Origin of the sequence: Shinella sp. HY16 (genome assembly GCF_028534175.1) — a bacterium.
Taxonomy (GTDB): Bacteria; Pseudomonadota; Alphaproteobacteria; order Rhizobiales; family Rhizobiaceae; genus Shinella.
This window is the reverse complement of record NZ_JAHYXL010000001.1, coordinates 1,712,874-1,768,145: the sequence shown is the minus strand read 5'-3', so window position 1 is coordinate 1,768,145 and position 55,272 is coordinate 1,712,874. Positions and strand designations below refer to the sequence as shown.

56 protein-coding genes (2 of these 56 running past the window's edge) are annotated in these 55,272 nt (G+C 63.6%); 28 read left to right on the top strand and 28 right to left on the bottom strand.

Going from position 1 to position 55,272, the window contains the following annotated elements; all coding sequences use genetic code 11:
- Positions 1 to 1,578, bottom strand: the 5' portion of a protein-coding gene (gene recG / locus K0P03_RS09040; protein ID WP_272789405.1) for an ATP-dependent DNA helicase RecG. Its footprint begins 528 nt before the window's first position; 1,578 of the gene's 2,106 nt are visible here — the first part of the coding sequence; the start codon lies at positions 1,576 to 1,578; its stop codon lies off the left edge, out of view.
- A 107-nt stretch (positions 1,579 to 1,685) separates the two neighbouring features.
- On the opposite strand from recG, the gene K0P03_RS09035 reads away from it, so the two are divergent.
- The 4 genes from K0P03_RS09035 (at position 1,686) to K0P03_RS09020 (ending at position 7,022) form a co-directional block, all read left to right on the top strand.
- A complete protein-coding gene (locus K0P03_RS09035; RefSeq protein WP_037408428.1) occupies positions 1,686 to 1,994 on the top strand; it encodes an FAD assembly factor SdhE in 309 nt (102 codons plus the stop codon).
- Entirely contained in the window at positions 1,991 to 5,497 is a 3,507-nt protein-coding gene (mfd, locus tag K0P03_RS09030; protein WP_272789404.1) for a transcription-repair coupling factor, read from the top strand. Before K0P03_RS09035 ends, mfd begins: the two co-directional genes overlap by 4 nt.
- A 22-nt stretch (positions 5,498 to 5,519) precedes the next feature.
- Positions 5,520 to 6,158 (top strand): glutathione S-transferase family protein, encoded by a 639-nt coding sequence (locus K0P03_RS09025; RefSeq protein ID WP_272789403.1) that lies wholly within the window; start codon positions 5,520 to 5,522, stop codon positions 6,156 to 6,158.
- Positions 6,159 to 6,263: 105 nt separating this feature from the next.
- On the top strand, positions 6,264 to 7,022 hold the full coding sequence (locus K0P03_RS09020) for a class I SAM-dependent methyltransferase (RefSeq protein ID WP_272789402.1): 759 nt from the start codon (positions 6,264 to 6,266) through the stop codon (positions 7,020 to 7,022).
- Between the two features lie 20 nt (positions 7,023 to 7,042).
- Here K0P03_RS09020 and K0P03_RS09015 read toward each other — a convergent pair whose 3' ends face one another.
- Both K0P03_RS09015 and K0P03_RS09010 read right to left on the bottom strand, forming a co-directional pair.
- Positions 7,043 to 7,714, bottom strand: a complete 672-nt coding sequence (locus tag K0P03_RS09015) for a DsbA family oxidoreductase (RefSeq protein WP_023512416.1) — start codon at positions 7,712 to 7,714, stop codon at positions 7,043 to 7,045.
- 196 nt (positions 7,715 to 7,910) lie between these two features.
- Entirely contained in the window at positions 7,911 to 9,710 is a 1,800-nt protein-coding gene (locus K0P03_RS09010; protein ID WP_272790465.1) for an extracellular solute-binding protein, read from the bottom strand.
- 289 nt (positions 9,711 to 9,999) lie between these two features.
- On the opposite strand from K0P03_RS09010, the gene K0P03_RS09005 reads away from it, so the two are divergent.
- Positions 10,000 to 10,629 (top strand): invasion associated locus B family protein, encoded by a 630-nt coding sequence (locus K0P03_RS09005; protein WP_023512418.1) that lies wholly within the window; start codon positions 10,000 to 10,002, stop codon positions 10,627 to 10,629.
- Between the two features lie 91 nt (positions 10,630 to 10,720).
- On the opposite strand, the gene hspQ is transcribed toward K0P03_RS09005, so the two are convergent.
- Entirely contained in the window at positions 10,721 to 11,053 is a 333-nt protein-coding gene (hspQ, locus tag K0P03_RS09000; protein ID WP_050743998.1) for a heat shock protein HspQ, read from the bottom strand.
- A gap of 154 nt (positions 11,054 to 11,207) precedes the next feature.
- Between hspQ and K0P03_RS08995 the strand changes: the two genes are divergently transcribed.
- Positions 11,208 to 12,251 (top strand): hypothetical protein, encoded by a 1,044-nt coding sequence (locus tag K0P03_RS08995; protein WP_272789401.1) that lies wholly within the window; start codon positions 11,208 to 11,210, stop codon positions 12,249 to 12,251.
- Between the two features lie 38 nt (positions 12,252 to 12,289).
- Positions 12,290 to 13,321 carry a TAXI family TRAP transporter solute-binding subunit gene (locus K0P03_RS08990; RefSeq protein ID WP_272789400.1) on the top strand — a complete coding sequence of 344 codons (1,032 nt, stop codon included), beginning with the start codon at positions 12,290 to 12,292 and terminating at the stop codon, positions 13,319 to 13,321.
- Positions 13,322 to 13,409: 88 nt separating this feature from the next.
- On the opposite strand, the gene glnA is transcribed toward K0P03_RS08990, so the two are convergent.
- Together glnA and K0P03_RS08980 are read right to left on the bottom strand one after the other, a co-directional pair.
- Positions 13,410 to 14,819, bottom strand: a complete 1,410-nt coding sequence (glnA, locus tag K0P03_RS08985) for a type I glutamate--ammonia ligase (protein ID WP_023512422.1) — start codon at positions 14,817 to 14,819, stop codon at positions 13,410 to 13,412.
- A gap of 60 nt (positions 14,820 to 14,879) precedes the next feature.
- The gene (locus K0P03_RS08980; RefSeq protein ID WP_003515720.1) at positions 14,880 to 15,218 is read right to left on the bottom strand and encodes a P-II family nitrogen regulator; all 339 of its coding nucleotides are present in this window, start codon (positions 15,216 to 15,218) and stop codon (positions 14,880 to 14,882) included.
- A 364-nt stretch (positions 15,219 to 15,582) separates the two neighbouring features.
- On the opposite strand from K0P03_RS08980, the gene K0P03_RS08975 reads away from it, so the two are divergent.
- Complete coding sequence (locus K0P03_RS08975; protein WP_272789399.1) at positions 15,583 to 17,064, top strand: NAD(P)H-hydrate dehydratase; 1,482 nt, start codon at positions 15,583 to 15,585, stop codon at positions 17,062 to 17,064.
- 54 nt (positions 17,065 to 17,118) lie between these two features.
- Entirely contained in the window at positions 17,119 to 17,847 is a 729-nt protein-coding gene (locus K0P03_RS08970) for a 3-keto-5-aminohexanoate cleavage protein (RefSeq protein WP_272789398.1), read from the top strand.
- Positions 17,848 to 17,887: 40 nt separating this feature from the next.
- Here K0P03_RS08970 and K0P03_RS08965 read toward each other — a convergent pair whose 3' ends face one another.
- The 3 genes from K0P03_RS08965 to uvrA are packed head-to-tail and all read right to left on the bottom strand — an operon-like array spanning position 17,888 to position 22,273.
- Positions 17,888 to 18,691, bottom strand: a complete 804-nt coding sequence (locus K0P03_RS08965; protein ID WP_272789397.1) for a DUF72 domain-containing protein — start codon at positions 18,689 to 18,691, stop codon at positions 17,888 to 17,890.
- Positions 18,692 to 18,726: 35 nt separating this feature from the next.
- On the bottom strand, positions 18,727 to 19,350 hold the full coding sequence (locus tag K0P03_RS08960) for a glutathione S-transferase family protein (protein WP_272789396.1): 624 nt from the start codon (positions 19,348 to 19,350) through the stop codon (positions 18,727 to 18,729).
- Between the two features lie 4 nt (positions 19,351 to 19,354).
- Positions 19,355 to 22,273: an excinuclease ABC subunit UvrA gene (uvrA, locus tag K0P03_RS08955; RefSeq protein ID WP_130515918.1), complete on the bottom strand. Its 2,919-nt coding sequence runs from the start codon at positions 22,271 to 22,273 to the stop codon at positions 19,355 to 19,357.
- A 292-nt stretch (positions 22,274 to 22,565) separates the two neighbouring features.
- On the opposite strand from uvrA, the gene K0P03_RS08950 reads away from it, so the two are divergent.
- The 4 genes from K0P03_RS08950 to K0P03_RS08935 all read left to right on the top strand — a co-directional run bounded on the left by K0P03_RS08950 (position 22,566) and on the right by K0P03_RS08935 (position 24,888).
- Entirely contained in the window at positions 22,566 to 23,078 is a 513-nt protein-coding gene (locus tag K0P03_RS08950; protein WP_272789395.1) for a single-stranded DNA-binding protein, read from the top strand.
- A gap of 80 nt (positions 23,079 to 23,158) precedes the next feature.
- Positions 23,159 to 23,566, top strand: a complete 408-nt coding sequence (locus tag K0P03_RS08945) for a cupin domain-containing protein (protein ID WP_023514613.1) — start codon at positions 23,159 to 23,161, stop codon at positions 23,564 to 23,566.
- 224 nt (positions 23,567 to 23,790) lie between these two features.
- A complete protein-coding gene (locus K0P03_RS08940; RefSeq protein ID WP_023514612.1) occupies positions 23,791 to 24,231 on the top strand; it encodes a hypothetical protein in 441 nt (146 codons plus the stop codon).
- 36 nt (positions 24,232 to 24,267) lie between these two features.
- Positions 24,268 to 24,888, top strand: a complete 621-nt coding sequence (locus K0P03_RS08935) for a hypothetical protein (protein ID WP_272789394.1) — start codon at positions 24,268 to 24,270, stop codon at positions 24,886 to 24,888.
- A gap of 9 nt (positions 24,889 to 24,897) precedes the next feature.
- On the opposite strand, the gene K0P03_RS08930 is transcribed toward K0P03_RS08935, so the two are convergent.
- Positions 24,898 to 25,527 (bottom strand): MarC family protein, encoded by a 630-nt coding sequence (locus K0P03_RS08930; protein ID WP_023517297.1) that lies wholly within the window; start codon positions 25,525 to 25,527, stop codon positions 24,898 to 24,900.
- A 242-nt stretch (positions 25,528 to 25,769) separates the two neighbouring features.
- On the opposite strand from K0P03_RS08930, the gene gyrA reads away from it, so the two are divergent.
- Positions 25,770 to 28,553, top strand: coding sequence for a DNA gyrase subunit A (gyrA, locus tag K0P03_RS08925; protein ID WP_037408375.1), 2,784 nt, complete (start codon positions 25,770 to 25,772; stop codon positions 28,551 to 28,553).
- A 223-nt stretch (positions 28,554 to 28,776) separates the two neighbouring features.
- Here gyrA and K0P03_RS08920 read toward each other — a convergent pair whose 3' ends face one another.
- Together K0P03_RS08920 and K0P03_RS08915 are read right to left on the bottom strand one after the other, a co-directional pair.
- Positions 28,777 to 28,923, bottom strand: coding sequence for a hypothetical protein (locus K0P03_RS08920; protein WP_023517299.1), 147 nt, complete (start codon positions 28,921 to 28,923; stop codon positions 28,777 to 28,779).
- 13 nt (positions 28,924 to 28,936) lie between these two features.
- On the bottom strand, positions 28,937 to 29,062 hold the full coding sequence (locus K0P03_RS08915) for a hypothetical protein (RefSeq protein WP_023517300.1): 126 nt from the start codon (positions 29,060 to 29,062) through the stop codon (positions 28,937 to 28,939).
- A gap of 249 nt (positions 29,063 to 29,311) precedes the next feature.
- Between K0P03_RS08915 and coaD the strand changes: the two genes are divergently transcribed.
- The 6 genes from coaD (at position 29,312) to tgt (ending at position 33,738) form a co-directional block, all read left to right on the top strand.
- Positions 29,312 to 29,806 (top strand): pantetheine-phosphate adenylyltransferase, encoded by a 495-nt coding sequence (coaD, locus tag K0P03_RS08910; RefSeq protein WP_272789393.1) that lies wholly within the window; start codon positions 29,312 to 29,314, stop codon positions 29,804 to 29,806.
- Positions 29,807 to 29,838: 32 nt separating this feature from the next.
- Positions 29,839 to 30,408, top strand: coding sequence for a peptidylprolyl isomerase (locus K0P03_RS08905; RefSeq protein ID WP_023515784.1), 570 nt, complete (start codon positions 29,839 to 29,841; stop codon positions 30,406 to 30,408).
- Between the two features lie 81 nt (positions 30,409 to 30,489).
- On the top strand, positions 30,490 to 31,005 hold the full coding sequence (locus K0P03_RS08900) for a peptidylprolyl isomerase (RefSeq protein WP_023515785.1): 516 nt from the start codon (positions 30,490 to 30,492) through the stop codon (positions 31,003 to 31,005).
- 81 nt (positions 31,006 to 31,086) lie between these two features.
- Positions 31,087 to 31,536 (top strand): DMT family transporter, encoded by a 450-nt coding sequence (locus K0P03_RS08895; RefSeq protein WP_023515786.1) that lies wholly within the window; start codon positions 31,087 to 31,089, stop codon positions 31,534 to 31,536.
- A 7-nt stretch (positions 31,537 to 31,543) separates the two neighbouring features.
- Positions 31,544 to 32,611, top strand: coding sequence for a tRNA preQ1(34) S-adenosylmethionine ribosyltransferase-isomerase QueA (gene queA / locus K0P03_RS08890; protein WP_023515787.1), 1,068 nt, complete (start codon positions 31,544 to 31,546; stop codon positions 32,609 to 32,611).
- Entirely contained in the window at positions 32,608 to 33,738 is a 1,131-nt protein-coding gene (tgt, locus tag K0P03_RS08885; RefSeq protein WP_023515788.1) for a tRNA guanosine(34) transglycosylase Tgt, read from the top strand. The genes queA and tgt overlap by 4 nt, the downstream gene beginning before the upstream one ends.
- Before the next feature lie 31 nt (positions 33,739 to 33,769).
- Here the strand turns inward: tgt and K0P03_RS08880 are convergent, their stop codons facing one another.
- Together K0P03_RS08880 and K0P03_RS08875 are read right to left on the bottom strand one after the other, a co-directional pair.
- Positions 33,770 to 34,186, bottom strand: coding sequence for a DUF4864 domain-containing protein (locus tag K0P03_RS08880; RefSeq protein ID WP_272789392.1), 417 nt, complete (start codon positions 34,184 to 34,186; stop codon positions 33,770 to 33,772).
- Between the two features lie 123 nt (positions 34,187 to 34,309).
- Positions 34,310 to 34,873 (bottom strand): GNAT family N-acetyltransferase, encoded by a 564-nt coding sequence (locus tag K0P03_RS08875; protein ID WP_272789391.1) that lies wholly within the window; start codon positions 34,871 to 34,873, stop codon positions 34,310 to 34,312.
- Positions 34,874 to 35,278: 405 nt separating this feature from the next.
- Here K0P03_RS08875 and K0P03_RS08870 point away from each other — a divergent pair, with 405 nt between their 5' ends.
- Entirely contained in the window at positions 35,279 to 36,223 is a 945-nt protein-coding gene (locus K0P03_RS08870; protein WP_272790464.1) for a phosphoribosylaminoimidazolesuccinocarboxamide synthase, read from the top strand.
- Here the strand turns inward: K0P03_RS08870 and K0P03_RS08865 are convergent.
- From K0P03_RS08865 to K0P03_RS08825, 9 genes are all read right to left on the bottom strand, one after another.
- Complete coding sequence (locus tag K0P03_RS08865; RefSeq protein WP_272789390.1) at positions 36,211 to 37,038, bottom strand: MBL fold metallo-hydrolase; 828 nt, start codon at positions 37,036 to 37,038, stop codon at positions 36,211 to 36,213. The two genes, K0P03_RS08870 and K0P03_RS08865, sit on opposite strands and share 13 nt — an antisense overlap.
- A gap of 2 nt (positions 37,039 to 37,040) precedes the next feature.
- Positions 37,041 to 37,820 carry a TatD family hydrolase gene (locus tag K0P03_RS08860; protein ID WP_272789389.1) on the bottom strand — a complete coding sequence of 260 codons (780 nt, stop codon included), beginning with the start codon at positions 37,818 to 37,820 and terminating at the stop codon, positions 37,041 to 37,043.
- Positions 37,821 to 39,371, bottom strand: a complete 1,551-nt coding sequence (gene metG, locus K0P03_RS08855; protein ID WP_023513640.1) for a methionine--tRNA ligase — start codon at positions 39,369 to 39,371, stop codon at positions 37,821 to 37,823. It abuts the gene before it with no gap.
- A 108-nt stretch (positions 39,372 to 39,479) separates the two neighbouring features.
- Positions 39,480 to 39,941: a hypothetical protein gene (locus K0P03_RS08850; protein ID WP_156334090.1), complete on the bottom strand. Its 462-nt coding sequence runs from the start codon at positions 39,939 to 39,941 to the stop codon at positions 39,480 to 39,482.
- Positions 39,942 to 40,006: 65 nt separating this feature from the next.
- A complete protein-coding gene (locus K0P03_RS08845; protein ID WP_272789388.1) occupies positions 40,007 to 41,038 on the bottom strand; it encodes a DNA polymerase III subunit delta' in 1,032 nt (343 codons plus the stop codon).
- Positions 41,035 to 41,718 carry a dTMP kinase gene (tmk, locus tag K0P03_RS08840; RefSeq protein ID WP_272789387.1) on the bottom strand — a complete coding sequence of 228 codons (684 nt, stop codon included), beginning with the start codon at positions 41,716 to 41,718 and terminating at the stop codon, positions 41,035 to 41,037. Before tmk ends, K0P03_RS08845 begins: the two co-directional genes overlap by 4 nt.
- A 124-nt stretch (positions 41,719 to 41,842) precedes the next feature.
- A complete protein-coding gene (locus K0P03_RS08835) occupies positions 41,843 to 43,006 on the bottom strand; it encodes a D-alanyl-D-alanine carboxypeptidase family protein (protein WP_272789386.1) in 1,164 nt (387 codons plus the stop codon).
- Positions 43,007 to 43,076: 70 nt separating this feature from the next.
- Complete coding sequence (locus K0P03_RS08830; RefSeq protein ID WP_023513635.1) at positions 43,077 to 44,093, bottom strand: septal ring lytic transglycosylase RlpA family protein; 1,017 nt, start codon at positions 44,091 to 44,093, stop codon at positions 43,077 to 43,079.
- A 200-nt stretch (positions 44,094 to 44,293) separates the two neighbouring features.
- Positions 44,294 to 44,509 carry a hypothetical protein gene (locus tag K0P03_RS08825; protein ID WP_023513634.1) on the bottom strand — a complete coding sequence of 72 codons (216 nt, stop codon included), beginning with the start codon at positions 44,507 to 44,509 and terminating at the stop codon, positions 44,294 to 44,296.
- 245 nt (positions 44,510 to 44,754) lie between these two features.
- Between K0P03_RS08825 and K0P03_RS08820 the strand changes: the two genes are divergently transcribed.
- The 4 genes from K0P03_RS08820 to K0P03_RS08805 all read left to right on the top strand — a co-directional run bounded on the left by K0P03_RS08820 (position 44,755) and on the right by K0P03_RS08805 (position 48,620).
- A complete protein-coding gene (locus K0P03_RS08820) occupies positions 44,755 to 45,519 on the top strand; it encodes a hypothetical protein (protein ID WP_272789385.1) in 765 nt (254 codons plus the stop codon).
- A gap of 120 nt (positions 45,520 to 45,639) precedes the next feature.
- Positions 45,640 to 47,106 (top strand): D-alanyl-D-alanine carboxypeptidase, encoded by a 1,467-nt coding sequence (locus K0P03_RS08815; protein ID WP_081870679.1) that lies wholly within the window; start codon positions 45,640 to 45,642, stop codon positions 47,104 to 47,106.
- 164 nt (positions 47,107 to 47,270) lie between these two features.
- Positions 47,271 to 47,543 (top strand): hypothetical protein, encoded by a 273-nt coding sequence (locus tag K0P03_RS08810; RefSeq protein ID WP_023512288.1) that lies wholly within the window; start codon positions 47,271 to 47,273, stop codon positions 47,541 to 47,543.
- A 63-nt stretch (positions 47,544 to 47,606) separates the two neighbouring features.
- Positions 47,607 to 48,620, top strand: a complete 1,014-nt coding sequence (locus K0P03_RS08805; RefSeq protein ID WP_272789384.1) for a helix-turn-helix domain-containing protein — start codon at positions 47,607 to 47,609, stop codon at positions 48,618 to 48,620.
- Here K0P03_RS08805 and K0P03_RS08800 read toward each other — a convergent pair.
- From K0P03_RS08800 to K0P03_RS08790, 3 genes are all read right to left on the bottom strand, one after another.
- Positions 48,607 to 49,641: an alpha/beta hydrolase family protein gene (locus K0P03_RS08800; RefSeq protein ID WP_272789383.1), complete on the bottom strand. Its 1,035-nt coding sequence runs from the start codon at positions 49,639 to 49,641 to the stop codon at positions 48,607 to 48,609. The genes K0P03_RS08805 and K0P03_RS08800 overlap by 14 nt on opposite strands.
- 84 nt (positions 49,642 to 49,725) lie before the next feature.
- A complete protein-coding gene (locus tag K0P03_RS08795) occupies positions 49,726 to 50,163 on the bottom strand; it encodes a DUF1489 family protein (protein WP_272789382.1) in 438 nt (145 codons plus the stop codon).
- Between the two features lie 76 nt (positions 50,164 to 50,239).
- Positions 50,240 to 51,640: an L-serine ammonia-lyase gene (locus K0P03_RS08790; protein WP_050743978.1), complete on the bottom strand. Its 1,401-nt coding sequence runs from the start codon at positions 51,638 to 51,640 to the stop codon at positions 50,240 to 50,242.
- Positions 51,641 to 52,217: 577 nt separating this feature from the next.
- Here K0P03_RS08790 and K0P03_RS08785 point away from each other — a divergent pair.
- From K0P03_RS08785 to K0P03_RS08775, 3 genes are all read left to right on the top strand, one after another.
- The gene (locus K0P03_RS08785; protein ID WP_023514259.1) at positions 52,218 to 52,907 is read left to right on the top strand and encodes a DUF599 domain-containing protein; all 690 of its coding nucleotides are present in this window, start codon (positions 52,218 to 52,220) and stop codon (positions 52,905 to 52,907) included.
- 76 nt (positions 52,908 to 52,983) lie between these two features.
- Positions 52,984 to 54,021: a DUF1624 domain-containing protein gene (locus tag K0P03_RS08780; RefSeq protein ID WP_272789381.1), complete on the top strand. Its 1,038-nt coding sequence runs from the start codon at positions 52,984 to 52,986 to the stop codon at positions 54,019 to 54,021.
- A gap of 4 nt (positions 54,022 to 54,025) precedes the next feature.
- Complete coding sequence (locus K0P03_RS08775; RefSeq protein WP_023514261.1) at positions 54,026 to 54,499, top strand: methyltransferase family protein; 474 nt, start codon at positions 54,026 to 54,028, stop codon at positions 54,497 to 54,499.
- A 7-nt stretch (positions 54,500 to 54,506) separates the two neighbouring features.
- Here K0P03_RS08775 and K0P03_RS08770 read toward each other — a convergent pair whose 3' ends face one another.
- Together K0P03_RS08770 and mgtE are read right to left on the bottom strand one after the other, a co-directional pair.
- The gene (locus tag K0P03_RS08770) at positions 54,507 to 54,893 is read right to left on the bottom strand and encodes a MerR family transcriptional regulator (RefSeq protein ID WP_023514262.1); all 387 of its coding nucleotides are present in this window, start codon (positions 54,891 to 54,893) and stop codon (positions 54,507 to 54,509) included.
- Between the two features lie 118 nt (positions 54,894 to 55,011).
- Positions 55,012 to 55,272, bottom strand: the final stretch of a protein-coding gene (gene mgtE / locus K0P03_RS08765; protein WP_023514263.1) for a magnesium transporter. Its footprint extends 1,170 nt past the window's final position; only the last 261 of its 1,431 coding nucleotides appear in the window; its start codon lies off the right edge, out of view; its stop codon occupies positions 55,012 to 55,014.

The window sequence follows — 55,272 nt, the reverse complement described above, 5'->3', positions numbered from 1 at the left end:
CATCCGTCCGTGCACGAGCCCCGCCGCATCGCCGAAGATGCTGGCGAGTGTCGCATGCCGCTCCTCGACGGACATGAGTTCGCTCTCCTCCGTCTCCTCCACCAGCGGGCAGATCCAGTAGGCCTTCTTGCCCTCGGAAAGCGCGGTGCGCAGGCGGTCGACGATATCGCCGATGCGCTCCAGCGGCATGACGACCGTCTGGATTGGCTTGCGGCCGGCGGGTTTTTCCGTGAGCTTGGACACGTCCATGTCGCCGAAGGCGGCCAGCACGAGCGTGCGCGGGATGGGCGTCGCGGTCATGACGAGCATGTGGGGCGAGATGCCCTTGGCGGTCAGCCGCAGGCGCTGGTGCACGCCGAAACGGTGCTGTTCGTCCACCACGGCGAGCACGAGGTCCCTGTAGGCGACATTGTCCTGGAAGAGCGCATGGGTGCCGATGACGACCTGCGTCTCGCCGGAGGCGATGCGTTCGAGAATGGCGTCGCGCTCGCGGCCCTTGGTGCGGCCCGTCAGGACGTCGATGGTGACACCGGCAGGCGCCGCCATGCGCGAGAGCGTTGCGAAATGCTGGCGCGCCAGGATTTCCGTCGGAGCCATCAGCACCGCCTGGCCGCCCGATTCGACCGCGGCCAGCATCGCCATCAGCGCCACCGCGGTTTTTCCTGCGCCGACATCGCCCTGCAACAGCCGCAGCATGCGCTGCTCGCCTGCCATGTCCTTCAGCACCTCCGCAATGGCCGTCTGCTGGCTGTTCGTCAGCGAGAAGGGCAGGGCATCGATCACCGGACGGCTCAGCACGCCCGTCGCGATCACCGGGCGGCCGGCGACTTTGCGCAGGCGCTGGCGCACCAAAGCGAGCGAGATCTGGCCTGCCAGGAATTCGTCATAAGCGAGCCGGCGGCGGGCGGGTGCCTGCGGGTCGAGATCCGTCTCGTCGCGTGGGTCGTGCAGGCGGTGGATGGCGTCGAAGGCGGAGGAAAAGCCTTGCCGCTGCAACAATGTCGGCTCGATCCATTCCGGCAGGTGCGGTACGCGGGCGACGGCCGCCTCCACCGACTTGCGCAGCACGCGTGACGTGAGGCCTGCGGTAAGGCCGTGCACCGGCTCGACCAGCGGCACATTGTCGGCCTCGCCGAGCCGCGCCATGTAATCGGGGTGCACCATCGACGGGCGGCCGTTGAACCAGTCTACCTTGCCGCTCACCACCACCGTCTCGTCGATCGGAAGCGCTTTTTCCAGCCAGTTGCCCTTGACGCGGAAGAAGGTGAGCGCCAGCTCCCCGGTCTCGTCATGCAGGAAAACGCGGTAGGGCTGGCTCGATTTGCCCGGTGGCGGTGGCTGGTGGCGGTCGATGCGGCCGGTAATGGTAACGATGACGCCCTGGGGCGCATGGGCAACACCCGGCTGGTTGCGCCGGTCGACGATCGAATGCGGGAAATGGAAGACGAGGTCGATGACCCGGCAGTCCTCGATGCTCTCCTGACCGAGCAGGCGCGCGAAGAGATCGCCGAGCTTTGGGCCGATGCCCGGAAGCGAGGAGAGGGGAGCGAAGAGCGGATCGAGCAATGCAGGTCTCATGGCGGCCAAAATCGCCGGACGAGGACGCTTTGGCAAGGCTGACAAGCGGCTTTTGCCGGTCTATAGAAACGCGGAATTGCATGAACTGGCAGAAAGCGAGCACGATCATGACGGGTACGACACGCTCCAGCGCCGACATCGACCCGCGCCGCAAGCGCATCCTCTTCCGTTGCTGGCACCGCGGCATCCGCGAGATGGATCTGGTGCTCGGTGCCTTCGCCGATGCGGAGATCGAAACGCTTTCCGACATCGAGCTCGACGAACTCGAGCGCATCATGGCGGAAGAGGACAACGACCTCATCAAGTGGGTGACGGGGGAAAAGCCGGTGCCGGAGACATTCCGCGACGGCCTCTTCCCGCGCATCGCCGCCTATCGGCCCGATTTCTCGCCGCTCTTCAAAGATGACCGCGCATGATCCCCGGATTTTCTCCCGAACACATTGCGGCCGCCGGCCGGCCGATGACCATCGGCGCCGTACCATCCGGCGTCGAGCCATTGATTCTCGCCGAGCTTGCCCGCTCTTCCGGCCCGCTCGCCTACGTGCTGTCGGACGGCCAGCGCATCCCCGATCTTGAGCAGATGCTCGGCTTCGTCGCGCCGGATATTCCGGTGCTGACGCTGCCGGGCTGGGACTGTTTGCCCTATGACCGTGTCTCGCCGAGCGCGGAAGTGTCGGCACGCCGCCTTTCCGCCCTTTCCGCGCTGATCGCCCACCAGAAGAAGCCGCATGCGGCCATCGTGCTCGTCACCGTCAACGCCATGCTGCAGAAGACGGCACCGCGCGACATCATCGAGGGCCTTGCCTTCTCCGCCAAGCCCGGCAACCAGGTGCGCATGGACGACATTGCCGCCCGGCTGGAGCGCAACGGCTTCGAGCGCGTGGCAACGGTGCGCGAGGTTGGCGAATACGCGGTACGCGGCGGCATCCTTGACGTTTTCGTGCCCGGCAGCGGCGAGCCCGTGCGCCTCGATTTCTTCGGCGACACGCTGGAGAGCATCCGTTCCTTCGATCCGGCCAGCCAGCGCACGACCGGTCAGGCGCGCTCCCTCGACCTCAATCCGATGAGCGAGGTGACGCTGACACCGGAGACGATCTCGCATTTCCGCAAGCACTACCTTTCTTCCTTTGGCGCTGCAACGCGAGACGACGTGCTCTACCAGGCCGTTTCCGAAGGTCGGCGTTATGCCGGCATGGAGCACTGGCTGCCGCTTTTCTACGACGGCCTGGAAACCGCCTTCGACTATCTCGCCGGCTTCCGTATCGTTACGGACCATACGGTGCGTGAGGCGGCCGTCGAGCGCTCCCGTCTCGTACGCGACTACTACGACGCCCGCGTGGCCTCGGCGACGCCCGGCAAGGGCCAGGTGGCACAGGCGACGCCCTACAAACCGGTGCCGCCGGGCCTCATCTATCTCGATGCCGAGCGGTTCGGCCGCGAGCTCGACGAACGTGCTGCCATCCGCCTCTCCCCCTTCAACGAGCATGAGGGCGAGACACGGCATGTCGAAACCATCGCGGCGCGGCCCGGCATGCGCTGGGCCCGGCCTGCCGGCAGCGAGGATGCGGACAGCGCCCGTATCAACGTCTTCGACCAGGCGGTAAAGCACATTGCCGACAAGCGGGCGTCCGGTGCCAAGGTGCTGGTGACGGGCTGGTCGGAAGGATCGCTCGACCGTCTGTTGCAGGTGCTCGCCGAACACGGCCTCGGCAATGTCGTTCCCGTCGAGAAATTCTCCGATATCCGCAAGCTGAAGCCGGGTGAGGCGGGGTCGGCCGTGCTCAGCCTCGAAAGCGGTTTCGAGGCCGGCGACATCGTCGTCGTCGGTGAGCAGGACATTCTGGGCGACCGCATGGTGCGGCGCTCGAAACGGCGCAAGCGTGGCGCGGATTTCCTTACCGAGGTCGCCGGGCTCGATGAGGGCTCGATCGTCGTGCATGCCGAGCATGGCATCGGCCGCTTCGTCGGCCTGCGCACCATCGAGGCGGCCGGCGCGCCGCATGCCTGCCTCGAACTCGTCTATGCGGACGAGGCGAAACTCTTCCTGCCCGTCGAAAACATCGACCTGCTCACGCGCTACGGCGGCGAGGGCACGGATGCGCTGCTCGACAAGCTCGGCGGCGTCGCCTGGCAGGCGCGCAAGGCCAAGCTGAAGAAACGCCTGCTCGACATGGCCGGCGGCCTCATCCAGATCGCCGCCGCACGGCTGGTGCGCCACGCGCCGGTGCTCGCCTCGCCGGAGGGCATCTACGACGAGTTCGCGGCCCGATTCCCGTATGACGAGACCGACGACCAGGCGAATGCCATCGATGCCGTGCGCGAAGACCTTGGTGCCGGCCGGCCGATGGACCGCCTTGTTTGCGGCGACGTCGGCTTCGGCAAGACCGAGGTGGCGCTGCGCGCGGCCTTCATCGCCGCGATGAACGGTGTGCAGGTTGCCGTCGTCGTGCCGACGACACTGCTCGCCCGCCAGCATTTCAAGACCTTTTCCGACCGGTTCCGGGGCCTGCCGATCCGCGTGCAACAGGCCTCCCGCCTCGTCGGCGCGAAAGAACTGGCGCTCACCAAGAAGGAGTTGTCCGAAGGCAAGACGGATATCGTCGTCGGCACCCACGCGCTGCTCGGTTCGTCGATCAAGTTCGCCAATCTCGGCCTGCTGGTCATCGACGAGGAGCAGCATTTCGGCGTCAAGCATAAGGAGCGGCTGAAGGAGCTGAAGAGCGACGTGCATGTGCTCACGCTCTCGGCGACACCGATCCCGCGTACCCTGCAGCTTGCCATGACGGGCGTGCGCGAACTCTCGCTGATCACCACGCCGCCGGTCGACCGCATGGCCGTGCGCACCTTCATCTCGCCTTTCGATCCGCTCGTCATTCGCGAGACCTTGATGCGCGAGCACTATCGCGGCGGCCAGAGTTTCTACGTCTGCCCGCGGCTCAGCGACCTCTCGGAAATCCATGATTTCCTGCGCCAGGACGTGCCGGAGCTGAAGGTCGCCGTCGCGCATGGCCAGATGCCGGCCACCGAACTCGAAGACATCATGAATGCCTTCTACGAAGGCCGCTACGACGTGCTGCTCTCGACGACCATCGTCGAATCCGGCCTTGATGTGCCGACGGCGAACACGATGATCATCCACCGGGCCGACATGTTCGGCCTCGCCCAGCTCTACCAGCTGCGCGGCCGCGTCGGCCGGTCGAAGGTGCGCGCCTTCGCGCTCCTGACGCTGCCGGTCAACCGCACGCTGACGGGCACGGCCGAGCGCCGCCTGAAGGTGCTGCAATCGCTCGATACGCTCGGCGCGGGCTTCCAGCTTGCCAGCCACGACCTCGATATCCGCGGCGCCGGCAACCTGCTTGGCGAAGAGCAGTCCGGCCATATCAAGGAGGTCGGTTTCGAACTCTACCAGCAGATGCTCGAGGAGGCGGTTGCCGAAATCAAGGGTGACGAGGAGGTCGCCGATAGCGGGTGGTCGCCGCAGATTTCCGTCGGCACGCCGGTGATGATCCCCGACGACTACGTGCCGGACCTGCATCTGCGCCTCGGCCTCTACCGCCGCCTCGGCGAGATCACCGAACTGCGCGATATCGACGCCTTCGGCGCCGAACTCATCGACCGCTTCGGGCCGCTGCCGATCGAGGTGCAGCACCTCCTCAAGATCGTCTACATCAAGTCGCTCTGCCGCGTGGCGAATGTCGAGAAGCTCGATGCCGGACCGAAGGGCGTCGTCGTGCAGTTCCGCCACAAGGAGTTTCCGAACCCGGCGGCGCTGGTCGGCTACATTGCCAAGCAGGGCACGATGGCCAAGATCCGGCCCGACCAGAGCCTGTTCCTCGCCCGTGACTACCCGACGCCGGAAAAGCGGCTGACGGGTGCGGCGCAGGTGATGACGCAGCTTGCAGGGCTTGCGAAACAGTAGGTGCGTTGCGCCTGGATGGAGGATGAAGATGACGACCGCCAATACGTCCGCCACTGTCTACGGCGCCACCTACAGCGTCTATGTCCGCATCGTTCGGATCGCCCTTCACGAAAAGGGCGTGTCCTATGATCTCGTGCCGATCGACGTGTTCGCCGAGCAGGGATTGCCGGCGGACTACCAGGCGCGTCATCCCTTCGGCCGCATTCCCGCTTTCGAGCATGACGGTTTCCGCCTCTACGAGACGAGCGCCATCACCCGCTATGTGGATGAGGCCTTCTTCGGCCCGTCGCTCCAGCCCCGCGATGTCCGTGAACGGGCGCGGATGAACCAGATCATCGCCATGCTGGACAACTATGCCTATCGGCCGATGGTCTGGGACGTCTATGTCCAGCGCATGGAGACCGAGCCGGCGGATGAGGCGCTCATCGCTGCCGGACTGGAAAAGGCTCGCACCTTCCTTGCGGCGCTTTCGGGCCTGCTCGGCGAGGGGCCCTGGCTGGCCGGATCGGAACCCTCGCTCGCCGATTTTCATGCGGTACCGATGTTTGCCCTGTTCGAGCAGGCACCGGAAGGCACTGCGCTTCTCGCGGAGTTTGCGCAAATCCGGGCCTGGTGGGAGGGGATCAGGGCGCGCTCTTCCGTGGCAGCGACGGGGGCGTGAATCCAAAGCTCGGGAAGCTTTTCAAACCTGCAGCTTTGCCGGTTCCTGAATCTCGCGGGACTGGAAATTTGAGCATGCGAGATTTTTCTCGTGGAGAATATAGATATGAATAATAGATACAGTGCTTTAGCGTCACTTGTTTACAATCTGGACAAACCCGTCGGCCGCTCGTTCGGTGATGTCGAATATTACCGTGCACGACTCCAGGAATGCGGTGGGCCCGTCCTCGAACCGGCAGTGGGCAATGGGCGCGTCTATGTACCGCTTCGCGAGGCGGGCATAGACGTAGACGGGTTCGATGCTTCCGAGGAGATGCTGGCCTATGGCCGGGAGGCGTGTCAGGCCCGCGGCATCGTCGCCAGACTTTCGCAGCAGACCTTCGAGACATTTCATTACGACAGGCGGTTCGCGGCGGCCATCATTCCCGCCGGTTCCTTTCAGCTCATCACCGATGGGAACGATGCGCTTGCCTTCCTCCGGCGCCTTCATGCTCACCTTCTGCCCGGCGGAAGGCTCATCATCGACATAGGCGGGATCGATGGCCTTTTCGGCTCGGCGGCGCCGACGCGCAGCTGGAAAACAGCAGAAGGCGATCTCCTAACCCTGCTCGACCATCGCGCCGAGCCGGACTATGTGTCCCAGACGACATCGGCGTACCTGCGTTATGAACGGTGGTCGGGAGGAGCACTGCTCGAAAGCGAGCTCGACCTGTTCACGCTGCGCTGGTGGGGCATGCAGGAACTCAGGCTTGCCCTGGAGGCGACCGGGTTTTCCGATGTCATCGTGTCCAGCGACTATGTCTTCGGCCAGGCACCTGGAAAGAACACCGGAACCATGACGTTCGAGGCACGGCGCAGCGGATAGAGATGCCGCGCCCCTCCTGCTCAGTTCTTCCCGATGCGCTCCTGCGCCTTCAGGGCCGCGATCTCACGGAAGGCATTGGTCAGCACGTCCACCGACTGCGCACCCATCACGGCATATTTGTTGTCGATGATGAAGCAGGGAACGCCAGTCACGCCCATGTCGCGGGCCATGCCGATCTCCTCCTTGACCGAATCGACATCCGCGCCGGCCGAAAAGAGCGCAGTGACGACGGCGCGGTCCATGCCGCAGGCCTCGGCTATGTCGAGCAAGACGGCACGATCGCCGACATTGCGGCCCTCCTCGAAATAGGCCTTGAAGAGCGCAACCGCGACGCGGCTCTGCACCTCGGGGCCTTCGATCATCGCCCAGCGCAGCAGGCGGTGGGCGTCGAGCGTGTTCGGGCTGATCTTCACGGCAGGAAAGTCGAAGTCGATGCCGGCTTCCTGGCCGAGCCCCGCCAGCATTTCGTGCGCGCGCGCTACCGCCTCCTCGCCACCCAGTTTTTCAGCCAGGTGCTTCTTGTGGTCGACCCCTTCGGCCGGCATGTCGGGATTGAGCTGGTAGGGGCGGAACGTCACGGCGACCGCGAGATCGTCCTTGACCGCCTCGATCGCCTGTTCGAGACGCTTCTTGCCGAGATAGCACCATGGGCAGACGACGTCGGAGACGACATCGATCGTAATGGCTTCCATCTGCATTTCCTTTCAAGGCGCCGGACAATCCCGGCCACCGCGCAGCCGCATGCTCGGTCTGCGTGGCAGTGTCAAACATCTGCGACGGCGGCGGCCCGATAGGGCGCGCCGTGCTCTTACTGCCGAGATAGGCCGGCTTGCCGCCGCTTTCAACAGGTTACCTGGAGGTAACCCCAATTCTGGGGATAGCCTCTTTTTATTGCACCCGTTCATCCCACCAGACGGGAAGCTGAAAGCCCCAGAGCGGCGTCATGTCCGGGCGGCCGATGTTCTTGTTGCGCGCGATCCATTGCTCGCCGAGATGATAGAGCGGCACGACATAGTTGCCGGACAGCAGCATCCTGTCCTGGGCCCGCACGGCCGAGCCAAAATCCTCTGCCGTGCGGGCGGAAAGGATGGCAGCCATGACGCGGTCGAGGTCGGGATCGGCAACGCCCGCAAAGCTTTCGCTGCCTTCCGTGTCGCGTGCCTGCGATCCCCAGCGCCGCACCTGTTCGAGGCCCGGCGACAGGGAGGAGAGGAAGGCCTTCATAATGACGTCGTAGTCGAAAGTCTGGCTCCGGCTCTGGTACTGCGAATCATCGACGGTCCTGAGCGTGATGCGAATGCCGAGCGCGCCCAGGAAGCGCTGGTAGGCGAGGGCGAGTTTTTCCTGATCGGCATTCTGCGTCATGATCTCGAAGGCGAGCGGCTTGCCCGAGGCATCGACCATGCGGCCATCCTTGATGGAATAGCCGGCAGCTTTGAAATGGTTCATCGCCTCGCGCAGCACCTTGCGGTCGCGGCCCGAACCATCGGTTACCGGTAGACGGTAGGTGCCGTCGAGGATGGCCGGATCGATCCGGCTCGCCGCATCGCCGAGGATCTCGCGCTCCCGTGCGTCGATCGGTGCGCTGAGCGCGGACAGCGCGGTGTTCTGCCAAAAGCTTTCCGTGCGGGTATAGGCGTTTTCAAACAGGCTGCGGTTGACCCATTCGAAGTCGAAGGCATAGAGCAGCGCCTTGCGCAGTTCCGCGTTCTGGAACATCGGACGCCTTGTGTTGAAGACGAAGCCGAACATGACGGGCGGCAGCTTCGATTTCACGGCATCCTTGATGACCGTGCCGGACTGGACAGCGGGGAAATCGTAGCCGCGCGCCCATTTGGTCGGATTGCCTTCCTGGTAGATGTCGACCGCGCCCTTCTTGAAGGCCTCGAACAGCGAGTTGTCCTGCAGGAAGTACTCCACCGAGATTTCGTCGTAGTTATCGAAACCGACCTTGGAGGGGATGTCCTTGCCCCAATAGTTCTGATCGCGCTCGTAGACGATGCGCTCGCCGGGTTTCACCAGCTTGACCTTGTAGGGGCCGGAGCCGAGCGGCAGGGCGAGCGACGACCGGTCGAACGTCTCCACATCGGTGGCGTGCTTCGGCAGGATCGGCGAGAGTGCGATCAGGAGCGGTGCCTCGCGGTCACCCTTGTCGTTGAAGGTGAAGCGGACGCTGTTGTCGCCGGTCTTTTCGAGTTTTTCCACGCTGTTCAGGCGGATGCTGAAGGGCGCGCGGCCCTTGTCCCGCATCAGCTCGAAGGTGAAGATGACGTCCTCGGGCGTCACCGGCTTGCCGTCCGCCCAGCGTGCCTTCGGGTTGAGGTGGAACTCGACGAAGCTGCGATCGTCGTCCCACTCCACGCTTTCGGCCAGAAGGCCGTACATGGTGAAGGCCTCGTCGCGCGAGCGCACCATCAGCGATTCGTAGACGAGATTGCCGAATTCGGGGTCCCACATGCCGCGCGCCGTGGTGCGCATGCTCTTGAGAATGAAGGGATTGAGGCTATCGAAAGTGCCGACGACGCCGTAGGAGATGCGCCCGCCCTTCTTCACGTCCGGATCGACGTAGCTGAAATGCTTGTAGTCCGCCGGCAGGGCCGGCGCGCCGTGCATGGCGATGCCGTGAACCGGGGCGGCATGGGCGAAGGTCGCGGGCAGGCCGAGAAGGCAGGCGGCAAGGGCCGTCAGGAAGGGGCGCAATTGTGTCTCCTCGTGGGGTCCGGATGATTCTTTCCCATTATACGCGCTTGAAACGGGACGGCAGCGTGGCAGGTGAGGGAAATCGAATACACGCGGGAATTTCATCAAGAAAGGCTGGATATCCGGCGCGGCCCATTGTAACAGGGTTCCCCGAAGCGGGTCATGCAAATGCCTCATTTCGCCGACAGGAGAGCGCACGGCTGACCAAATCGCCCGAAAGGGACCCAAAGGGGGCGCTGTCGCTCCGGCACCGGATTTTCAGGAGACCGAAATCGTTATGATCTTCACATCGCACCTCATCAAGCGGACCGTGCTTTCCGCCTTTGCTGCTTCCGTTGCCCTGGCGGCTGCTCCTTCCGCTTCGCTGGCACAGCAGCAGGCAGCTGTTCCGCCGAAGGGCTGGTTCAAGGTCTGCACCAAGCAGGAAGACAACGACGTCTGCATCGTGCAGAACCTGCTGACGGCCAATAGCGGCCAGCTCATCACCGCTGTCGGCCTCATCACCGTTGCCGGCAAGACCAACCGCAAGATCATGCAGGTCTCGGTGCCGAGCGCCCGTCTGATCCCGCCGGGCGTTCAGATGCAGATCGACGGTGGCAAGGCCCAGAAGCTCGACTACGCCATCTGCATGCCCGACAAGTGCGTCGCCGAAGTGCCGCTGACCGACCAGATGCTCGCCAGCCTCAAGAAGGGCGGCGAACTCGTCCTGACCTCGGTCAACTTCCAGCGCGCGCCGAACCCGATCAAGATTTCGCTTGAAGGCTTCACCGGCGTGTTCGACGGCGAGCCGATCGAGCAGTCGCAGCTCGAAGAGCGCCAGCGTCTGCTGCAGGAAGAAATGCAGAAGAAGGCGGAGGAAGCCCGCAAGAAGCTCGAGGAAGCCCAGAAGGCTGCCAAGAGCCAGTAAGCGAGACGCTTCGCAAGACTTATGAAAAACCCGGCCATCGGCCGGGTTTTTTGTTGGGCGAAGCAGGAGCGGTTGACCGAAGCGCGCGGCTTCAGTGAAAGATGCCGCTCTGCTCCTTCCAGCGATAGTGCCCCTTGTCCACATCCATCAGGGCGCGGACCTGCGGATGGCGGATTGGCTTGCCGCTCTCGTCGGGCACGAGATTCTGTTCGGAGACATAGGCGACATATTCCGTGTCCTCGTTCTCCGCGAAGAGATGATAGAACGGTTGATCCTTCGATGGCCGGATTTCGGCGGGAATGGCATTCCACCACTCCTCCGTGTTGGCGAATTCCGGATCGACGTCAAAGATCACGCCACGGAAGGGGAAAACCCGATGGCGGACGATGTCGCCAATGGCAAATTTTGCGTTACGCATCTTCATGGCGTACCTACCTTTCCACTTATATTTGGGTAAATACGCCGAAACATCAATAGTTCAGCCGTCTGACACGTCTTTATCCAAGGGGGTGGGGCGCTTGCGCCACCGGTGGTTTCGGCGTACCTCGAAAGGGGGCGTCTCGCGTGGATCGGGTGGCATGAACAATCAATGGGGCAGGAGCGGTAACGGACAGGCGGCAAGCAGCGGCATCGGGGGCATCCTCTTTGCCTCCGTGGTGTGTCTGGCGCTTGGGGCTGCCGGCGGCTACGGCGCCTTCCGGCTGATGGACGACGCCATTCCGCGCAGCGAGATCGACGAGCGCGACACGCGCATTGCGGACCTTGCGCGCGAACTCGACGCCCGCGCCGCCCAGGTCGAGGAAAGTACCCAGAAGGCACAGGCGCTGACCGAGGAGAGCGGCAAGCTCAAACGCCAGGTCGAGGCCCTGCGCAAGGATGCGAATGCATCGGATTCGGATGTGGCGACGATCGCCGCCGAACGCACCAAGCTTGCGCAGGAGGTCGTGCCCGCGCTTGAGAACGAGATCGAACTGCTCGGCCAGCGCGTCGCGGATGCCGAGGCGCAGCGGAAGAAGGCCGAGGAGGCCGTCAAGGACCGCGAACGGCGCCTTTCGCTCCAGACCGACAAGATCGCCGGTCTTGAAAAGACCAGCACCCAGCAGGCTGCCGCGCGCGGCGCTGAGGCCGAAACGCTGAAGGCCGAGACCGCCAGCCTGCGTGAGGAGCTGGACAAGGTTCGCAAGGCCGAAGAGGCACTGCGCACGAAGAACCTCCCGGCGCTGGAAGACGAGATCAAGCGCAAGGACGCGGAAATCGCGGCCCTCGGCGAGCGCACCAGGGCGCTGACGGGGCAGGTCGAAGCGCTCGAGGCCGCGAGCTGCATGGCGCTGCCGAAGGAACTGAACGACAATGGCCGCAAGGCGGTGCCGGAGAAGGAGGCGACCGGCGAGGCCGCCCGGGATGCCGTCATCCCGACCCTCAACCCGCGCAACGGCGCACGCGTGGCCGAAGCGATGCGCGAAACGCCCGGTCTCGATGCCCTGACCAGCGTACAGCGCGACCAGCTCGAACGCTCGCTTGTGGCCGGCGAATGCGTGACGAGCGCGCTTGGCGGCGTCTTCCGCCGCATCCCGGTTCTTGCGCTGCGAAACCTGATGCGCGACCTCGACAGTGACTGCTGAGCCGCAACCTTGAACGTATCCTCTAAGGGAGACCAGGAATGAAGCGATCTGTTCTTTTGGCCGTGCTCGGACTGGCGCTTTCCACTGCGGGCGCTTTCGCCGCGGATTTCGAGCGCAACATCATGACCGGCGGCCCGCAGGGCACCTACATCAAGATCGGCCGCGATATCGCCGCGCTCGGGGCCGAATGCGGCCAGACGCTCAATGTGCTGGAAAGCGCGGGATCGCTGGAGAATTTCGTCGGCGTGCGCAACCGCCGCAACACCCAGTTCGGCATCGTCCAGAGCGACGTGCTCGAATATCTGAAGACCTTCGAGAAGAACGATCCGGAGGTGCAGAAGGCCGTCAAGGGCGTGCGCATCATGTTCCCGCTCTACAACGAGGAGATCCACGTCCTCGCGCGCACCGACATTGGCAGCCTGAAGGATCTCGCCGGCAAGAAGGTGGCTGTCGGCAAGAAGGATTCGGGCACCTTCCTCACCGCCACGCTCATCATGGACATCCTTCAGGTCAAGGCCGGCGAGCGCATGGACATCAACCCGGACGAGGCGCTGCCGAAGCTTGTCTCCGGCGAGATCGACGCCTTCTTCTACGTTGCCGGCGCGCCCGCCTCGCTCTTTACCGGCAACGCCATCGACAAGACGAAATTCCACCTCGTGCCGATCACCGAGGCGCCGCTGCTGGCCACCTATACGCCCTCGCGCATCGAGCCCGGCACCTATTCCTTCCAGGACAAGCCGGTGGATCTCATCGCCGTCAAGGCGGTGATGATGACCTACGACTACGACACGAAGCGCAACGCCTATCACCGCGACAGCTGCAAGACGGTGGCGGACTTCTCCAACCTCATCGTCACCGGCCTCGACAAGCTGAAGGCGACGGGCCATCCGAAGTGGAAGACGGTGGATCTCACCGCGCTGCCGCCGGGCTGGCAGGTCGGCGTCTGCGTGAAGGCCGGCATGGCGCTCGACTACAAGCCCGCCTGCAAGCCCGCTGCGGCTGCCACCAGCGCGACGGACGACAGCAACGAGGAATATCTCAACCTGTTGAAGCAGCGGCTCCAGCCGTAGGCAGGACATTCCCGCGCCGCCACAACGCTCCGCGATAAACAAAAAAACCCGGCCAAAGGCCGGGTTTTTCGTCGTGGGTCGCTGCCGATCAGGCGGAGTAGTACATGTCGAACTCGACCGGGTGCGGGGTCATTTCGAAGCGCATGACTTCCACCATCTTCAGCTCGATGTAGCTGTCGATCTGGTCGTCGTCGAAGACGCCGCCGGCGGTCAGGTACTTGCGGTCCTTGTCGAGGCTTTCCAGCGCTTCGCGTAGCGAGCCGCAGACGGTCGGGATCTTCTTCAGTTCCTTCGGCGGCAGGTCGTAGAGATCCTTGTCCATGGCCTTGCCGGGATGGATCTTGTTCTTGATGCCGTCGAGGCCGGCCATCAGCATGGCGGCGAAGCCGAGATAGGGGTTGCCGAGCGGGTCGGGGAAGCGGATTTCGACGCGCTTGGACTTCGGACCGGTGCCGAACGGAATGCGGCACGAGGCCGAGCGGTTGCGGGCCGAATAGGCGAGCAGGACCGGCGCCTCATAGCCCGGGACGAGACGCTTGTAGGAGTTCGTCGTCGGGTTGGTGAAGGCGTTGATCGACTTGGCATGCTTGATGATGCCGCCGATGAAGTAGAGGCACGATTCCGACAGGCCGGCATATTCGTCACCGGCGAACTGCGGCTTCGAATCCTTCCAGATCGACAGGTGGACGTGCATGCCCGAGCCGTTGTCGCCGAAAATCGGCTTCGGCATGAAGGTGGCCGTCTTGCCATAGGCATTGGCGACCTGGTGCACGACGTACTTGTAGATCTGCACCTTGTCGGCGCTGCGCACCAGCGTGTCGAACTTGACGCCGAGTTCGTGCTGGGCGGCGGCCACTTCGTGGTGCTGCTTCTCGACGGTGACGCCCATCTCGGTGAGGACCGTCAGCATTTCGGAGCGCATGTCCTGGCAGCTGTCGACCGGCGGAACCGGGAAGTAGCCGCCCTTGACGCGCGGGCGATGGCCGAGGTTGCCGGTCTCGTAGTCGGTGTCATCGTTGGACGGCAGCTCGGAACTGTCCAGCTTGAAGCCGGTGTTGTACGGGTCGGCCTTGTACTTGACGTCGTCGAAGACGAAGAATTCCGGTTCCGGGCCGGCATAGACGGTGTCGCCGATGCCCGAGGCCTTGAGATAGGCTTCTGCCTTCTTGGCCGTGCCGCGCGGATCGCGGTTGTAGCTCTCGCCGGAGACCGGATCGAGGATATCGCACATGATGACCATGGTGGACTGCGCGAAGAACGGATCCATGTGCACGGTCGCCGGGTCGGGCATCAGCACCATGTCGGACTCGTTGATCGCCTTCCAGCCGCCGATCGAGGAGCCGTCGAACATGACGCCGTCGGCGAACATGTCCTCGTCGACGCAGCCGACGTCCATCGTGACGTGATGCAGCTTGCCCTTCGGGTCGGTGAAGCGCAGATCGACGAACTTGACGTCGTTTTCCTTGATCTGCTTGAGGATTTCATTGGCAGTCGTCATTGTGTCGCGTTCCTGTGTGAGATGACGAGATGAAAGCCGCAGCCGGATGGCCGGGCGGGATTAGATGGCGTCGACGCCGGTTTCGCCGGTGCGGATGCGGATGACTTCTTCGACGTTGGAGACAAAGATCTTGCCATCGCCGATGCGGCCGGTCTGGGCCGCGTTGCGGATCGCCTCGATGACCGCCTCCGCATTTTCGTCCGCCAGAACGACCTCGACCTTAACCTTGGGCAGGAAGTCGACAACGTATTCGGCGCCACGGTAGAGTTCCGTATGGCCCTTTTGGCGTCCAAAGCCCTTCGCCTCGGTGACGGTGATACCCTGCAGGCCAACTTCCTGAAGGGCTTCCTTCACCTCATCGAGCTTGAAGGGCTTGATGATCGCTTCGATCTTTTTCATGAGAAAATGTCTCTCCGCTTCTCCCGTTTGCGCGCGGTGTGCGCCCGCTGCACAATCAAATGCACGTATCATGCCAACTTGAGCAAAACCTATGCCGGATCGGATGAAATCCGTGTCCGGTGTGTTCCTGCCCGTCCTCACGCCGTGGATGATGCGGCTTTCCGGGCGAAAGGGCCAGCGGAATCTGCCTAAAAATTGTCACTTTCCGCCATCGTGGACTGCAGCGAGGCGCGAAGCCGACGGACCTGCCGCGTAAAGCTGCAATTTTGAGCATATCGAATATGCAAATGCATAAAAAACAGGCTTTATGTCGGACCGATCCCCGGGCTTGTTTCCATTATGGTTTTGCGCGCATGGTGGCGACATGCACAAGGACATGGACACACTCATCGTCACGCCCGAGGATATGGGCCGGATCGACCGGGCCGCAGCCCTCAGCCTCTCGAGCTACGGTCTTATGGAACGGGCAGGGCAGGCAGTTGCCGCCGCCGCCTTGCGCCGCTTTCCGGGCGCGCTGCGCTTTGTCGTGCTCTGCGGGCCGGGCAACAATGGCGGCGACGGATATGTCGCGGCCAGCGCCCTGCTGGAGGCGGGGGCCTGCGTCGCCGTGCATGCGCTCGGGGAGCCCTCGGCCCTGGCAGGGGATGCCGCAAGCGCCTTCGCCCGATTTTCCGGCTCCGTCCTGCCCCTGGCAGCCTACAGGCCCACCGCAGGCGACGTCGTCATCGATGCGCTGTTCGGCGCGGGGCTTTCGCGGGATGTGCCCCAGGCGGTCGCAGAGACGATCGACGCCGTTTGTCGCAGCACCATTCCGGTTCTGGCGGTGGATCTTCCGTCAGGCGTCGACGGCCGGACCGGGCGGGTGCGGGGCACGGCCTTCGCGGCGACCGCGACAGTCACCTTCATGTGCCGCAAGCCGGGCCATCTGCTTTTGCCCGGCCGCAGCCTCGCGGGCGAACTCGAAGTCTTCGACATCGGCATCCCCGCGCGCTTTCTGGCCCGGCATGCGGAGCATATGCGCGTGAATACGCCGGCAATCTGGCGTCTCGCGCTGCCCTTGCAGGGCAGCGGTATCCACAAATACGAACGTGGCCATCTTGCCGTCTTTTCCGGCCCGGCCTTGGCCACGGGCGCCGCGCGCCTCTCCGTTGCGGCCGGCCTTCGCGCCGGCGCCGGCCTTGTCACGCTGCTTTCCTCGCAGGAAGCGCTTTCCGTCAATGCCGCACAGCTGACCGCGGCGATGCTGAAGCCCGTCGATAGCGACGACGACCTCTCGGCCCTCATCGACGACGCACGGCTGCAGACCTTCGTGCTCGGCCCCGGCTTCGGCGGCGGCGCGCGGGCGAGGGGCTATGTGCGCCTCATCGCCGACAACGGCCGGCGCCTGGTGCTCGACGCCGACGGCATCAGCGCCTTCCGCGAGGATCCGGCGGCGCTCTTTTCACGCTTCTCCACCGGCGCCCCGCGGCTGGTGTTGACGCCGCACGACGGCGAGTTCGCGCGTCTCTTTCCGGACCTTGCGATGGACGAGACCCTTTCGAAAATCGACCGTGCGCGCAAAGCCGCCGCGCGCAGCAATGGCATCGTGATCCTCAAGGGGGCAGACACCGTGATCGCCGCGCCGGATGGCCGGGTCCTCGTCAACGAAAACGCGCCGCCCTGGCTGGCGACGGCCGGTTCCGGCGATGTGCTTGCCGGCATCGTCGGTGCGCATCTTGCCCAGGGCATGCCCGCTTTCGAAGCGGCCGCCAGCGCCGTCTGGCGCCATGGCGAAGCGGGTCGCGTGGTGGGCGAGGGGCTGACGGCGGAGGATCTGCCGGACGCCATTCCGCCCTGGCCAGCATAACGACCCTGCCGGCTGCCTATGTCTTGAACGGAACCGGAAACGAGGGAGACCGGCATGATCGTCCAGGCCTGCATCAACGGTGCCCGCCCTGCGGACTACCATCCGTGCCTGCCGCTGACGGCGGAGGCGATGGCGATCGATGCCGCGGCCTGCATTGCCGCCGGCGCGGCGGAGCTCCACATCCATCCGCGCGGCCCGGACGGGCGCGAGAGCCTGGCCGCGGTCGACGAGACGGTGCGCGCCGTGCGTGAACAATGCCCCGGCACATTCATCGGGGTGTCGACAGGCGCCTGGATCGAAGGTGATCCCGCGCGCACACGCAGCCTCATTGCGGCATGGCGGGAACGTCCCGACTACGCCTCGGTCAATCTCTCCGAACCGGACGCGCCCGCGGTCATCGACCTGCTGCACCGGACAGGCGTCGGCGTCGAGGCGGGGCTGGCGCGCGTCGCGGATGCGGAACGGTTCGTCGCCCTGCCGGAGTGCCGGCGCGCACTGCGCGTCCTCATCGAGATTGATCAGGACCAGGATTTTCGAAGCGCGGACGCCATCGTCGACGGGATCGCCCGGGTTCTCGCAAAGGCCGGTGTCCGCCGGCCGATCCTCCTGCATGGAGCAGATTTGACTGTCTGGCATTTCGTCCGGCGCGCACACCGGGAACGCTGGTCCACGCGGGTCGGCCTGGAAGACGGCTGCCTGCGCCTCGACGGCGAGAGAGCCGCTGGAAACGCCGACATGGTTTCCGATGCCGTCCGGCTTTTCCGCTCGGCGGTTCCGGGCTGACGCCCGTGCCGAAGAGGGCACGGGCGGGCGGCGGTCCGTCTCAGCCGGTACGCCGCTGCAGTTCGCGTGCACCGTTCGGTGCGTTCACCTTGCCTGAGGTGATGAAGAAGGCGAAAACGTCGCGGGGTTTCTTCGCCAGCTTGGTCGCCGGGTCGATCTTCGGCAGATCGGTCGGTTCGCCGCCGCCGGACCAGGCCTTGAGCCGCTCCGCCCATTCGTCGAGCGCTTCCGGTGGATAGCAGGTCTCAACGTCGTCGGAGCCCTTCTGCAGGCGGGCATAGACGAAATCCGCCGTGACGTCGGCGATCTCGGGATAGTCCATATGCTGGGCGTAGACGATCGCCGCGTTGTATTTGCGGGCAAGCGCCGCGAATTCGGGCACGAGGAACGTTTCGTTGCGCACCTCCAGCGCGTGTTTCAGCGCGAGGCCGTCCAGCTTCTCCGGCAGGAGCTTCAGGAAGCCCTCGAAGTCCTCCGGCTCGAACTTTTTCGTCGGCGGGAACTGCCAGAGGATCGGGCCGAGATGGTCGCCGAGCTCGGTGAGCCCCTGCGTCAGGAACTTTTCGACGGATTCGCCGCCATCGGCGAGAACCTTGCGGTTCGTCGTGAAGCGGCTCGCCTTCAGCGAGAAGATGAAGCCGTCATGCACTTCGGAGGCCCATTTGGCAAAAGTTTCCGGCTTCTGTGAGCCGTAATAGGTGCCGTTGACCTCGATCGAGGTCAATTCGCGGCTGGCGAATTCGAGCTGGCGCTTCTTCGGCAGTTTTTCGGGATAGAACGTGCCTTCCCAAGGATCGAAGGTCCAGCCACCGATGCCGGTTCTGATGGTGCCGGATGTGCTCATGTCAGTTCTCCTCGACAGACAGATGGCGGCGCCTTTCAAGCGGGCGCAATGAAGGGCTGGGAAATCTCCTGAAACACCGGCAAGGCTTCCATGCCGGCGCAATGAGCGGCCAGGGCGGGGTAGCGCGCCGGATCGACCAGGCCGGGATGGGCCTCGCTAACATGCCGCCAGGCGCAGGCGACGGCAATATCCGCATGGGTCAGCCGGCCGAACCAGTGCTCTCCCGGCCGCGCCGCGCGCTCGGCGTCCAGCGCCGCCAGCACGGTCAGGATCTGCGCGCGGCAGCGTTCGACGAAATAGGTCGACGGCGCTTCGTGCAGGTGCAGTTCATAGAACAGGCTGACGCCCTTATCGGCGAAACCGGTTGCGAAGGTCATCACCTTCAGCACCTGCCGCCGCTCGGGTTCGGCCTGCGGAAGAAGACGGCTCTCCGGCGGGACAAGGCCATCGAGGTAGTCGAGGATGGAATGGCTGTCGGCCACCACATCGCCATCGTCGAGCACGAGCGTCGGCACCCGCATCAGCGGGTTGGCCGCCTGCACCCTGACGCCCTCGCTGAACACCGACCAGGGCCGGTGCTCGAAGGGGAGGCCATAGAGTTTCAGCGCGATGCCGACACGGCGCACATAGGACGAATCGTACTGGCCGATCAGGATCATGGCGCTATTCCGCCGCGATCGTCTTCATCGGCCGCCGCTCCAGCAGCTCCCTCAGGAAATGGCCGGTATAGGAGCGTTCCACCTTCACGACATCCTCGGGTGTTCCCTCGGCGATCACCTCGCCGCCGCCATCGCCGCCCTCGGGGCCGAAGTCGATGATCCAGTCCGCGGTCTTGATGACCTCCAGATTGTGTTCGATGACGACGACCGAATTACCCTGGTTGACGAGCTCGTGCAGCACTTCGAGCAGCTTTGCCACGTCGTGGAAGTGCAGGCCCGTCGTCGGCTCGTCGAGGATGTAGAGCGTGCGGCCGGTCGAGCGCTTCGACAGCTCCTTGGCGAGCTTGACGCGCTGCGCCTCGCCGCCCGACAGGGTGTTCGCCTGCTGGCCGACCTTGATGTAACCGAGGCCAACCTGGTTCAGCGTCACCAGCTTGTCGCGCACGGCCGGCACGGCGGCAAAGAACTCGACGCCTTCCTCCACGGTCATGTCGAGCACGTCGGCGATCGACTTGCCCTTGAAGGTGACGTCGAGGGTTTCGCGGTTGTAGCGCTTGCCGTGGCAGACGTCGCAGGTGACGTAGACGTCGGGCAGGAAGTGCATCTCGATCTTGATGACGCCGTCGCCCTGGCAGGCCTCGCAGCGCCCGCCCTTGACGTTGAAGGAGAAGCGGCCGGGCTGGTAGCCGCGCGCCTTCGCTTCCGGCAGGCCGGCGAACCAGTCGCGGATCGGCGTGAAGGCGCCGGTATAGGTCGCCGGGTTCGAGCGCGGCGTGCGGCCGATCGGCGACTGGTCGATGTCGATGACCTTGTCGATATATTCGAACCCGTCGATGCGCTCGTGTTCGGCAGGGATTTCCCGTGCGCCCATGATGCGGCGGGCGGCCGACTTGTAGAGCGTTTCGATCAGGAAGGTCGACTTGCCGCCGCCGGAAACCCCGGTCACTGCGGTGAAGACGCCGAGCGGGATCGATGCGGTAACATTCTTCAGGTTGTTCGCTTTCGCGCCGACGACCTTGATTTCCTTCTTTTTCTTCGGCTTGCGGCGCTCCCCGGGGATAGCCACAGAAAGTTCGCCGGAAAGGTATTTTCCGGTCAGCGACGCCGGATTGGCGATCACCTCGCCGGGCGTGCCCTGCGCGATCACCTCGCCGCCATGGATACCGGCGGCGGGGCCGATATCGACCACATAGTCCGCCGTCAGGATTGCATCCTCGTCATGCTCGACGACGATGACCGTGTTGCCGATGTCGCGCAGGTGCCGGAGCGTGTCGAGCAGGCGCGCATTGTCGCGCTGGTGCAGACCGATGGAGGGCTCGTCCAGCACGTAGAGCACGCCCGTCAGGCCCGAACCGATCTGCGAGGCGAGGCGGATGCGCTGGCTCTCGCCGCCTGAAAGCGTTCCCGAATTGCGCGACAGCGAGAGATATTCGAGGCCGACATCGTTGAGGAAGCGCAGGCGCTCGCGGATTTCCTTGAGGATTCGGACGGCAATCTCGTTCTGCTTGCTGTTGAGATGCTCCGGCAGCGCCTCGAACCAGTCGCGCGCGACGCGGATCGACATGGCCGTCGCTTCGCCGATATGCAGCTTGTTGATCTTGACGGCCAGCGCCTCGGGCTTCAGACGGAAGCCGTTGCAGGCCGGGCAGGGGGCCGCCGACATGTAGCGTTCGATTTCCTCGCGCGACCAGGCGCTGTCCGTTTCCTTCCAGCGGCGTTCGAGGTTCGGCACGATGCCCTCGAAGGTTTTGACCGTCTTGTAGGAACGCGCGCCGTCCTTGTAGTTGAACTCGATCTTTTCCTGCGTGCCGTTAAGGATCGCGCCCTGCGCCGCCGCCGACAGTTCGGACCAGCGGTTCGACAGCTTGAAGCCGTAGACGGCGCCGAGCGCTTCCAGCGTCTGGTTGTAGTAGGGCGAGGAGGACTTGGCCCAGGGCGCGATGGCGCCGTCGCGCAGCGTACGCTCCACCTCGGGCACGATGAGGTCGGCGTCGATCTTCTGCTGGCTGCCGAGGCCGTCACAGGTCGGGCAGGCGCCGAAGGGGTTGTTGAACGAGAAGAGCCGGGGCTCGATTTCCGGAATGGTGAAGCCGGAGACAGGGCAGGCGAACTTTTCGGAGAACAGCACGCGCTCGTGCGTTTCGTTCAGCGATTTGTTGGCCGAGCCGCCGGCAGCCGTCTCTTCCACGGGCAGCGGCTTGTCGGCAAATTCTGCGACCGCCAGGCCATCGGCGAGCTTCAGGCTGGTCTCGAGACTGTCCGCAAGGCGCGAGGAAAGGTCGGCGCGCACGACGACGCGGTCGACCACCACGTCGATGTCGTGCTTGTACTTCTTGTCGAGAGCGGGCACGTCGGCGATCTCGTAGAACTGGCCGTCGACCTTGACGCGCTGAAAGCCCTTCTTCATCAGCTCGGCGAGTTCCTTCTTGTACTCGCCCTTGCGGCCGCGCACGACGGGCGCGAGGATGTAGAGGCGCGTGCCTTCGCCGAAATCCACGACACGGTCGACCATCTGGCTGACCGTCTGGCTTTCGATCGGCAGACCCGTCGCCGGCGAATAGGGCACGCCGACGCGCGCGAAGAGCAGGCGCATGTAGTCATAGATCTCGGTGACCGTGCCGACCGTCGAGCGCGGGTTCTTCGAGGTCGTCTTCTGCTCGATGGAAATGGCGGGCGAGAGGCCGTCGATCTGATCGACGTCGGGCTTCTGCATCATCTCGAGGAACTGGCGGGCATAGGCCGACAGGCTCTCGACATAACGGCGCTGGCCCTCGGCATAGATCGTGTCGAAGGCGAGCGACGATTTGCCGGAGCCCGAAAGGCCCGTCATGACGATCAGCTTGTTGCGGGGCAGGTCGAGGTCGATGCCCTTGAGATTGTGTTCGCGGGCGCCGCGAATGGAAATGGTCTTGAGTTCGCTCATGGTGTCCAGCGTCGAAGGTCGTTGCGCATCAAATTCGGATCAGGCCCCTATGTAGGGATCGGACGGGGCCTGTCCATGTGCGGGTCAGAGAATTCCGTGCCCGTTTCCGATTCGGTTGACAAGAGTGTAGGGATTTATTAGAACAAAAAAAGAACAAAAATCTGCAATTCATCTGTGGATTACCACCTCTGCGGGGCGGCGCCGATGGCCGGCAGCCGATAAGATGCCGCATTCGTGTAGTGAAATGATGCCGGGCAATCTGCGCCCGGCGCGACAACGGGAAGTTACGGGTATGGCTGGAAGCGTCAACAAGGTGATCTTGATCGGCAATGTCGGGGCGGACCCGGAAATCCGGCGCACGCAGGACGGTCGGCCGATCGCCAACCTGCGCATCGCCACGTCCGAGACCTGGCGCGACCGCAACAACGGCGAACGCCGCGAGAAGACCGAATGGCACAATGTCGTCGTCTTCAACGAGGGCCTGTGCAAGGTCGTCGAGCAATATGTGAAAAAGGGCGCGAAACTCTACATCGAGGGCGCGCTGCAGACCCGCAAGTGGCAGGACCAGACCGGCAACGATCGCTACTCGACGGAAATCGTGCTGCAGGGCTTCAACTCGACGCTGACCATGCTGGACGGCCGCGGTGAAGGCGGCGGCGCAAGCCGCGGCGGCGGCGATTTCGGCGGCGCGCCCAACTATGACGACTACGGCTCGCGCCCGTCCTCGGGTGGTGGCGCCAGCGGCGGCGGCAACCGTTCGGGCGGTTCGCTCTCGCGGGACATGGACGACGACATCCCGTTCTGAGGACGACAGCGAGGCCGGCAATCAGGTCGGCCTCCGCTCAACGCGCGTCCGGCGGGCAGCAATGCGGTAGGAGGTGCGTCATGGGCGACGAGAAGACGGCTGCGGATGTGCTTTTCCTGCGTCCGGGCGAGGGCCGGGCCTATCCACTCGGTCGCATGAACGCAGTGTTCAAGGCGGATCACCACGAAACCGCAAGCGCCTACAGCGTTTCCGAATGGTGGCTGGAGCCGAACACGACAGGGCCGGGCGCCCATTTCCACACCGACAATATCGAGCTTTTTTATGTGATTGCCGGAACGGCCAGCATTCTGGCTGGCGAGGACTGGCTGGAAGCGCCTGCGGGCAGCTTCGTGCGCATCCCGGCCACTGTCATGCACGACTTCGAGAACCGCACGGATGCGCGTGTCGGCCTGCTCAATGTCTTCCTGCCGGGCGGTTTCGAGGAAAACATGCCGGCCATCGTCAGATGGTTTGCCGACAATCCCTGAGCGCTCTGCCGCGGGGATAGACCATTTCGCATCGGACCGGCTGTTCGGGCGGATGGCCATATGGGCGAAGATGCCAACATCCCGTTCCGGTCGTTCTGACTTTCTTAGTCTCTTCCCGGCATGATCCGGCCGCGGATACGGGGAGCGATCCGTGCCCGGGTCGTCTATTGCATGGCCGGAGGTGCATTTTAGTAAAATTCATTTGTAAAACAGGGGGCTTTCGAATGGGTTTGATCAATTTCATCCAGCGGATACGGGCTGGCAAAACGGATTTCCAGAAGGAAGCGCGCTACGGTCGCGCCAATGCGCGCGCCAGCGACTACATGGCTGTTGCTCAATGGTATGTCGAAAATTGTGACGACCCGCCGCATGTCCTGCAGAATTTCACCGAACTGGACGCCCGCGGCTTCCGGGCCGGGCACAAGGCCATTCTCTATGGATTCCGCAACGACATCGAGCGCAAGCTTGGCCATGCCCGGCATATCGGCACCCGCCAGAACCCCTGGATCGCGGCATTCGAGCGGCCTGCCGACCAGACGGTCTACTGCGCCTATGTGCTTCTGCGGGACGACAAGCAGAACTTCGCGGTGATGAAGCCCTATTGGTTCCTCTCGGCGGGCGAGCAGGAGAAGGACTACCGCTCGGACGTCATGAACGTCATCTGATCCGTGATCGAACAAGAACATCTGGAGTAGCCGGCAATGCCGAACATGACCGCCATCACGTCCGATCCCGAGAGCTTCCTGAAGAACAACCTGTTGCTGATCCAGTACCAGGCCTATGAATCAGGATACCGCAACCCCGGTGTGAAACGCTTTCTGCTGAACAAGGAAGACGACTTCACCTGCATGCGCAAGGGAACGGGCATCATTTCTCAGTTCAAGGAGAAGACCGTGGATGTCTGGTCGATAAAGTCGACCAATGCGCAGAACGCCAACGGCTGGGACTGCTACTGGCTGCCCTATGACCAGGATTTCAAGCATGTCGTCGTTCTCGAAAGCGACGCCGACGTGATGCTGACGCCGGCGATGGACGGATGCTCGTTCGGCTTCACGAACCATGGCGGTGGCGTCTATTCCGCATCGCACGGAAACCTGCAGACGCCGATGGGGCGCATCGACGAGGCCGGCCTGCGGCAGGGCATGCGCTTCCACAAGTCGACGCTGCACAAGTCCGACTACATGAACGTGCCCGGCCAGACCGACGTCAAGGTCACCTTGGTCGGCGTGCGCAAGGGCAACAAGTGGCGCTTCTTCTACCAGCAGTATCTTGACCAGATGGGGGCCTTCTACCTGCTGAATGTCCGGGAACTGAAGGGGTAGTCGTCGCCGTCAGCCGGCGAAGGCCGACTTCACCCCGTCCACCACGAACTGCACCGCCAGCGCCGCGAGGATGACGCCCAGAAGGCGTGTCAGGATTGCGCGGCCGGTCTTGCCGAGGAAGCGGTCGATGCGCTCGGCGATGACCAGCGAGAGGAACAGGATGACGAGGCAGAGCGCGATGACGCCGATAAGGGCGGCGCGCTCAAGCGCAGAGGGGAAGGAACCCGAGGTGAGGATCGTCGCGGAGATCGCGCCCGGACCGGCGATCAGCGGCAGGGCGAGCGGGAAGACGGCGATATTGTGGATGTGATCGCGGGTGATCGCCACCTCGCTGGTCTTCTCCTTCCGCTCGTTGCGGCGCTCGAAGATCATCTCGAAGGCGATCCAGAACAAGAGCAGGCCGCCGGCGATGCGGAAGGCGCCGATGGAGATGCCGAGCAGCGACAGCACGCCGGCGCCCGTCAGTGCGAAGACGGCAAGGATGCAGAAGGCGATGATGCAGCCGCGCAGCGCCACCTGCGTGCGCTGCGGGCGCGTCATACCGACCGTAAGGCCGAGGAAGATTGGTGCGAGGCCCGGCGGATCGATGGTCACGAGCAGGGTCGTGATCGCGTTGACCAGAAGATCGATGTTGAGCATGTCGGGCGTTCCCCTCGCCGTTGCGCGGCCGATTTTCTCTAGCCTTGTCCGGCTATTGTTAGGGGAGGGCGCCGCCCAAGGGAAGGGCGGTCGGAGCAATGCGATGCCACCGCCATGAAAATGCGCAAATTGGCGGATTTTACTTGCAAAAGCCTGTTCAAAACCCCTGGCGAAATTGGCGCTCCCAGCGCCGGTAGGCTATAAAATTCTCTTCTGATTCTGAACAACGATCGTGACCGAAATTGACAGACCAATCGACACCCGGCGGCAAGAACCCTCCCGGCATTGAGCCTATTTCCATCATCGAGGAAATGCAGCGGTCCTATCTCGACTACGCCATGAGCGTGATCGTTTCCCGCGCCTTGCCCGATGTGCGCGACGGTCTCAAGCCCGTTCACCGGCGCATTCTCTACTCGATGAGCGAGATGGGCGTCGACTGGAACAAGAAATACGTGAAGTCGGCGCGCGTGACCGGTGACGTGATGGGTAAATACCATCCGCACGGCGACGCTGCGATCTACGATGCCTTGGCGCGCATGGCGCAGGACTGGTCGCTGCGACTGCCCCTGATCGACGGCCAGGGCAATTTCGGTTCGATCGACGGCGACCCGCCGGCCGCCCAGCGCTACACGGAATGCCGCCTGGAAAAGGCCGCCCATTCGCTGCTCGACGATCTCGACAAGGAAACGGTCAACTTCCGCGACAACTACGACGGCACGATGAGCGAGCCGGTCGTCGTTCCCGCAAAATTTCCGAACCTGCTCGTCAACGGCGCCGGCGGCATCGCGGTCGGCATGGCGACGAACATTCCGCCGCACAATCTTGCCGAAGTCATCAACGGCTGCGTCGCGCTGATCGACAATCCGGCGATCGAGCTGCTCGACCTGATGCAGCACATTCCCGGCCCGGACTTTCCGACCGGCGCGCTGATCCTCGGCCGTGCCGGTATCCGCCAGGCCTACGAGACCGGCCGCGGCTCCGTCATCATGCGCGGGCGGGCCCATATCGAGCCGATGCGCGGCGACCGTGAGCAGATCATCGTTACGGAAGTTCCCTTCCAGGTGAACAAGGCGTCGATGATCGAGAAGATGGCCGAGCTGGTGCGCGACAAGCGCATCGAGGGCATCTCCGACCTTCGCGACGAATCCGACCGCCAGGGCTACCGCGTCGTCATCGAGCTGAAGCGCGATGCCAATGCCGAGGTCATCCTCAATCAGCTCTATCGCTACACGCCGCTGCAGACCTCCTTCGGCTGCAATATGGTGGCGCTGAACGGCGGCAAGCCGGAGCAGATGACGCTGCTCGACATGCTGCGCGCCTTTGTCGCCTTCCGCGAAGAAGTCGTCAGCCGCCGCACAAAGTACCTGCTGCGCAAGGCACGCGACCGCGCCCATGTCTTGGTCGGTCTCGCCATTGCCGTCGCCAATATCGATGAGGTGATCAGCCTGATCCGCCGCGCGCCCGACCCGCAGACGGCTCGCGAACAGCTGATGGAGCGCCGCTGGCCGGCGAAAGACGTCGACGTGCTGATCAAGCTCATCGACGACCCGCGCCATCGCATCAACGAGGACCTCACCTACAATCTCTCGGAAGAGCAGGCCCGCGCCATCCTTGAGCTGCGTCTCGCCCGCCTGACGGCTCTCGGCCGCGACGAGATCGACGAGGAGCTCAACAAGATCGGCGAGGAGATCAAGGATTATCTCGATATCCTCTCCTCGCGTCTGCGCATGATGAACATCGTCAAGGATGAGCTCATCGCCGTGCGCGACGAGTTCGGCACGCCGCGCCGCACCGAGATCGCCGAGGGCGGTCCTGATATGGACGACGAGGACCTCATCGCCCGCGAGGACATGGTCGTGACCGTGTCGCATGCCGGCTATGTCAAGCGTGTACCGCTCGCCACCTATCGCGCGCAGCGCCGCGGCGGCAAGGGCCGCTCCGGCATGGCCATGAAGGACGAGGATTTCGCGACCCGCCTCTTCGTCGCCAACACGCACACGCCCGTACTCTTCTTCTCCTCGCGTGGCATCGTCTACAAGGAGAAGGTCTGGCGTCTGCCGATCGGTACGCCGCAGTCCAAGGGCAAGGCGCTGATCAACATGCTGCCGCTCACGCCCGGCGAGCGCATTACCACCATCATGCCGCTGCCCGAGGACGAGACGACGTGGGAAAACCTCGACGTCATGTTCGCAACGACCCGCGGCACGGTGCGTCGCAACAAGCTCAGCGACTTCGTCCAGGTCAACCGCAACGGCAAGATCGCGATGAAGCTCGAAGAAGAGGGCGACGAGATCCTCAATGTCGAGACCTGCACGGAGCATGACGACGTGCTGATGACGACGGCGCTCGGCCAGTGCATCCGCTTCCCGGTCGATGACGTGCGCGTCTTCGCCGGCCGCAACTCGGTCGGCGTGCGCGGCATCTCGCTCGGCGGCGGCGACCGCATCATCTCGATGACGATCGTCAGCCATGTCGATGCCGAGCCCTGGGAGCGGGCGGCCTACCTGAAGCGCTCCGCCGCCGAACGCCGCGCCAGCGGTGTCGACGAGGAGGATATCGCATTGGTCGGCGAGGAGGTCGGTGAAATCGGCGACCTTACGGAGGAGCGCTACCAGGAACTCCGGTCCCGCGAGCAGTTCGTCCTCACCGTGTCGCAGAAGGGTTTCGGCAAGCGGTCGTCTTCCTACGATTTCCGCACCTCGGGCCGCGGCGGCAAGGGCATCCGCGCCACCGATACGTCGAAGACCAGCGAGATCGGCGAACTCGTCGCCGCCTTCCCGGTCGAGGAGAAGGACCAGCTCATGCTCGTCTCCGATGGCGGCCAGCTGATCCGCGTGCCGGTCGACGGCATCCGCATCGCAAGTCGCGCGACGAAGGGCGTCACCATCTTCTCGACCGCCAAGGACGAGAAGGTCGTCTCGGTCGAACGCATCAGCGAGCCGGAAGGCGAGGACGATGCCGATGGTACGGGCATTGAAGGCGATGTCGATGCCGGGGATGATGCGACCCCGGTCAGCGAGGAATAGGCCGGGCGAAAGCAGCCCAGCTGTTCCGATCGAAACAAGAAAGGGCCTTTCCGGTGTTCACCGGAAAGGCCCTTTTCATGAAACGAAAAAGCCGGACGGGCAGGGAACGACCGTCCGGCTTTTCAAGTGTGCGGGCAGCCCGGAGGGAAGGCTACCCGCTCTGACGGTGGCATACGGACTGCGGCAGGTCTTGCGCCGGGGCGCCGTGCCGCAGGGGGCGCTCTCAGACGCCAAAGCCACCTGCTTGGGTTTTCAGCTTGGCCGCCTTCAGGGCTGCGCGGTCGCGTTTCAGTTCAAGAATCGTGCGCGCGAAGTCGATGGTGAAGACGGTGCTGATGAAGATCGTGAAGAGGATGGTGAGCGCGGCCATGGTAAAGTCCCGCTCAGCGCAGCCATTTGCCACGGGCGGCGATTTTCGGCGCTGCCGGGCGATCCTCTTCCCGCAACGCATGGATGGTTGCGGCGGTAAGGGCGATGAACATGGTCATGCAGAGTAGAGCCAGAGCCATTGTCGTGTTCCTTCAAGCCTAAGGAAACGCATTACTTGTTTCACTGTATTCTGCCGGGAGAATGCGCGACGGCGACCTTTGTTCCCAGCTTTGATGTTTCTATTTAGACATGGCATGCCTGAAATGCTCTTGAACGGCCCATTCATGCCGCGTTCATGTTCTTGGCAGGGGACAGCGCGGGCTGCGACAGGCCGCGCCCTTGCGGAAAGGGGCCGTCCATGACAAAAGGCGGCAAACGGGACCCCGCCGATGACAGTCGCCTTCTATCCTGGCTCTTTCGATCCGATCACCAATGGCCATATCGACGTTCTGGTGCAGGCGCTGAACGTGGTGCCCAGGGTCATCGTCGCGATCGGCATCCATCCCGGCAAGACACCGCTCTTCTCCTTCGAGGAACGCGCGGATCTCATCCGCACGTCCATTGCCGAGGCACTGCCGGCGCGGGCAGGGGATGTCAGCGTCGTCTCCTTCTCCAACCTGGTCGTCGATGCCGCACGCCAGCATGGCGCACTCATGCTGATCCGCGGGCTGCGCGACGGTACGGATCTCGACTATGAAATGCAGATGGCCGGCATGAACCGCCAGATGGCGCCGGATGTGCAGACCGTCTTCCTGCCGGCGGGCGTCGCCTCGCGGCCCATTACCGCCACATTGGTCCGCCAGATCGCGGCCATGGGCGGCGATGTCAGCGCCTTCGTCCCGGCGCCCGTCTTTGCGGCGTTGAAAGCCCGCAAGAAGGGCTGAGCCCATCATCCTGAACCCCTTAGGGAGCTATCATGAACATCCTCCGTTTCGCCTTTGCAGGAGCCCTGTTCCTTGCGACCACCACCAGCGCCGTCGTTGCCCAGGCGGCCGAATTCATCACGATCCAGTTGAAGGACGGACCCGTCGTCGTCGAACTGAACGACAAGGTCGCACCCAAGCATGTCGAGCGCATCAAGGCGCTGGCGACAGCCGGCGAATATGACAATGTCGCTTTCCACCGCGTGATCGAGGGCTTCATGGCGCAGACCGGCGACGTCCAGTACGGCGATATGTCGGCTGGTTTCCAGCCGGATGCGGCCGGCACGGGCGGCTCCAGCCAGCCGGATCTGCCGCAGGAATTCTCCGACGTGCCCTTCGAGCGCGGCACGGTCGGCATGGCCCGTTCGCAGGACCCGAACTCGGCCAATTCGCAGTTCTTCATCATGTTCGCTCCGGGCGACTTCCTGAACGGCCAGTACACGGTCGTCGGCAAGGTCGTTTCCGGCATGGAGAACGTCGACAAGATCAAGCGCGGCGACGAGGCCAACAATGGCTCGGTCACCGATCCCGACCGGATGATCAAGGTCACCGTCGGCAAGTAATTCACTTTTTGGTGTGCCGCCTGTTGTAATCGCAAAACGGCGACACACCTTTTGCGCAACTGCCTTTGAAGGAGAAAGACCATGGCCGAGATCAAGGATCCGGAAAACACCATCATCATGGAGACCACGAAGGGCAAGGTGGTCATCCAGCTGCTTCCGGATCTCGCACCGGGTCACGTCGCGCGCGTCAAGGAACTGACGCGCGAAGGCGCCTATGACGGCGTCGTCTTCCACCGCGTCATCGAGGACTTCATGGCCCAGACGGGCGACGTGCAGTATGGCAAGACCGGCGGCAAGGACTTCAACCCGGCCCGCGCCGGCATGGGCGGTTCGGAAAAGCCAGACCTGAAGGCCGAGTTCTCCAACATGAGCCATGTGCGCGGCACCTGCTCCATGGCGCGCAGCCAGATGCCGAACTCGGCCAACTCGCAGTTCTTCATCTGCTTCACCGACGCTCCCTGGCTGAACAAGCAGTACTCCGTCTGGGGTCAGGTCATCGAAGGCATGGAAAATATCGACAAGATCAAGCGCGGCGAGCCGGTGCGCGATCCCGACACCATCGTCTCGATGAAGGTTGCCGCAGACGTAGCGGCCTGATAGACAACCTTTCGTTTTCGACCGCGCTCGCCCCGGCGGGCGCGGTTTTTCTTTGTGCGCTTTTCAAGAGATGACGTCGATATGGCTGCTTTCCTCTGGGCGCTGCTCGGCATTGCGGCGGGCGCGTGCATCGCCATCCAGGCCCCCATCAACGCGTTGCTCGGCCGCGGTCTCGGCATGCCGGCAGCGGCCGCCTTCATCTCGTTCTTCGCGGGCACACTCGTCCTCGCGTGCGTCGTTCTCGCCGCAACCGCCTTCGAGGGCAGGGCGCCGGACTGGCGCGGCCCGGACACCTGGCTCTATTTTGCCGGCGGCGCAATCGGTACGATCTATGTCACGACCGCCATCTTCCTGACGCCGCGCATCGGTGCTGCGGCCGTCATGGCCTTCGCCGTGTCCGGTCAGCTTCTCGCCGGCATCCTGCTCGACCGTGTCGGCTTTCTCGGCATGGCCGTGCGCGAAGTGTCCCTCGGCCGCATCGCAGGGGCAATTCTGCTCGTCGCCGGTGCGCTGATGATCCGTTTTTACTGAGCCCCCCATGCGCGTCGACCTCTTCGATTTCGATCTTCCGGAAGAAAACATCGCCCTGCGCCCGGTGAGCCCGCGCGAAGCGGCACGGCTGCTCGTCGTCGAGCCCGACAGGGATGCGCCCTATCAGGACCGGACTGTCGGTGATCTGCCGTCGCTGCTGCGCCCCGGCGATGCGCTGGTCTTCAACGACACCCGCGTCATCCCCGCCCAGCTCGAAGGCATTCGCCACCGCGACGGCGCCGGCGGCCAGAAGGTTTCCGCGACGCTGCATATGCGCATCGCCGGCGACCGCTGGAAGGCGTTCGCCAGGCCCGGCAAGCGCATCAAGCGCGGCGACCGCATCACCTTCGGCGCAGCGGAAGACCTTTCGGCAACCGTGGAGCAGAAGGGCGAGGGCGGCGAAGTTACCCTGCATTTCGACCTCTCCGGCCCCGATCTCGACCGCGCCATCGCAACCGTCGGCCATATCCCGCTACCGCCCTACATCGCCTCCAAGCGCGAGGAGGACGAGGCGGACCGCCGCGACTACCAGACGATCTATGCCCGTGAGGAGGGCGCCGTCGCGGCACCCACGGCGGGTCTGCACTTCACCGACGCTCTCTTCGAAAAACTCGACGCGCTCGGCGTTGAAAGGCATTTCGTGACATTGCATGTCGGCGCCGGCACCTTCCTGCCGGTGAAGGCCGACGACACGACCGACCATGTCATGCACGAGGAGGTCGGCTATGTCTCCGGGGAAACCGCTGCGGCGCTCAACGCCGTGAGGGCGAGGGGCGGGCGCATCATTTCCGTCGGAACGACCTCGCTGCGCCTTCTCGAAAGCGCTGCTGACGAAGACGGCACGATCCGGCCCTGGTCCGGCGCGACGGGCATCTTCATCACGCCCGGCTACCGTTTCCGCACGGCCGACATGCTGATGACCAACTTCCACCTGCCGAAATCGACGCTCTTCATGCTCGTTTCCGCCTTTTCAGGCCTTGAAACGATGCGCGGCGCCTATGCCCATGCGATCGCCACCGGCTACCGCTTCTATTCCTACGGCGACTCCAGCCTGCTTTTCCGGGACCACCGATGACCGAAACCTTCCAGTTCAAGCTTCTCGCGACCGACGGCAAGGCGCGCCGCGGCGAGGTCTCCATGCCGCGCGGCGTCATCCGCACGCCGGCCTTCATGCCCGTCGGCACGGTGGGCACCGTCAAGGCGATGTATCTCGACCAGGTGCGCGAGCTTGGCGCCGACATCATCCTCGGCAACACCTATCATCTGATGCTGCGTCCCGGTCCGGAACGCGTCGCACGCCTCGGCGGTCTGCACGAGCTCATCCGCTGGCCGCACCCGATCCTCACCGACTCCGGCGGTTTCCAGGTCATGTCGCTCTCCGGCCTGCGCAAGCTCGACGAACAGGGTGTCACCTTCAAGAGCCATGTCGACGGCGCCTTGCACCACATGTCGCCGGAGCGATCGATCGAGATCCAGGGCCTGCTTGACAGCGATATCCAGATGCAGCTCGATGAATGCGTGGCCCTGCCGGCCTCGCCGAAGGAAATCGAACGCGCGATGGAAATGTCCCTGCGCTGGGCCGAGCGCTGCAAGGTGGCCTTCGGGGACCAGCCGGGCAAGGCGATGTTCGGCATCGTGCAGGGCGGCGACATTCCGCACCTGCGCGTCCGCTCCGCGCAGGCGCTCGCCGAGCTGAACCTCAAGGGTTACGCCATCGGCGGGCTCGCTGTCGGCGAGCCACAGGAGGTCATGCTCGACATGATCGACACCACCATCCCGCATATGCCTTTCGAAAAACCACGCTACCTGATGGGTGTCGGTACGCCCGACGACATGCTGAAATCCGTCGCCCGTGGCATCGACATGTTCGACTGCGTGATGCCGACCCGTTCCGGCCGGCACGGCCTTGCCTTCACCCGCCGCGGCCGCATCAACCTGCGCAATGCCCGTCATGCCGAGGATATGCGCCCGCTTGACGAGGAATCGACGTGCCCGGCGGCGCGTGACTATTCGCGCGCCTATCTGCACCACCTCATCCGCGCCAACGAATCCCTCGGCGGCATGCTGCTCACCTGGAACAACCTGTCCTACTATCAGGACCTGATGGCCGGCATCCGCAAGGCGATCGAGGAGGGGCGTTTTGCCGACTTCATGGCGGAGACGCAGGAGACCTGGGCGAGGGGCGATCTCGCCCCTCTCTGAGGCTCGCGTTTCACGCCTCTGCTGGAATTGCTCAGATTTCAGGCCCCGGCGCGGTGCGCACGATGTGCACGCCGTTGATCTTGTAGCTGCCATCCGGCTGCTTCACGACCTGGTAGAGCGCCGTCCAGTCCTTGCCATCAGGCCCTGAAATCAGCACCTCCTGCACCACCACGCCGTCGGTGACCTTCGAGCGGCCGAAGGCGAAATTGCCCGGCCGGTAGACCGGCGCATAGCCCTTCTTCACCATGTCGAAGAAGGCATCTTCGGTCGGAAATTTTCCACGGATGGTCGGTGAGGCGAAGGAATAGGCGGCCTTCGCATCGTCGTCCAGGAAGGCGGCTATCTGGCTCTGTATGATGCCCTGCACCGTATCGACGGGCTCCCCCGCCCGTGTGGCGGAGGGTAGGGAAAGCGAAACGCAAAGGAACACGGCGGCAAGCATTTTCATGGCGCACACTCCTTTTCGGATGAAACCAGAATAGCACGGACACCAGAAAAGAACCGCTACGCCATCAGTTATGTTTGCTTCTTAAATATTTCCCTTTAAAAACAGTGCTTTATATTATAAATATTATTGTTTGGAATCCTTTGTTTGTAGTCCGCTCAAAATGCCGGGGGCCTTCCGAAAGAGAATGATCTCGGTTCCCTGATAGGTCGATCGGGAAAACTCGCGGAACCCGTGCCGTCCGGCAAGCCGGATCGACGCCGTGTTTGCAGGATCGATGATGCAGGTGACCGGCATGCCGCCATGGTTTGCTTCCGCCCAGGGCAGCATTGCCTCCAGTGCCTCGCTGGCATAGCCGCGGCCGTGAGAGCCCGGGAGCAGGCCCCAGCCGGCTTCCAGCGTGTCTTCGATACTGGGCATCATCTCGCGGCGCATTTCATGGAACCCGGCTTCGCCGACAAGCCGGCCCGACGCCTTTTCGATGATCGCCCAGAAGCCGAAGCCCATGATGCGCCACATGCCGATATGGCGCAGCAGGCGGCCCCAGGACTGTTCGCGGGACAACGGCACGCCACCGATATAGCGCACGACGTCGGGCATGGCCCACATCGCGGTCATGGCATCAAGGTCTTCCGGACGGAAGCCGCGCAAGACGAGACGGTCGGTTTCAAGCAGAGGGATATCGGACATGGGATCGTGTGGCGGGCCGGAAGAAACGGTGATCTAAATATGGATGTTGGCGTCGCGTCGAAAGCCGCTGGCCGAGATTCGCAGCAGTTTACGACGATTTGATCCAGGCCGTCGATATCGTGTCCACAAAGCGGCGATGCTCTGTAAGGAGAGCAGCAGGAAGAACCGAGACAAGCAAGGCTCTCAAAGAGCGAAGCTATTGAAATGATTGGAGTGTTTCGCTTGGAAAGCGAAGGTGCCCGGCCAAATGAATAAATCACATAAGATAGATTATGGAACTTACTCTTATCTGTAAAACCGCCGAACCCTCCAAAAGTCCGGTTTGCGCCTTGACCCTTCACCACCCGTGGCCTTAAGCGAAACGGCAGACGAAACCAACAGCGAAAGCCTGTCCCGATGAGTGAGTTGCGCATTCTCTCCGACGCCCATATCCCGGAACTGCCGAACCGCTACAACGGGAAAGTCCGCGAGAACTACGACCTGCCGGACGGCAGCCGTATCATCATCGCGACGGACCGGCTCAGTGCCTTCGATGTGATCCTTACGGCCATTCCCTTCAAGGGCCAGGTGCTGACGCAGACGGCGCGCTACTGGTTCGAGGAAACCGCCGATATCTGCCCGAACCATGTCATTTCCTACCCGGACCCGAATGTCGTCATCGGCACGCGGCTCGATATCCTGCCCGTCGAGATCGTCGTGCGCGGTTATCTCGCCGGCACGACCAGCACCTCGATCCTGACAAAATACCGCAAGGGCGAGCGCCAGATGTACGGCATCACGCTGCCGGATGGCCTGAGGGACAACGAAAAGCTGCCCGAGCCGATCATCACGCCGACCAGCAAGGCGTTCGACGGCGGCCATGACGAACCGTTGTCCGGCGACGAAATCCTCGCCCAGGGCCTGCTGACGGCAGAACAATGGGAAACCGTATCGCGCTATGCGCTGGCACTGTTTGCGCGCGGTCAGGCCCTTGCGGCCGAACGCGGGCTGATCCTCGTCGACACCAAGTATGAATTCGGCACGGACAAGGACGGCCGCATCGTGCTTGCCGACGAAATCCACACGCCGGATTCGAGCCGGTACTGGATCGCCGACAGCTACGAGCAGAGTTTTGCGACGGGCGGGCGTCCGGCCAGCTTCGACAAGGATTTCGTGCGCGCCTGGGTCACCGAGCGCTGCGATCCCTACAAGGACCCGATCCCCGAAATCCCGCGCGAGCTCGTCGAGCAGACCTCGAAGGTCTATATTCAAGCTTTCGAGCAGATCACCGGCAAGACTTTTGTGCCCGATCTTTCGGGCGCGACGGTGCTGGAGCGCATCCGCGAGAACCTGAAGCCCTATTTCGCCTGATCGTCCGCAAGCACGATCTCGAAGCTGAGACCATCATACGCCGGTTCGACATGATCCGGCGTTTCCTTTTGTACCGTGTCGTAGTCGAGCGGCACATGCATATGGGTCAGGATGGCGCGCGCCGGCTTCAGCCGTTCAATCCATTCCAAGGCCTGGCTGAGCGACAGATGGCTGGAGTGGAAGCGGTACTGCAGCGCATCGACGATCAGCATGTCGAGGTCTTTGAGGCGCGGGACGGTTTCGCCCGGGAAGTCGCTGATATCGCTGCAATAGGCGACATCGCCGATGCGGAAGCCGAGCGAATGGATGGAGCCGTGCACCTGGAGCAGGGGCTGGAAGGTAATGGCGCCCCCTCGCCCGTCGATCGTCACGGGCCTGTCCATCGGCTCGATCAGGTTCTCCGTCACGATCGGCGGATACATGCTGCCCGGCGGGGTCTTCAGGCAGTAGCCGAAGCCTTCGCGGATGCGCTCCATCGTCACCGGATCGGCCCAGATCGGCACCTGCCTGTGGTTTTGCAGCACAAACCCCCTGATGTCGTCGATGCCGTGGATATGGTCGGCATGGGCGTGGGTATAGAGCACCGCATCGATGGTTTCGACGCGCGCGGCGATCATCTGCGCGCGGAAATCCGGCCCCGTATCGATGACCACGGTCGTCTTGCCCTCCGGGCCGGTCTGCTCGACGAGGAAGGCGGCGCGGGTACGGCGGTTCTTCGGGTTGGCGGGATCGCAGGCGCCCCAGTCACCGGTGATGCGCGGCACGCCGGGCGACGAGCCGCAGCCGAGAATGGTGAAGCGCCGCGTAAAGGCCACGGTTACACCCGCGGCATCTTGGAAAAAATGCGGAAGGCGTTTTCGGTGGTGATGCGGGCGATCTCGTCTGCGCTGGCGCCGACGGTTTCCGCCAGCACGGCGGCGGTGTGTGCCACATAGGCCGGTTCGTTGCGTTTTCCGCGATAAGGTTTTGGCGCAAGGTAGGGCGCGTCGGTCTCGACCAGCATGCGTTCCAGCGGCACGGTTTTGGCGATCTCGCGCAGCTCTTCCGATTTCGGGAAAGTGAGGATGCCGGAGAACGAGACGTAGCCGCCCAGCTCCACGCCGATGCGGGCGAGCTCCGGCCCAGACGAGAAGCAGTGCAGCAGGAAGGGAAAGGCCCCCTTCCCCGTTTCCTCGCTCAGGATCGCTGCCATGTCCTCATCCGCCGCGCGGCTGTGGATGACCAGCGGTAGCCCGGTCTCCCGCGCGGCGGCGATGTGGTTTCGGAGGCCGATAGCCTGCGCCTCGCGCGGTGCATTGTCGTAAAAATAGTCGAGGCCTGCCTCGCCGATCGCCACGACGCGTGGATGTTTTGACAGTTCAACCAGCTCGGAAACCGGAACATCCAGCTCCTCGTCCGCATTGTGCGGATGGGTGCCGACCGAGCAGAACACCGACGGGTATTTTTCGGCGATCGCCAAAATCGTCGGAAACTTCTTCACCCGTGTCGAGATGGTGATCATCTGCTTTACCCCGGCCGCGCGGGCGCGCGCGACGATATCGTCGCGCTCGGCCTCGAAATCGGGGAAATCCAGATGGCAATGCGTATCGATCAGCATTTACGCCTCGGGCGCGACATAACGCGGGAAGACCGGGGTCGGCGCGTCCAGCGGCGTGCCGCTGACAAGACGGCCGGCTTCGCCAAGCGCCGCGAAATCGCGCTTTTCGACGGGCGCGGCAACGAGATCGAGCAGCTTGCGGCTGGATTTCGGCATGAAGGGCTGCAAGAGGATCGCGATCTGGCGCACGACTTCCGCCGTCACATAGAGCACGGTGCCCATGCGAACCGGGTCGGTCTTCTTCAGTGCCCACGGCGCTTCGCCGGCAAAATAGCGGTCGGCCTCCGAGACGACGGCGATGATCGCCGCCAGCGCCTTGTGGATCTGCTGCTTGCCCATCTCCTCGCGGGTGATCGCATGCAGTGCATCGACGGAGGCGAGCATGGCGCGGTCGGCGTCCGAGAGCGCACCGCATTCCGGCACCTTGCCGTCGCAGTTCTTGACGATCATCGACAGCGAGCGGCTGGCAAGGTTGCCGATGCCGTTGGCGAGGTCCGAGTTGATGCGGGTCGCGATGCCCTCTTCGCTGTAGCTGCCGTCCTGGCCGAAGGAGACTTCGCGCAGGAAGAAGTAGCGGATCGGGTCGAGGCCGAAATGATTGACGAGGTTGACCGGGTCGACAACGTTGCCGAGCGACTTCGACATCTTCTCGCCCTTGTTGAGCAGGAAGCCATGGGCAAAGACGCGCTCGGGCAGCGGCAGGCCCGCCGACATCAGGAAGGCCGGCCAGTAGACGGCGTGGAAGCGGATGATGTCCTTGCCGATGATATGGATGTTCGCCGGCCAGTACTTGGCGCGCGGGCCCTCGGGATCGGTCATGTAGCCGGTCGCGGTGATGTAGTTGGTCAACGCGTCGACCCAGACATACATGACATGGGCAGGATCGCCCGGAACCGGAATGCCCCAGTCGAAGGTGGTGCGCGAGACCGAAAGGTCCTTGAGGCCCGACTTGACGAAGGAGATCACCTCGTTGCGGCGCTCGGCGGGGCCGATGAAATCCGGATTGTCCTCATAGTGCTTCAGGAGCTTTTCCTGATAGTCGGACAGGCGGAAGAAGTAGCTCTCCTCCTCCACCCATTCGACGGGCGTGCCCTGCGGTCCGTAGCGCACGCCGTCGTCGCGCTTCTCCGTCTCGTTTTCCTGGTAATAGGCTTCGTCACGCACGGAATACCAGCCGGCATAACCGCCCTTGTAGATGTCGCCATTGGCGGCCATGCGGCGCCAGATCTCCGCGCAGGCCTCGTAGTGGCGCTCTTCCGTCGTGCGGATGAAGTCGTCGTTGGACGCATTCAGAAGAACGGCCATATCCTTGAATTCTTTCGAATTCCGGTCGGCGAGTTCACGCGGCGTAATGCCCTCCTTGCGCGCCGTCTGCTGCATCTTCTGGCCGTGCTCGTCCGTGCCGGTCAGGAAGAACACATCGCGCCCATCGAGCCGCTGGTAACGCGCCATGGCGTCCGTCGCGATCAGCTCGTAGGCATGGCCGATATGCGGCTTGCCGTTCGGATAGGAAATGGCGGTCGTGATGTAGAAACGGGACGTGTCGGTCATGAGCGTGCGTTCTGTCTTCGGTTGTGCAATGCCGCAAGGTATTAGACCATGCGGACGGCAAGGGAAACAGCAAGTTTCCGTTGTTGCGCTGCCGTGCTCCAAAAGACGTCAGCTTCGCCGCAACATCGATGATGGCATGCGGCAGCGGTTGATGAAATCCGGCGCGATCAGGAGAACGCTGCCCAGTTTGGTTCGCTGCCGATAGACCAGTTCTCGCCCAAAACTTCCCTCAAAGAACGGGAATTCCCGTTCTTCACCAAACGCCACGGACGAACTGCCGTTCAAAAACGAGCAATCGCCGGACACGCAGCGCAGCGAAAGTCGCTTCGGGAAGCAATGGCGGCCGTAGGGCACTTTAAGCGAAAGCCGAAACCCTTGAGCGTCTTCTGCAAGGAGCGTGCAATCGGTATCGAACGCACACAGGACGGCCCCGATGATCGGATCGCCGTTTTCCTGAACAATCGCCGTCTGGACCGGAAAGGGCATGCCACCCGGAATTTCGGCCGAAAAGGCGTCGGCGGCATGAAAAAACGCCCCGAAGAGAAGGCAGAGAAGCAAAAGTGCCGGCATGACCATTCCGATTCCAAACGGTCATCCAAGACCGCATGAAACCGGGCCATAACTATGGCGTGAAACTAGAGAGAGGCCCGGATGTCGTCGAGCACGGTGATGATCGTCTGCTTGCGATCGAGATTGTAGGCCCCCGCGACGGTGATGCGTTCGCCGAGCTGCGAGGAGAGATGGGCAAGGCGGTCGGCGCGGGAGAGGTCGCCGGAGAGCGCGGCGCTGCGGGCGGCGTCCGTCACGAAATCGGTGACATGCTGACAGAAGAACGAAAAGACCGTGTCGCTGTCCTTCGCGGAAAGCACGTCGGCGAGCTTGTGCACGTCGCGGCGCGGCGGCTCGGCCGGAGCCTCCACGATGGTGCGGAAGGCCTCCACGATATCGAAGCCGCCGTAGTTGGTGAGTTTGAGCGCTTCGGAAACGCTGCCATGGGCGGCGGACAACACCTCCCCTGCCCGTGGGCCGGATGGCGATGCAGCGAGACTGTCGAGGGCAGCGGCCAGATCGTCCTGCGACAGCGGCGAAAGCGATAGCGGCAGGCAGCGTGAGCGGATGGTCGGCAGGAGTTTTCCGGGGGCGTGGGTCAGCACCAGGAAGAGCGAGCGTTTTGGCGGCTCCTCAAGGATTTTCAGGATGGCGTTGGCGGCGTTGCGGTTGAGATCGTCGGCGGGGTCGATGATGACGATGCGCCAGTTGCCCGTGCCCGATGTCTGCGCGAGGAATTTGCCGGCCTTGCGCACCTCGTCGACCGTGATGAAGGCCTTCACCTTGCCGGTCTTCTCATCGACCGGGCGGCTGAGATGCAGGAGATTGTGCGACGCGCCGGCAGCGAGCTGCCGGGTGATCGGCGATGCGGGCGACGGATCGGCGATCGTTTCCGGCGCGTCTGCGGGCTCCGGATGGTGAAGGACATGGTTGGCGAAACGGAAGGCGAGCGTCGCCTTGCCGATACCCTCGGGGCCCTCGATCAGGATCGCATGGTGCCCTTTGCCGGAGCGGTAAGAGCGCGCGAGAAACGTCTCCGCCTCGGTGTGGCCGAAGAGTTTCGTCTGCTCGGCGGGATGCACTGCGCCGTCGAGAATGCCGGGCCGATCCTCGCTCACGAGATGTGCTCCGGGTCCTGGTTGCCGCGGGCGCTGATGGGCAGCAGCGGTTCGACGAGGGCAAGTACCTCGGCCGCGATCACGTCCTGGGCCTTTGTCGCATCCACCACGCGGCAGCGCAGCGGTTCGCGCTCTGCGATGTCGAGAAAGGCCTCGCGGCGCTTTTCGTGGGTTTCCAGCTCTTCCTTCTCGAAGCGGTCGGGCGCCTCGCTCCCGCCGGCGCCGCGCTTGCGGGCACGCTCGAGGCCGATGGCGGCAGGCAGGTCGAAGATGATCGTGCAGTCGGGCACGACCCCGTTGATCGCGACGCGCTCCAGCGCTTCGACGAACGGCTGTTCGAGATTGCCGGTAATGCCCTGATAGACGCGGGAGGAATCCATGAAACGATCGCACAGCACGACCGTGCCGGTGGCAAGCGCCGGGCGGATGACCTCTTCGACATGGTCGCTGCGCGCGGCAGCAAAAAGCACGGCCTCCATGCGGATGCCATAAGACTCGGCGGCACCCGACAGGAGAACGTGACGCACCGCCTCCGCGCCCCTGGAGCCACCCGGCTCACGCGTCATCAGCACGGTGAGGCCGCGTGCGCGCAGGGCTTCGGCCAGAAGCCGGATCTGCGTCGACTTTCCGGCGCCCTCGCCGCCCTCGAACGTGACAAACAAACCCGGTGCGGCCGACAAATCCTGTTTCCGTCTTTCTGCGCGATATCCGGCACGGCCGGCATGACTCGGGACACTACTACCCCATGTTTCCGGCCGGCGAAACGCTTTTCGCCCCGTTGGGGCCTGTCACGTCCAGAAGATGTCAAATCCAGAAGAAGAACAGTTCGATCAGCGCATCGAGCGCCCGCGCCCGCAACGTGCCGACGCCGACGGTGCCCGCCGTCTTTACCGGAACCTCGCGCAAGAGCTGCTTGTCGTTCCAGATTTTCAGCGTGCCGACCGCCTGCCCCGGCGTCACCGGCGCGCGCACCGGCCAGGTGTAGACGACGCGCGCGACGAGCCGCTGCGAATTGTCCTTCGGCAGGAAGACGTCCACCTGCTCGCCGGCGACGAGCGGCACGGTCGAGGCATCGCCGCCATAGACGCTGGCATCCGCGATAGGCTCGCCTTCCTTAAAGAGCGTGCGCCGTTCGAAGGAGGACAGCGCCCATTCGATGATACGACGGGATTCCTCGATGCGCGCCTTGTCGTTCTCCATCCCGCCCATGGCAAGCAGGAGATGTTTGCCGTCGCGGTTCACGGCGGCGACGACGGAATAGCCGCCCTCCTCCGAAAAGCCGGTGACGAAGCCCGTCACGCCGATGTTGAGCGCCAACAGCGGATTGCGGTTGCGCTGCTTTATCTTGTTCCACTCGAACTCCGGTTCGAGATAGTAGCGCATGTGCTGCGGGTAGGTGGTTTGCAGATGTCGGGCGAGTATCACCATCTCGCGCATCGTCACTTTGTTGCCAGGGTTCGGCAGGCCGGTGGCGTTGGCAAAGTTTGATTTTACAAGCCCGAGCGCCCTCGCCTCTGCCGTCATCCGTTCGGCAAAGGCCGTTTCCGAACCGGCAAGCCCCTCGGCGAGGATGATGCAGGCGTCGTTGGCGAATTGCACGGTGACGCCACGGACGAGGTCCTCGACGCGCGGGGCGGATTTCAGCGCCGCGAACATCGTGGAGGTGCGCGACGGTGCACCGCCGGTGCGCCAGGCGTATTCGGTAACCGGATAGGTCGTGTCGAGCGTCGCCTCGCCGGCCGAAAGTGCCTTGAAGACGCTTGCCATGGTCATCAGCTTGGCAAGCGAGGCGCCCGGCACCGCGTCATCCTCTGCGCGTGCGAACAGCACCGTGCCGGTCTCCGCCTCGATGAGGTAGACCTGCCTGGCCTTGACGTCGAAACCGGCCTGCGGCGCAGCCGACTGGGCAAACGCTGGGCTCGTAACGGAGAGCAGGAAAATGAGGACGGCGAAAAGGCGGCGATGCATGGCGACTCCGGATGTCGTCACACTCCCACAGCCGCCCGCGATGCGCAAACGGCTTTGGGAACGCGGACGATCAGCCCGCGTTGTCGGCAAGCGCCGAGAGCGGCGTCAGCCTGCCGTCGATCGTCAGGATGGCATCGAAGGCGCCGGCGGCATCGCGCACGCGCTCGTCCGCATAAGCCGCGGCATAGCTCGGCTCGGCCGAAAGCTGCGGCACGAAGTTCGGCCGCTCGATCGGCATCGGACCGATCTCCGGCAGCATGACGAATTGTTCCATCACCTGGAAGGCGTCCGAGGTCGGTGTCGTCTTGGCGAGCGCCGTCATCGTGCTTTCGGCCGGAACCCTCAGCACGCCCTCGCCCTGGCCGTCGCTCGGCAGCATTCGGTTGTCTGCCGAGGCCACCATGACGCCCGTGGCGATCTGCCCACCCGGATCGACCGCCGGAACACGTGACCCCTTGGTGACGTACGAGGCCATGAGATAGGGCATGTCATTGCCGTCGAGCGGGGCCTTGCCGACATATTGCACCCGCACCTTGGCCGTGCCGGTGCGCTTCATGTCGAGGAGGTCTGCCGTCTTGGAAGAGACGTCAATCACCCGGCCGGCATGGTACGGACCGCGATCGTTGACGCGCACGACGACGGACGTGCCGTTTTCCATGTTCGTGACACGCGCATAGCTCGGCAGCGGGAAGGTCGGATGCGCGGCGGAGAGATGATACTTGTCGTAGACCTCGCCGTTCGCCGTCTTGCGGCCGTGGAAGGCGGAACCATACCAAGAGGCAAGGCCGGTCTTGTTGTAGCCCGGCTCTTCCTTCGGCTGATACCACTTGCCGCGAACCTGATAGGCTTTGCCGACCTGGTAGCGGCCACCGCCCTTCGGCACGGCCTGCCCTTCCTCAACGACGCGCGGGCTCGCCTTCACGCCATATTCCGACTCGGAGAAATATTCCTTGCTGCGCACCTTTTTCTTGGGTGCGGGCGTGGTCGTCGCACAGGCTGCAAGGCCCGCGCAGATCAGCGGAATAGTCAACAACCGCAAGCTCGTGCCGAACCGGGTCGTCTTGATCGTCGATTTTTTATGTCCCACGCCGCTATTGTCCCCGACGGTGCGCCAGCCAACTGCCTTGCCCCTGCAAGTCGGCCGTCAATGCCACTCAGTAAATAACAGTCCGTTAATCATGCCAATAACATGGCGAAATTGCGAATGGATGGGAACCCCGCAGCAAGCTTCCATGATTCATGGTTTATGCTTGGTTAAATGGGGCCACCCATCCATCATCGTCAGTTTCACGAGGCCTGAACCTGCAGCGCGTCGAAGAGTTGCTCGGGGTCGCGCACGCCATGTCTATAAAGCGTGATGATCGACCGGGCGAGTGACCTTGCGCGGGCTTCGTCGAGGCTCGGGGTGTTTTCCGCCGCCAATCGGGTGAAGACGCCTTGCAGGACGACGAGGTCCTGCGGCTCGAATATGCCGATATGCGTGGGGTCTCGAAGCACGTCCATGGCTGCCTCCCCTGTTCCGCATCCAGCCGGCATTGATTGCTGTCGGGTGCGACCAGAAATCTAGGAGCAGAATGCGTCAGCAACAAGTCGGGAAATCTTGCAGCCCTCGGCCCCGAAGCGGTACAGGCCGGATCGGCAGCCAGCGCCCGATCTCAACCAAAAATTAACCCTGTTCGCAGAGGCTCCGCATAGGGTCGAGATGGCGCAGGTAGTCGATTCCGGCCGGATCATCGAAAGCGGAAAAGATGACAGCGGCAGCGACCGGCAATGACGAACACGCCCCCCTCATCTCCCATCGTCTTCTGACGCGACTGACGATCGGCGTTGCCGTGCTGGCGGGCCTAACGGTGGCGATCAGCGTTGCCGGGCGTGTTCTCGGCGAGCGTATCGCGCTGGCCGGTCACACCGAGAATGCCGAGCCTATCGACGTCGTGATCGGTCAGGACCAGATCCGCCTCCCCGCCAACACGATCCGCTTCGAGGAGCAGCGCCAGACGGGTCGCACCGAACGCGTCGATCTCTACCTCACCTGGCCGGAAATGCGGGGTTACTCCAACGCGGACCGCGGCCGGTTCAACGATGCCAACCGCCCTGAAGGCCTGGTCTTCCTCAATCTTTCGCAGAGCACCATGTCGAAGGACATGTCCGGCCGAATGGGGCCGATCTACAGCCACCTCTTCGGCGACACGTTCGAGCCAGGCCCCGCCGGCCTCGTCCTGCGGCGCCTGAAGGAAAATTCCGGTTATGGCGACGAGGTGTTCTTCACGGGCCGTCTGCCCGACGGCTCCGACTATGCGGTGCGCTGCATGATGCCGGCCGACGAAGCACAGTCGACCAGCGCCGATTGCCAGCGCGATATCCACATCGGCCAGGATCTTTCCGTGCTTTACCGTTTTTCGAGCAGACTTTTGCCGCAGTGGCAGGCCATGGAAGCCCGCATTCGGGACTATCTCGGCCGGTCGCTCATCCGCAACGGCCGCCCATCCTCCTCCACCGGCCTTGGCCGATAAAACCGCACCAATCTCAGAAACCAATGATTCATCATAAACCGATTGGTAACGCTATCCCGCTACTGTGCCAGAAATGGTCGATCCGGGAGGTCACGCCCGGGCAACATGTGCAATCCGCGAATGAAGAGTAACGTAGTGTCCCGTTCCGTATTCCTCGATTTCCTCCCCCGCTCCTGCCAGGCAATTGCCACTGCGGCGAAAGGTTTGGTGATGATCGGAATGGTCGCCACCGTCGCCGTCGCTACCCCGGCCGAAGCCAATCCGAAATATTCCGGCATTGTCATCGACGCCAAGACGGGCAAGGTGCTCTACAGCGAGGATGCCGATGCGCTGCGTTATCCCGCATCGCTCACCAAGATGATGACGCTGTACCTCACCTTCGAGGCGCTGGAGGCCGGAAAGATCCGCCTCAACACCCGCGTCCCCTTCTCGAAGAACGCTGCAAGCGAGCCGCCGACCAAACTTGGCGTCGGCGTCGGCAATTCGATCACCGTAGAGCAGGCGATGCTCGGCCTCATCACCCGCTCGGCGAACGACGCCTCCACGGCGCTGGCCGAGTTCCTCGGCGGCTCCGAAGAGCGCTTCGCCCGCATGATGACGCAGAAGGCCCGGGCGCTCGGCATGACGCGTACCGTCTATCGCAACGCCAACGGCCTTCCCAACACGGCGCAGGTAACCACCGCTCGCGACCAGGCCCGCCTCGGCATCGCGCTGCGCCAGCATTTCCCGCAGTATTACGACTATTTCTCGGTGGGCAGCTTCCGCTTCGGCAAGCAGACCATCCGCGGCCACAACCGGCTGCTTGGCACCGTGCGCGGCGTCGATGGCATCAAGACCGGCTACACCCGCGCGTCCGGCTATAATCTCGTTACTTCGGCCGTTGCAGACGGACGCAGCGTCGTCGGCGTGGTCATCGGCGGCCGATCCGGCGCTGCCCGCGACCAGCAGATGCGCAAGCTCATCGCTACCTACATGCCGAAGGCCTCGCGCCGCGGCGGCGGCGACCTGATCGCCGAAACGAAGGATGCGCCGACGCTGACCGCCGAAGTCGCCAGCAAGGCCACCACCGCATCGACCGCGTCGGTGTCCGCCGGCCTCGACCTGCCGGAGAACGGCCCGGTCCCGACCTACCGCTACAACGAAGCCCGAATCGAGACGGCCTATGCCGCGACGTCGACCTCGGAAGTCGTCGGCAAACGTGCGCTGGCCGCAACGCTGAAGATCCAGCGCGATGCAGCCGTGCCGCCGGCAGACCTGACGGAACAGGGCGATACCGGCGGTTCGCTCGACGAACTCACCACCTCCTCCACGGTTGCCGCCGTCGCTTCCGATGCCGCACCCTCGGGGTGGGTCATCCAGATCGGCGCAACGCCCGACAAGGGCCAGGCGCAGGACCTGCTTTCGAAGGCGAAGAACCAGGGTGGCAAGGCGCTTTCCAGCGCGCAGCCCTTCACCGTTGCCGTCAACAGCGGTAGCCAGCAGCTTTACCGCGCCCGCTTCGGCGGCTTCGACAACCAGAACGGCGCTGCTGCGGCTTGCAAGGCGCTGAAGCGCAAGGGTTTCGCCTGCTGGGCCAGCCAGCAGTAAGGACGACCGGGGCCGCCAGCGGTTCGGCGCGCCCCTCTACTACCGCCTTGCCCCCGCAACGTCACCGGACAGGTAGTGCGTCCCGGGACTGCGGAGCAAGGCAGGCGGAATGCCGTGAAAGCGGCTCTGCCATCCTCGATTGGGTAATGCGTACGAGGCAGATTATGGCGATGAACGAGAACCTGTTCGATGTCCCTCCCGCAGCCGGCGCGGAAAAACGCCGCTCGCTGAAGGGCACGCTCCACCCGCTCCACGAGGCAGCGATGCGGATCGCGGATATCGGGCTCGGCCGTTCGCGCAACAGGACGAAGGATCTCGTCGGCATGCTGCTCGCCCATGGCGCCAGAGCCTGGCGTTCGGGCCAGCCGGCCGCCGGGATCCATCTCCATGTCGGCGTCAGCGAACGCCGCCACCCGGTGCGCCTGCGCCTGCGCTGACCGCCGCTTGAACCGGCCGACGAGGGCCTTGCAAAGCGGCCCCACATTTGCTGTGCAGGAACGATGCCGGCAATCCCACTTCCCTTCATCATCGCACTCCTGCTTGCCATCCTTCTCGTGAAGCTGGTGCTGCTGCATGAAACCGCGCTTCGGCCCGCCATCGGCTTCGTTGCTGCCTGCGTCGTCGTTGCGTTGGCAGTCGGTGTCCGGTGGTCCTTCGACGCGCCGTTTGCACGGTTCCTCCAACCCGTCGTTGCCGCAGCGCTGCCGCCGATCGCCTGGTTCTGCTTCACGGCAGGTCGGGCGGCGCGCAGCAAGGCCCGCTGGCTGCACGGGCTGCCCGTCGCCCTCGTCTTTTTTGCGTCCGCCGGCTGGCAGGTCTGGCGTTCCCCGATCGATCTGCTGCTCGCGCTTCTCTATATCGGCTACGGGGTCGCCCTGCTGCGCCTCGCCGGGGCCGGACCGGACGGTTTTGCCGCGGTGCGGCTGAGCGATGCGAACCGAGCCCGCAAGGCGGCCGGCATGACGGGCGGCGTGCTCATCGTCTCGGCGTTCGTCGATCTCCTCATCGCCGTCGATTTCGGCTTCTACAGCGGCAATCATGCGGCCCGGATCGTGGCTGCGGGCAACCTTCTTCTCCTGCCCGCCCTTGCCTACGCCGTCGCGACCGTCGGACGGAGCCTGCCGGTCGATTCCGGAGAGGAAACGGCCCCCGAGCCGCTGCGTGTACCGAGGGAAGACGACGGTCGGATTCTGGCAGCGATCGACCGCTTGATGCGGGAGCGTAAACTCTTCCGCGACCCGGACCTCACCTTGAACCGGATCGCGCGACGCGCAGGTCTTCCGGCGCGACATATTTCAGGCGCCGTCAATCGTTTGGAAAGCCGCAACGTCTCGCAACTCGTCAACGGCTACCGCATCGAGGAGGCCAAGCGCCTGCTGACGGAGACCGATTTGCCGGTCACCACCATCATGTTTGAGGCCGGTTTCCAGACCAAGTCGAACTTTAACCGGGAATTCCTGAGGGCTACCGGCCAAAACCCGAGCGACTATCGCCGATCCCCTATCGAAAACTGACGCCCAGGAAGGTGATGATGCGATCGGCGACCTCGCGGTGGATCGCCGCCCGTCCCCAGGTGCCGCCGTCCTTGCAGACGATGCCGTCTCCAGGCGTTTCCGCCTCGATCCTCTCGGCCGCGCCCGGCTTGCAGATCTGCAGGAAGCTGAAATGCATGGCATCCGGGATGACGGTGTAGACACTGCCCTTTGCCGGAAGCCCTTTTGCCAGATAACCGGATTCCCGTTCGGCCGGCATGTCGCCGATATCGATGCCGGCCGCGATCACCAGCGCGGGCAGGCGAAGCGCGGCGAGGCTTTCGGGAGAAAAGCCGCGTGCCAGACCAAGATCGAGCGATACGAAAGCGCCGATGCGCGGGTCGCCGAGATCATCCTCAAGTCGCCGACGACCATCGTCTCTGCCGTCCAGTCCGAGTTCCGTCGTCAGACTGCAGGCCCGCGGGCTCGCATTCATCTTGCAATCCGCGATAAACCGCTGCGTATCGAAACGCGCGCCGGCGAGGGCCGCGGCCGTCCAGCCGCCGAGCGAATGGCCGACGACGGCAATGCGTTTCGCGTCGATGTGAGCGGCCAAGCCATTGTCGGCCCGCAACGCGTCGATGAGGCGGCTGAGATCGCGCGGCCGTTCCCAGAGCTTTGCCGCCTCTGCTGGATCCCGGTCGAAAGTCGTGGTGCCGGGGTGGTTGGGCGCGGCGACGATGTAGCCCCGCGCGGCGAGTTCGCCGGCGAGCCAGCTCAGATTGCGCCAGCTTCCGCCATAGCCGTGGGACAGAACGACGAGCGGGTGCATCCCCTCACCCACCCGGGCACCACGGATTGCCGCTATGCCCTGAAAGGTCAGATTTTCCGCGACGGTTTCCATCGGTCCGGTATCGGGCGTCGGATACCAGACGACAGCGAAGAGCGCGCGGGACTCAGAGGATCCGGCGATCCTCAGATCGCGGACGCCGATCCCGTCGGCACGACTGGATGTCGCGACGGCAAGGAAAAGCGCGGTGGCAAGAAGGAGTGTTTTCAGCATGGAGGCCTAGTTGGTTGAACGAGGCTCGGGATGCGGCAAGCAGCGCAGGAAAGAGACCTGAAACGCGATTGAGGACGCCGGATTTCAGAGCAGGCCGAGTTCGGCGAGTTCGCGGCGCAGATCCAGCGGCAGGTCGGCCGTACCGTCACCCATGTTCTTCAGGTCGCGCGGCGCGTCGTCATCCGCAAGATAGCGCCAGCCCTGGAAGGCGCGGCGCGGCTGCAGTTCGGTCTCGATAACCTCGGGGCCCAGCACCAGCTCGCAGCGCGAAATGCCGTCGGCATCCGTGAAGGTCTTGATATCGAGCAGCCGCTGGCGCGCCTGCACCTGGCCCTTGATCACCCAGTAGAGCGAACCGCCCTCGAGCAGGTCCTGATCACGCTTGGGCACCATGCGGGTGATGTGGCTCGAATGCGGTTCCATGCCCGCGGCGATCGCGATCAGCGAGCGTTCGGACACCCATTCGCGCAGGTCCTCGATCGAGTCCGCGCCGACACAGAGTTTGATGAGATGCAGGGCCATGCCCCTTTGAACGCTCTTGCGGCGGCCCGGTCAAGGGGCCGCCGTGTCGCACTCCACAGCGTTCGCCGCGAAAGCCTCAGCACTCCACCACGTTGACGGCGAGGCCACCGGTGGAGGTTTCCTTGTATTTCTCGTTCATGTCGACACCCGTCTGGCGCATCGTCTCGATGCAGGCGTCGAGCGGAACGAAATGCGTGCCGTCGCCCTTGATGGCAAGCGAGGCGGCCGTCACCGCCTTCACCGCGCCGAGCGCGTTGCGCTCGATGCAGGGCACCTGGACGAGGCCGGCAATGGGATCGCAGGTCATGCCGAGGTGGTGTTCCAGCGCGATTTCCGCGGCATTCTCCACCTGTGCCGGCGAACCGCCCATCACGGCGGCAAGGCCGGCAGCGGCCATGGCGGAGGCAGACCCCACCTCGCCCTGACAGCCAACTTCGGCGCCCGAGATGGAGGCGTTGTGCTTGATGATGCCGCCGACCGCCGCCGCCGTCAGCAGATAGTCGCGAATGCCGTCCTGGTCGGCATCCTCATGGAAATGCAGGTAATAGCGGATCGTCGCGGGCACGACGCCGGCCGCGCCGTTGGTCGGCGAGGTGACAACACGGCCGCCGGCCGCATTCTCCTCGTTGACCGCCATGGCATAGACGGACAGCCAGTCATTGGCGAGCAGCGGGTTCGCCTTGTTGGAGCGCCACTCCTCCTGCAGCTTGTCGTGGATCGAGCGGGCGCGGCGGCGCACCTTCAGGCCGCCGGGCATGATGCCCTCATTCTTAAGGCCACGGTCGATGCAGCTCTTCATCGCGCCCCAGATGCGGTCGAGGCCGGCATCCAGCTCCATGCGCGACATGCTCGCTTCCTCGTTGGCGCGCTTCATCTGCGCGATCGTCATGCCGGAGCGTTCGGCCATTTCCAGCATCTGCTTTGCCGAGGCGAAGGGGAACGGCACCTTCTTGTCGCCCGCCTTCGCCTTGCTGGTGCGCATCTGTTCCAGTTCCGTGTCGGTGACGACGAAGCCGCCGCCAACGGAATAGTAGATGCGTTTCAGCAGCAGCCGGTCGTCACGGTCATAGGCCGAGAAGGTCATGCCATTGGCATGGCCGGGCAGCGGGTTCTTCTTGTCGAAGATCAGGTCGTCCTTCGGCCGGAAGGCATAACCGGGATGGCCCGGCGGCGTGATGCGGCCGGTACGCTCCACCTCGCCGACGATATCGTCCATGCGGTCCGGATCGACCGAATCGGGCCGCTCGCCCATCAGGCCGAGGATGACGGCGCGGTCGGAGCCGTGGCCGACGCCCGTATAGGCAAGCGAACCGTGCAGGCTCATGCGGATCGTCGCGACCTGCGCACCCGATGGCCGCGGCCAGTCGGCGGAGAGGATCAGGTCGAGAAAGCGGTTCGCCGCCGACATCGGTCCCATCGTGTGGGAGCTCGACGGCCCAATCCCGATCTTGAAAACATCGAATACCGAAAGAAACATGTCCCGAACTTCTCCCTTGCCTCGGCAGGCGCACTGATCCCTGAAGCTACGCCATCATGCGGCGCACTTAAGGCGATCTCCCGACATCGGGTTTTACCTGCGCGACATGTCCCTTCCAACAGGCCTTGAAACAAAAACAGCGTGCTTCGCGGAGAAGCACGCTGTTCATGTAAGGGTGACAGGCCGGTGTTTTCAGATGCCGCCGAAAAGATAGGCGATGACCAGAACTGCGCCAAAACCGAGGACTGCACGGGCGGTGACGCCCCAGCAGGATTTCTGAACGGTACTTTCCATGATTTCCCCGATTGGAAGATGTCGTTGCAATGGCCGAGACGACCCTGCATGACGCCCTGTTTAATGAAGAATTCATGAAACCGCAATCGCGAAAAATGGCGAAACCAAGGCGCTGTTCTCATAGGAGCCCCGCGTCAGACGCATGACATGTCGCAAAATCAGACGGTTGGAGGGTGGGACGGCGACAGGGGCTCGCCGCCTTTTTGCCCAAGATCTGAACAGCCCCGTGCAGCCACCTTTCCGGCGCTTGCAAAATGCGGAATCCATGGCACAACGCTTGGCCATGAGCACACCGGATTTCATCGCCCTTGCCCTCTTCCTGCTGCTGTGGACGGGATATTCCTGGATCACGGAACGGGCGAAACTCTTCGACCGCGTCAGCCTCACGCGGGCGATGAGCTCGCAGCGCGCCGTGTGGATCCGCAACGCGATGCACCGCGACCTGCGCATGATCGACACCCAGATCATGGCCGGCCTGCAGAACGGCACGGCCTTCTTCGCTTCGACCTCGATCCTGGCGCTCGGCGGCTGTTTCGCGCTGCTCGGCGCCACGGAGCAGGTCTTTGCCATTTTCAGCGACCTGCCGGTGGTCTTCCAGGGCAGCCGCGCCGGGTTCGAGCTCAAGGTCGGCGGCCTTGCCGGCATCTTCGGCTATGCCTTCTTCAAGTTCGGCTGGTCCTACCGTCTTTTCAACTACTGCACGATCCTGCTCGGCGCGATCCCGATGAGCGGCGACATCCACAAGGACCCGGCCGGCGCCGACCTTGCCGCCGACAAGGTCATCCGCATGAACATCCTTGCGGCAAAACACTTCAATATGGGGCTGCGCGCCATCTTCCTGTCGATCGGCTATCTCGGCTGGTTTGTCAGCCCTTACCTCTTCATCGCGACGACGGTCAGCATCATCGTCGTGCTTGTGCGCCGGCAATTCTATTCGCAGGCGCGCCTCGCCGTTCTCGAACGCCTCGACTGACATCCCTTCCGACGGCCACCTTTCGGCCATCCGCCCGGCGCAAGCTTGGCGTGACACTCTCCCATGGACCAAAGCAATGCGGCGACCCCGAACCATGACGACGACGGTGATTGACGGCAATGTGGCAGGAGAAGGTGCAGCACCGCGCCGCCTTCCGCGCATCCCGCTGATCGACCAGCTGCGCGCGCTCGCGCTGATCGCGATGGCGATCTACCACTTCACCTGGGACCTCGGTTTTTTCGGCTACATCGAACCGGACACGGCAACGACCGGCGGCTGGAAGATTTTCGCGCGAGTGATCGCCGGCTCCTTCCTGTTTCTCACCGGCTTCAGCCTTGTGCTCGGTCATATCAGTGGTTTTCGCGCAAGGCCGTTCCTCATCCGCCTCGGCAAGATCGGACTGGCGGCAGCCGCGATTACCATCGCAACCTGGTTCGCCTTCCCGGAAACATTCATCTTCTTCGGCATCCTGCATGCCATTGCCGCGGCGAGCGTCATCGGCCTTCTCTTCCTGCGCCTGCCGATCGTCGTGACGCTGCTTGCCGCCGCCGCCGCCATTGTGGCGCCGCTTTATCTGCGCGCCCCGCTCTTCGATCATCCGGCCCTCTGGTGGGTCGGGCTTTCTGTCGATGTCCCGCGCTCGAACGACTATGTGCCGCTGCTCCCCTGGCTCGCGCCGGTGTTGCTCGGCATCGTGCTCGGCAAGCTCTTCATCGCAAGCCCGCTTCCCGAGCGGCTGGCGGGTTTTGGAGGTCAGACGAAGGTCTGGTGGAAAAGCCTCTTGGAAAAAGCCGGCCGCCACAGTCTCGCCATCTACCTTATCCATCAGCCCGTGCTGATCGCACTGGTCTACGGCTTTTCCCTCGTGGTTCCCGCGCCTGCAGCCGATCCGGTCGTTGGCTATACGAAGAGCTGCATGCGCGCCTGCGAAAGCGAGCGCGGCGACGGGTTCTGCCAGAGTTTCTGCGGCTGCACGCTGGACCGGCTGACGGAGGAGAACCTGTTCACCGACCTTGTGCGCGGTGCGATCGATGTCACGAAGGACGAGCGCGTTGCCGCGATCTCGTCGCAATGCACGGCCGATGCGGAAACGAAGACCGACCTGAAGGAGTAGGATCATGAACGCCTATCGCATGAAGCCACTCGCCTTTCCCTGGCCCCCGCTGATCTACGGCGCGGCGCTCGCGGCGGCCTTCCTGCTCCAGGCGTATTTTCCGCTCGCGGCGGCCGAGACGAACATCTGGATCGCCCGCACCGCCGGCGGCATCCTGATCCTCATGGCCATCGTGCTGGATGTCTGGGCCATGCGCACGCTGCTCGACTGCCACACGACGATCCTGCCGAACCGCTGCTCGACCCATCTCGTGACATCCGGCCCCTACCGCTTCACCCGCAACCCGATCTATCTCGGCTATACGCTGGCGACCGCCGGCATCGGCCTTGTGATGCTCAATCCCTGGTGCATCGTGACGGCCATGATCGCCGCCGTGTTGACGAGCATCGTCGCCATAAAGCGCGAGGAGCTGCACCTGCTCTCGCGCTTCGGCATCGATTTCGAACGCTATTGCAACGGGACGACGCGCTGGATCTGACGGCAGCTCAGGTGCCGACGCCGATTTCGGCAAGGCGCGTCAGGCAGGCTTCCTCGACATTGTCGAGCTCGGCCAGGGTCTCCTCGATGTCGCGTCGCTTCTGGCGCAGCTCGTCACGTTTTTCGCTGACCTTCGCCATCAGCAGTTCCAGCTGCCCCACCTCGCCCGGCGGGTCCTTGTAGACGCGGATGATGTCGCGGATCTCGGCGATGGTGAAGCCGATACGCCGGCCACGCAGGATTTCCTGGATGAGACGGCGGTCGGCCGGGCGGAAGAGGCGCGTGCGACCACGGCGCTCGGGGTTGATCAGCCCCTCGTCCTCGTAGAAGCGCAGTGTGCGGGTGGAAACCCCGAATTCGCGCGTCAGCTCGGTTATGGTATAAAACTTGTCCACGCCTGCTCCGATCTCGTCTGGGCGGACATTTTATTGACTTTTACGTATAAGTCAATTTTTGCTCTTTCCCGCTCTCTTCTCGAACGGACAACCGCCCCGTTCGTTCCCCGCAAAAACCTCAGCGGATGGCGAACCACCAGGTCGCAAGGCCAAGGAATGCGAAGAAGCCGACGATATCGGTGACCGCGGTCACGAAGACCGCGGAGGAGACGGCCGGGTCCGCCCCCGCCTTGTCGAGGAAGAGCGGAATGGCGATGCCGGCCAGCGCCGCCGCACTCATGTTGATCAGCATGGCCGCCGCGATGACGCCGCCGATATTGGCATCATGGAACCAGATACCCGCCACGAGGCCGATCATCAGGCCGAAGGCGAGGCCGTG

What these genes read in the sequence shown, in the direction of transcription:
- K0P03_RS08975 (WP_272789399.1), top strand. Translation starts at nt 15,583, where the DNA reads ATGCACAAGGACATGGACACACTCATCGTCACGCCCGAGGATATGGGC.
- K0P03_RS08795 (WP_272789382.1), bottom strand. Translation starts at nt 50,163, where the DNA reads ATGGCCCTGCATCTCATCAAACTCTGTGTCGGCGCGGACTCGATCGAG.
- K0P03_RS08905 (WP_023515784.1), top strand. Translation starts at nt 29,839, where the DNA reads ATGAACATCCTCCGTTTCGCCTTTGCAGGAGCCCTGTTCCTTGCGACC.
- K0P03_RS08775 (WP_023514261.1), top strand. Translation starts at nt 54,026, where the DNA reads ATGAACGCCTATCGCATGAAGCCACTCGCCTTTCCCTGGCCCCCGCTG.
- K0P03_RS08825 (WP_023513634.1), bottom strand. Translation starts at nt 44,509, where the DNA reads ATGGACGTGCTTCGAGACCCCACGCATATCGGCATATTCGAGCCGCAG.
- K0P03_RS08780 (WP_272789381.1), top strand. Translation starts at nt 52,984, where the DNA reads ATGCGGCGACCCCGAACCATGACGACGACGGTGATTGACGGCAATGTG.
- K0P03_RS08995 (WP_272789401.1), top strand. Translation starts at nt 11,208, where the DNA reads ATGAACAATCAATGGGGCAGGAGCGGTAACGGACAGGCGGCAAGCAGC.
- K0P03_RS08945 (WP_023514613.1), top strand. Translation starts at nt 23,159, where the DNA reads ATGGGCGACGAGAAGACGGCTGCGGATGTGCTTTTCCTGCGTCCGGGC.
- K0P03_RS08990 (WP_272789400.1), top strand. Translation starts at nt 12,290, where the DNA reads ATGAAGCGATCTGTTCTTTTGGCCGTGCTCGGACTGGCGCTTTCCACT.
- metG (WP_023513640.1), bottom strand. Translation starts at nt 39,371, where the DNA reads ATGACCGACACGTCCCGTTTCTACATCACGACCGCCATTTCCTATCCG.
- K0P03_RS08930 (WP_023517297.1), bottom strand. Translation starts at nt 25,527, where the DNA reads ATGCTCAACATCGATCTTCTGGTCAACGCGATCACGACCCTGCTCGTG.
- K0P03_RS09020 (WP_272789402.1), top strand. Translation starts at nt 6,264, where the DNA reads ATGAATAATAGATACAGTGCTTTAGCGTCACTTGTTTACAATCTGGAC.
- K0P03_RS08820 (WP_272789385.1), top strand. Translation starts at nt 44,755, where the DNA reads ATGACAGCGGCAGCGACCGGCAATGACGAACACGCCCCCCTCATCTCC.
- K0P03_RS08920 (WP_023517299.1), bottom strand. Translation starts at nt 28,923, where the DNA reads ATGGCCGCGCTCACCATCCTCTTCACGATCTTCATCAGCACCGTCTTC.
- K0P03_RS08790 (WP_050743978.1), bottom strand. Translation starts at nt 51,640, where the DNA reads ATGTTTCTTTCGGTATTCGATGTTTTCAAGATCGGGATTGGGCCGTCG.
- K0P03_RS08800 (WP_272789383.1), bottom strand. Translation starts at nt 49,641, where the DNA reads ATGCTGAAAACACTCCTTCTTGCCACCGCGCTTTTCCTTGCCGTCGCG.
- K0P03_RS08835 (WP_272789386.1), bottom strand. Translation starts at nt 43,006, where the DNA reads ATGCATCGCCGCCTTTTCGCCGTCCTCATTTTCCTGCTCTCCGTTACG.
- K0P03_RS08950 (WP_272789395.1), top strand. Translation starts at nt 22,566, where the DNA reads ATGGCTGGAAGCGTCAACAAGGTGATCTTGATCGGCAATGTCGGGGCG.
- K0P03_RS08960 (WP_272789396.1), bottom strand. Translation starts at nt 19,350, where the DNA reads ATGATCCTGATCGGCCAGTACGATTCGTCCTATGTGCGCCGTGTCGGC.
- K0P03_RS08875 (WP_272789391.1), bottom strand. Translation starts at nt 34,873, where the DNA reads ATGTCCGATATCCCTCTGCTTGAAACCGACCGTCTCGTCTTGCGCGGC.
- K0P03_RS09015 (WP_023512416.1), bottom strand. Translation starts at nt 7,714, where the DNA reads ATGGAAGCCATTACGATCGATGTCGTCTCCGACGTCGTCTGCCCATGG.
- K0P03_RS08935 (WP_272789394.1), top strand. Translation starts at nt 24,268, where the DNA reads ATGCCGAACATGACCGCCATCACGTCCGATCCCGAGAGCTTCCTGAAG.
- K0P03_RS08860 (WP_272789389.1), bottom strand. Translation starts at nt 37,820, where the DNA reads ATGCTGATCGATACGCATTGCCATCTGGATTTCCCCGATTTCGAGGCC.
- K0P03_RS08815 (WP_081870679.1), top strand. Translation starts at nt 45,640, where the DNA reads ATGAAGAGTAACGTAGTGTCCCGTTCCGTATTCCTCGATTTCCTCCCC.
- uvrA (WP_130515918.1), bottom strand. Translation starts at nt 22,273, where the DNA reads ATGAGCGAACTCAAGACCATTTCCATTCGCGGCGCCCGCGAACACAAT.
- K0P03_RS08915 (WP_023517300.1), bottom strand. Translation starts at nt 29,062, where the DNA reads ATGGCTCTGGCTCTACTCTGCATGACCATGTTCATCGCCCTTACCGCC.
- K0P03_RS08805 (WP_272789384.1), top strand. Translation starts at nt 47,607, where the DNA reads ATGCCGGCAATCCCACTTCCCTTCATCATCGCACTCCTGCTTGCCATC.
- coaD (WP_272789393.1), top strand. Translation starts at nt 29,312, where the DNA reads ATGACAGTCGCCTTCTATCCTGGCTCTTTCGATCCGATCACCAATGGC.
- K0P03_RS08965 (WP_272789397.1), bottom strand. Translation starts at nt 18,691, where the DNA reads ATGAGCACATCCGGCACCATCAGAACCGGCATCGGTGGCTGGACCTTC.
- glnA (WP_023512422.1), bottom strand. Translation starts at nt 14,819, where the DNA reads ATGACGACTGCCAATGAAATCCTCAAGCAGATCAAGGAAAACGACGTC.
- K0P03_RS09005 (WP_023512418.1), top strand. Translation starts at nt 10,000, where the DNA reads ATGATCTTCACATCGCACCTCATCAAGCGGACCGTGCTTTCCGCCTTT.
- hspQ (WP_050743998.1), bottom strand. Translation starts at nt 11,053, where the DNA reads ATGAAGATGCGTAACGCAAAATTTGCCATTGGCGACATCGTCCGCCAT.
- K0P03_RS08810 (WP_023512288.1), top strand. Translation starts at nt 47,271, where the DNA reads ATGGCGATGAACGAGAACCTGTTCGATGTCCCTCCCGCAGCCGGCGCG.
- mfd (WP_272789404.1), top strand. Translation starts at nt 1,991, where the DNA reads ATGATCCCCGGATTTTCTCCCGAACACATTGCGGCCGCCGGCCGGCCG.
- K0P03_RS08785 (WP_023514259.1), top strand. Translation starts at nt 52,218, where the DNA reads ATGAGCACACCGGATTTCATCGCCCTTGCCCTCTTCCTGCTGCTGTGG.
- K0P03_RS08850 (WP_156334090.1), bottom strand. Translation starts at nt 39,941, where the DNA reads ATGCCGGCACTTTTGCTTCTCTGCCTTCTCTTCGGGGCGTTTTTTCAT.
- K0P03_RS08880 (WP_272789392.1), bottom strand. Translation starts at nt 34,186, where the DNA reads ATGAAAATGCTTGCCGCCGTGTTCCTTTGCGTTTCGCTTTCCCTACCC.
- K0P03_RS08980 (WP_003515720.1), bottom strand. Translation starts at nt 15,218, where the DNA reads ATGAAAAAGATCGAAGCGATCATCAAGCCCTTCAAGCTCGATGAGGTG.
- K0P03_RS08970 (WP_272789398.1), top strand. Translation starts at nt 17,119, where the DNA reads ATGATCGTCCAGGCCTGCATCAACGGTGCCCGCCCTGCGGACTACCAT.
- queA (WP_023515787.1), top strand. Translation starts at nt 31,544, where the DNA reads ATGCGCGTCGACCTCTTCGATTTCGATCTTCCGGAAGAAAACATCGCC.
- K0P03_RS08900 (WP_023515785.1), top strand. Translation starts at nt 30,490, where the DNA reads ATGGCCGAGATCAAGGATCCGGAAAACACCATCATCATGGAGACCACG.
- K0P03_RS09035 (WP_037408428.1), top strand. Translation starts at nt 1,686, where the DNA reads ATGACGGGTACGACACGCTCCAGCGCCGACATCGACCCGCGCCGCAAG.
- K0P03_RS09025 (WP_272789403.1), top strand. Translation starts at nt 5,520, where the DNA reads ATGAAGATGACGACCGCCAATACGTCCGCCACTGTCTACGGCGCCACC.
- tgt (WP_023515788.1), top strand. Translation starts at nt 32,608, where the DNA reads ATGACCGAAACCTTCCAGTTCAAGCTTCTCGCGACCGACGGCAAGGCG.
- K0P03_RS08940 (WP_023514612.1), top strand. Translation starts at nt 23,791, where the DNA reads ATGGGTTTGATCAATTTCATCCAGCGGATACGGGCTGGCAAAACGGAT.
- K0P03_RS08895 (WP_023515786.1), top strand. Translation starts at nt 31,087, where the DNA reads ATGGCTGCTTTCCTCTGGGCGCTGCTCGGCATTGCGGCGGGCGCGTGC.